Raw genomic sequence first — 56,323 nt, forward strand, 5'->3', positions numbered from 1 at the left:
CCGCGATCCGGCGGCCATCCTCGCCGGCCAGTCCACCGACCGGGCCGCTGAAGCGTTCGTGTACTTCGTGCAGACCGGCGCGTTCACGCGCACCGAGGACGCCGAGCAGGAGCGCGCCCGCCTGGCGATGCTCGGCTTCACGGCCAAGGTGAGCGAGCGCGAGCAGGCCGGCAAGACGATGTACCGGGTGCGCACGGGCCCCTACGGCACGCGCGACGACGCCGAGGCCGTCCAGGGACGGCTGCAGGCGGCGAACATCGACGCCCGGCTGGTCCGCGCCGAGAAGCCCTGAGCAGGGAACCCGGCACGGGTGCGGCCGGTCCCATGCGACGACACCGATCACTCGAAAGGAAACTCATGAAGCGGCGCGATTTCTCGATCCAACTGGCCGGTGCGGGCCTGGGCCTGGCGATGGCCGGTGGCGCCCGCGCGCAGGGCGGGCCGGTCGAGGGCACGCATTACGTGCGGCTGCAGACGCCCGCACCGACCTCGATCCCCGAGGGCAAGAAGGTCGAGGTCGTCGAGTTCTTCTGGTACGAGTGCGGCCACTGCTTCAACTTCGAGCCGCTGCTGGAGACCTGGAGCAAGCGCCTGCCGGCCGACGTCGTGTTCCGCCGCGTGCCGGTGGGCTTCACCGCGCGCCACCAGATCGCCCAGAAGATCTTCTACGCGCTCGAGGAGATGGGTCAGGTCGGCGCGGTGCACCGCAAGGTGTTCAACGCGATCCACGTGCAGGGCAAGCGCCTGCTGTCGGAGTCGGACATCATCGACTTCATGGTCGCCAACGGCCTCGACGGCAAGCGCTTCGGCGACGCCTTCCGCTCGTTCAGCGTGGCGACCAAGGCCAGCCGCGCCAAGCAGCTCGCCGACGCCTACAAGATCGACGGCGTGCCGGCGATGGGCATCCAGGGCCGGTACTACACTTCCGGCGCCCTGGCCGGCGGCCACGAGCGTGCGCTCGCGGTGGCCGACTTCCTGATCGCCCGCTCCCGCCAGGGCGCCTGAGCCCGGGCCCGCGCCGGGTCTTGATCCGGCGCATCGGCCTCGCAACGCGGGGCCCGCGAACCCTGTTCGACGGCACGAACTTGTGGCTAGAATGCTTGCAAGTTTCGTGCCGAAAATGACGCTCCGTTTCGCCCTCCTCCGCCGTGCCGCACCGCTGGTGCTGGCGCTGCTGTGCGCCGCCGCGGCCGCCGAGCGCGCCGACCGCGAGCGCCAGATGGTCGTCGAGGCCGACCGGCCGGGCTCGGTCGACCTGCAGCGCCAGCTCGTCGAGTTCAACGGCAACGTCGTCATCACCCAGGGCACGATGGTCATCCGCGCCGACCGCGTCGAGCTGCGCGAGACGGCCGACGGCTACCGCGCCGCCACCGCCATCGGCAGCGCCGGCCGCCCGGCGAGCTACCGCCAGAAGCGTGACGGTGTCGACGAGGTCGTCGAGGGCGTGGCCGACCGCATCGAGTACGACGGCCGCGCCGACACGCTGCGTTTCATCGGCAACGGCGCGGTGCGCCGGCTGCGCGGCGCGGTCGTCGCCGACGAGATCACCGGCTCGCAGATCGTCTGGGACAACACCGCCGAGACCTTCAGCGTCGCCGGCGGCGAGACGACCCGTGCCAACCCGAGCGGTCGCGTGCGCGCGGTGCTGAGCCCGCGCAGCGACAAGGCGGCCACGCCGCCGGCCGCGCCGGCCTCGGCCGCGCCGCTGGCGCCGGCGCGCTCGCTCGGGGGCCAGCGCTGATGGAAACCGCCGTCGCGGGCAGCCGGCTCGAAGCCGAGAACCTGCAGAAGAGCTACGGCCAGCGGCGCGTCGTCAAGGACGTGCACCTGTCGGTGGCCGCCGGCGAGGTCGTCGGCCTGCTCGGCCCCAACGGCGCCGGCAAGACCACCACCTTCTACATGGTCGTCGGCCTGGTGCGTGCCGACGCCGGCCAGATCCGCATCGACGGCCGCCCGGTCGAGCGCCTGCCGATCCACCAGCGATCGCGCCTGGGGCTGTCGTACCTGCCGCAGGAAGCGTCGATCTTCCGCAAGCTGACCGTCGAGGAGAACATCCGCGCCGTGCTCGAGCTGCAGCAGGGCCCGGACGGCCGGCCGCTGAAGCCGGCGCAGATCCAGGAGCTGCTGGACAAGCTGCTGCACGACCTGTCGATCGAGAAGCTGCGCGACTCGCCGGCGCCGGCGCTGTCCGGCGGCGAGCGCCGCCGCGTCGAGATCGCCCGGTCGCTGGCCACGCAGCCGCGTTTCATCCTGCTCGACGAGCCCTTTGCCGGCGTCGACCCGATCGCCGTCATCGAGATCCAGCGCATCATCGCCTTCCTCAAGTCGCGCGGCATCGGGGTGCTGATCACCGACCACAACGTGCGCGAGACGCTGGGCATCTGCGACCGCGCCTACATCATCAGCGAAGGCAGCGTGCTCACCGAAGGCACGCCGCAGGCGATCGTCGAGAACGCCGAGGTGCGCAAGGTCTACCTCGGCGAGCATTTCAAGATGTGACGCGCGGCCGATGAAGCCCTCCCTCCAAGTCCGCCTGTCGCAGCATCTGGCGCTGACGCCGCAGCTGCAGCAGTCGATCCGGCTGCTGCAGCTGTCGACGCTGGAGCTGCACCAGGAAGTCGAGCAGATGCTCGAGCAGAACCCGTTCCTGGAGATGGACGAGGACGCGGCGACACCGTTCGACGCGCCGGCCGAACGTGCCACCGTCGACCGCGTCGCCGAGCGTGACGACGGCGACGGTGCCGCCGAGCCGGCACCGGCCGAGGTCGACGCCGCCGAGTTCGGCACCACCGAACGCGACGACTGGGAGAACGGCACCGAGCGCGACGACTTCGACGGCATCCGCGAGACCCCGGCCGCGGCCGCGCCCGAAGGCGACGACGACCTCGACCCGCAGGAGCGCCGCGCCGGCGCCGGCACGCTGCAGGACCACCTGCGGCGCCAGATCGCCGGCATGCGGCTGTCGGCCGAGGACGCTGCGGCACTGCACGTGCTGATCGAGTCGCTGGACGACGACGGCTACCTCGCCGACCCGCTGGAGGACATCGCCGCGCGCCTGGCCGACATGCTGGACCTGGACGACGAGGAGCAGCGCGAGGCCCTGGCCGACCGCCTGCAGTGCGCGCTGCGCTGGCTGCAGAGCCTGGAGCCGACCGGCGTCGGCGCACGTTCGCTGTCCGAGTGCCTGGTGCTGCAACTGCGCACGACGCCGCGCTGCGAGGCGCGCGAGGTCGCGATCCGCATCTGCGAGCACTCGCTGGAGCTGCTGGCGCGGCGCGACGTGAAGAAGCTGACCGCCGCCACCGGCGCCGGCGAGGACCTGCTGCGCCAGGCGCAGGCACTGATCGTCGCCTGCGAGCCCAAGCCGGGGCGGCCGTTCGCGCCGGCCGAGTCGAACATCATCGTGCCCGACGTCATCGTCCAGAAGTCGGGGCGCGGCTTCAAGGTGCTGCTGAACCCGGACGTGATGCCCAAGCTGCGCATCAACGACCTCTACGCCCAGGCGATCCGCGGCCAGCGCAACGGCGCCGGCGGGCTGTCGTCGCGGCTGCAGGAGGCGCGCTGGTTCATGAAGAACATCCAGCAGCGTTTCGACACCATCCTGCGTGTGTCCAAGGCCATCGTCGAGCGCCAGAAGGGTTTCTTCACCCACGGCGCGATCGCGATGAAGCCGCTGGTGCTGCGCGAGATCGCCGACGAGCTGGGCCTGCACGAGAGCACGATCTCGCGCGTGACGACGGCCAAGTACATGGCCACGCCGCAGGGCACCTTCGAGCTGAAGTACTTCTTCGGCAGCTCGCTGAACACCGAGGCCGGCGGCAACGCGTCGAGCACCGCGGTGAGGGCGCTGATCCAGCAGCTCGTCTCGGCCGAGGACGCCAGCAAGCCGCTGTCGGACAGCCAGCTGTCGCAGATGCTCGAGGAGCAGGGCATCCAGGTCGCGCGCCGCACCGTCGCCAAGTACCGCGAGGCGCTGAAGATCGCGCCGGCCTCGCTGCGCCGGGCGATCTGACGCGACCACAGCCCGGGGTCAGGTCTCGCGGGGCAGCCCGGGGTCAGGTCTCGCGAGACCTGACCCCGTCCTCCGTGACCCCGTCCTCCGCGTCCTCCGCCACAACGCGCCGCCGCCGCCGCAGCTGGACTACAGTCCAGCGCTTTCGTCCGTCGCGCCGCCGTCATGACCGTCTCCCTGTTCCTTCCCTGCGCCGGTGGCGTCGAGCCGCTGCTGGCCGACGAGGCCGCCCGCATCACCGGCTGCCGCACCGAGGCCGTGCGCGGCGGCGTCTTCGTCGACGGCGACGCCCGCGCCGCGATGGCGCTGAACCTGGAGAGCCGGCTCGCCCAGCGTGTGCTGTGGCCGCTGATCGACGGCCCCTACCGCGACGAGCACGAGCTCTACGAACTCGCGCGCCGCGTGCGCTGGGACGACTGGATCACGCCGCGCCAGACGCTGCGTGTCGACGTCGCGGCGCAGCGTTCGCCGCTGAAGAGCCTGAACTTCGCGACGCTGCGCGTGAAGGACGCCGTCTGCGACCAGCTGCGCGAAACGAGCGGCGAACGCCCCAGCGTCGACACCCGCCACCCCGACCTGTCGCTGCAGCTCTACGTCGGCCCCGAGCACGCGACGCTGTACGCCGACACCTCGGGCGAGGCGCTGTTCAAGCGCGGCTGGCGCGACGAACGCGCCGGCGGCGTCAAGGGCGAGGCGCCGCTGAAGGAGACGCTGGCCGCGGCGATGCTGGCCGCCGCCGGCTGGCAGGGCCGCGAGGCGGACGGCGCGCTGCTCGACCCCTGCTGCGGCGCCGGCACGATCGCCATCGAGGCCGCGCAGATCGCCTGCGGCATCGCCCCGGGCATCAAGCGCCGTTTCGCCTTCGAGCGCCTGCTGCCCTTCCGCGACCAGCTCGGCGCCTGGCGCGAGCTGCAGCAGGCCGCGCGCGAGCGTGTGCACGCGCCGGCGGTCGAGGTCTTCGCCGGCGACGTGAGCTTTCGCATGACCGACTTCGCGGCGCGCAACGCCGCCAACGCCGGCGTCGGCCAGGCCATCGCCTTCAAGACTGCCGACGCGCTGCAGCGCCCGGCACCGGCCGAACGCGGCACGCTGATGCTCAACCCGCCGTACGGCGAGCGCATCGCGCCCAAGGGCAGCGGCAGCGCACGCGGCGACGCGCCCGGCGGCGCACGCGAAGGCTTCGACGGCGGCGGCTCGTCGGCCGAGTTCTTCGGCGCGCTGGCCGCACACTGGAAACGCCGCTACGCCGGCTGGACGGCCTGGGTGCTGAGCCCGGAGATGAAGCTGCCGTCGCTGATGCGGCTGAAGGAGAGCCGGCGCGTGCCGATGTGGAACGGGCCCATCGAATGCCGGCTGTTCCGCTTCGACATGGTTGCCGGGTCCAACAAGGAGGCCGCATGAAGCGTCTGCACATCGATTTCGTCAGCGACGTCGTCTGCCCCTGGTGCGCCATCGGCCTGGCGTCGCTGGAGCGGGCGCTGGAGAACCTGGCCGGCGAGATCGAGGCCGAGATCGAGGTCCGCCCCTTCGAGCTGAACCCCGACATGGCGCCCGAAGGCGAGGCCATCGACGAACATCTTCAGCGCAAGTACGGCGGCGCGCCCGAGCAGTTCGCCGCCGTGCGGCGCACGCTGGCCGAACGCGGCGCGGCGGTCGGCTTCGCCTTCGGCGAGCGCACGCGCATCTGGAACACCTTCGACGCCCACCGGCTGCTGCACTGGGCCGGTCTCGAAGGCCGGGCGCTGGACCTCAAGCGGGCGCTGCTCGCCGCCTACCACGGCGAAGGCCGCAACCCGAGCAACCCCGAGGTGCTGGCCCAGGTCGCGGCCGGCGTCGGGCTGAACGAGGCCCGCGCCCGCGAGGTGCTCGAACGCGGCGAGTTCGCCGACGCCGTGCGCGCCGAGGAGCAGCGCTGGCTGGCGCTGGGCATCCGCTCGGTGCCCGGCGTCGTCGTCAACGAACGCCACCTGATCTCCGGCGGCCAGCCGCCCGAGGTCTTCGAGCAGGCGCTGCGCGAGATCGCCGCCGGCCGCTGAACGGCCGGCCCGGCCGCGGCAACACCTCGCCGCGCGCCGGCGCACCGACTGCGGGCTGGGGGGTGCCCCGGGCTTCGCTGACGCAGCGCAAGCGGCGGGCCGCGGTGCGGCCGAGCATGGCCTCGACGGGCCCCGCGGCGCAGTCGTCCGGCCGCCGGGCGACCGTTGTCCGCACCAGGAGATCGATCATGGCCACCCGTTTGGACCTGCTGGGCTCCGTGCCCGCACCCAACCGCACCGACCTGTTCCGGCCGCGCCCGCCGCTGCCGTTCGCCCGCCCGACGATCATCACCTTCGACGACGTGCCCGACGGCACCGTCATCGACGAGCAGTACGCCGCCAAGGGCGTGCACTTCGCGTCGATCAGCACCAGCCCGCCGCGGCGCTGGAGCAGCTACGCACGCTCGGCCTGGGGCATCGAGAGCGCGCCCAACGGCGTGTCGGTGGTCGCGCCGCCGCAGCTGAGCCTGTTCGACGCGCGCCAGGGCGGCATCGAGGCGCGTTTCGACAAGCCGCAGCAATGGGTGTCGATCGACGCCCAGCCGGTGCTGCCGCCCGAGTACTTCGGCAACCCGACGGCGCGACCCTTCATCGAGGCCTACGACGCCGGCAACCGGCTGCTCGAGCGCACGCGCTACCCGCTGAACCCCGGCGACCCGGCCTGGGGCAGCTGGCAGGTGCTGATGGTGTCGGCCGGCAGCGCGGTCATCACCCGGGTCGTCATCTCCAGCGCCTGGGACGGCGGCGTCGCGGTCTACGGCCTGTTCGACCGGCTGGCTTTCGGCACCGAACGGTCGCTGCTGCCGTTCTCACTGGGCGGCTGAACCGCTGGCGATCGGCGGCAGGCGGTCGAACCAAGGCGCATCGGCCTCGAGCTCGGCCGCCAGCTGCAGCAGCGTCACCTCGTCGCCCTGGCGGCCCACGGCTTGCACGCCCAGCGGCAGACCCTCGGGCGTGCGGTGCAGCGGCAGGCTCATCGCCGGCACGCCGGCCAGGTTGGCGAGCTGCGTGAACGGGTACGGCGCCAGGTTCTGCACGAACAGGCGCTGCACACGCGTGTCGAGCGCGCCCCAGCGCGCCAGCGGCGCGAGCAGCCCGCTGGCCAGCAGCAGGTCGGTCAGCCGGGCCTCGGCCGGCGACGGCTCCAGCGCACCGAGCGGCAGCGCCGGCCGTGCGGTCGTCGGCGTCAGCCAGACGTCGTGGGCGGTGAAGAAGGCCCCCAGCGTGCGCGCGAACCCGTTCCAGCGCGCCAGGCCGGCGGTCAGCGCCGCGCCGCCCAGGCGCTGGCCGTAGGCGGCCATCACCCGCGTCAGCGGCTCGAACTCGGTGTCGCGCGCGCCCAGCGCACGCGCCTGGGCCATCACCGCCGGCACCTGGGCCGCGTAGAGCTGCAGATAACAGGCCGCGACCGCGTGGCCGTCGACGGGCGGCGCGGCTTCCTCGACGTGGTGGCCCAGGGCTTCGAGCCGGCGCGCCGCGGCCTGCACCGCCGCCGCGGCCTCGGCGTCGACCGCGGTGCCCAGCGGCGAGGCCGTCGAGAACGCCACACGCAGCCGCGCCGGCGGCCGGCGCAGCGCGGCGACGAAGGGCTCGGCCGGCGCGGCGCCGGTGAACGGGTCGCCGGGCTCGGGGCCGCAGAGGATGTCCAGCGCCAGCGCGCTGTCGCGCACGCTGCGCGAGATCACGCCTTCCGAACAGGCGCCGAACCAGACCTCGCCCAGACCCGGGCCGTTGGAGATGCGCCCGCGCGACGGCTTCAGCGCGAACAGCCCGCAGAACGCCGCCGGGATGCGCAGCGAGCCGCCGCCGTCGTTGCCGCCGGCCATCGGCACCACACCCGCGGCGACCGCCGCCGCCGAGCCGCCGCTGGAGCCACCGGCGTGGCGCGCCGGGTCCCAGGGGTTGCGCACGGGGCCGAAGGCGCGCGAGTCGCTGACACCCTTGAGGCCGAACTCCGGCAGGTTGGTCTTGGCGAAGACCGTCGCGCCGGCGTCGAGCAGCCGGCGCAGCACCGCGGCGTGCACCGGCGGCACGAGGCGTTCGCCGGCGCGGCTGCCGTAGCTCGTCGGCACGCCGGCGACATCGGCGACGCTGTCCTTGACGACGAACGGCACACCGCCCAGCGGACCGGCGGCGCCGTGCGCCAGCTGGGCCTCGGCCAGCGCCGGCAGCCAGCGTGTGACGGCGTTGAGACGTGGCTGCACCCGTTCGGCCTGGGCGCGGGCCAGGTCCAGCAGCTCGTGCGGCGAGACCTCGCCGCGGCGCACCAGATCGGCCAGCGCGGTGGCGTCGTGGCGCAGGTACTCGTCGTGCCGCATCGGCGGCGATTGTCGCGGCGGCGCCGGCTGCCGCGCAGCGGGTCAGACCCGCAGCCCGGCCCAGCCCAGCACCGCCAGCGGCGCGGTGTCGGCGCGCAGCACGCGCGGGCCCAGGCCGACGGCGGCGAAGCCGGCGGCAACGGCCGCGGCCTCCTCGGCCGGCGACAGGCCGCCTTCGGGGCCGCTGAGCGTGCAGAAGCCGGCACCGGCCGGCAGCCGCTCGGCCAGCGGGCGCGCGCCGGGGCGCGGGCTCAGCAGCAGCCGGGTGCCGAGATCCTGCTCCGCGGGCAGCGCGCCCAGCCAGGCCGCCAACGGCCGCACCGGCTGGATGCGCGGCACGCGCGTGCGCCCGCACTGCTCGCAGGCGGCCACGGCCACCGCCTGCCAGTGCGCCTGCTTGCGCTCGGCACGTTCGCCGTCCAGGCGCAGCACCGACCGTTCGCAGACCAGCGGCTGGATCGCCGCGACGCCGAGTTCGGTGGCCTTCTCGACCAGCGCGTCCATGCGGTCGTTGGCCGGCATGCCGACGGCCAGCGTCGCCGCGAACGGCAGCTCGCGCTCGACGGCCTGCGGCTCGCCGACACGCACCGTGACCTCGCTGCGCCCCATCGCGACGACCTCGGCCGGCCATTCGGCGCCGCCGCCGTCGAACAGGACCAAGGCGTGGCCGGGCTGCAGCCGGCGCACCTGGACGTGGCGCGCGGCGCCGGGCGGCAGCGCCAGCGTGCTGCCGGCGGCCAGGGGAATGTCGAGATAAAGACGGGTGCTCATCGCGGCGCGCAGTGTGCCGCAAGCCGCCCCCGGCGCGCCGCCCCGTTGCTCAGGGCGCGCCGCCGAGGCGGCGGCAGAAGGCCAGCGCCGCAGCCTCGCCGTCGGCGGCCTCGAGCTCGTCTACGAAACGCAGCGCGAGCTGGCGAAGCTCGTCCAGGCCCTGGCTGCGCTCGACGTCGAGCACCATGCGGTAGCCCTTGACGAGGCCCAGCCGCGAGCGGGCCTCGGAGGTCAGCAGGTCGTACAGCACCCGCGGCTCGGCGCCGGCCAGCGCGGCCTGCGCCGCGCCCTGCGCCCGCGAGACGGCCGCCGCAGCGGCCGCCAGACGCGGCGGCGGGCTGCTCTCGGCAACGTAGCCGAGCGCGATCAGGCGCTCCAGGTCGGCCGCTTCGGCGCCGGCGACGGCGGCCAGCCACTGCTCGGCCGGCCGCGACGGGTCGACGATCAGCAGCAGGTTGCGCGCGGCGCGAGAGAGCTGGCCGTCGCGGGCGCGGATGGCCTCGCGCCCGGCGTCGGTGCGCTGCAGGCGCACGCTCATGCGCGGCCCCGGCGGGCGCAGGCGCCCGTGCGGCGGTCGGCGCCCATGGCGTCAGCCGCGCAGTTCGCGCCGCAGGATCTTGCCGACCGGGGTCTTGGGCAGGTCGGTGCGGAACTCGACCACCTTCGGCCGCTTGTAGCCGGTGAGGTTGGCCTCGCAGTAGGCCCGCACGTCGGCCTCGGTGACCGCCGGGTCCTTCTTGACGATGACCACCTTCACGGCCTCGCCGGCCTTGGCGTCGGGCACGCCGACGGCGGCGCACTCGAGCACGCCGGGCATCTGCGTGATGACGTCCTCGACCTCGTTCGGGTACACGTTGAAGCCCGAGACCAGGATCATGTCCTTCTTGCGGTCGACGATGCGGAAGTAGCCGCGTTCGTCGACCAGGCCGACGTCACCGGTGCGGAAGAAACCGTCGGCGGTCATCACCTTGGCGGTCTCGTCGGGGCGCTGCCAGTAGCCGGCCATGACCTGCGGGCCCTTGATCGCGATCTCGCCGGCGACACCGGGCGGCACCTCGCGGCCGTCGTCGTCGAGCAGGCAGACCTCGGTGGACGGCAGCGGCAGGCCGATGGCGCCGCTGTAGGCGTCGGTGTCGACCGGGTTGCAGGTCGCCGACGGGCTGGTCTCCGACAGGCCGTAGCCTTCGCAGATCGGGCAGCCGGTCTTCTCCAGCCAGAGCTTGGCCGTCGCGTGCTGCACCGCCATGCCGCCGCCGATGCTGATCTTCAGGTGGCTCCAGTCGACCTTGTCGAAGTCCGGGTGGTTGGCCAGCGCGTTGAACAGCGTGTTGACCGCCGGGAAGCTGTGGAAACGGTGCTTGGACAGCTCCTTCAGCGTCGACGGGAAGTCGCGTGCGTTGGGGATCAGGATGTTGCAGCCGCCGGTGCGCATCGACAGCATCATGTTCGCCGTGAAGCCGAAGATGTGATAGAGCGGCAGCGCGCAGACGGTGACGACCTGCTCGCCGGCCGGGATCCTCTTCAGCGCCGGCTGGTACCAGGCCTCGGACTGCAGCACGTTGGCCACCAAGTTGCGGTGCAGCAGGATCGCGCCCTTGCTGACGCCGGTGGTGCCGCCGGTGTACTGCAGCACGGCGATGTCGTCGGGGCCGATCTTGCCCGTCGCCAGCGGCTTGTTGCGGCCGCGCGCCAGCGCGTCGGGGAAACGCACCGCGCCCGGGATGTCCCAGGCCGGCACCATCTTCTTCACCTTGCGCACGACGTGGTTGACGATCGCGCCCTTGATCAGGCCGAGCATGTCGCCCATCGCCGCGACGATCACCTTCTTCGTCGGCACCGCCTCGTAGACCTTCTGCAGCGTGGCGGCGAAGGTCTCGAGGATGACGATGGCCTTGGCGCCGGAGTCCTTGAGCTGGTGCTCCAGTTCACGCGGCGTGTACAGCGGGTTGACGTTGACGATGACGTAGCCGGCCCGCAGGATGGCCGCGACGGCCACCGGGTACTGCGGCACGTTGGGCATCATGATCGCGACGCGGTCACCGCGTGCCAGCCCCAGCGACTGCAGGTAGGCGGCAAAGGCGCGCGAGAGCTCGTCGACCTCGCCGAAGCTCACGGTGCGACCCATGAACTTGTACGCGGGCAGCTCGCGATACTTGCCGAAGCTTTCCTCGAGCAACGCGACCAGCGACGGGTACAGCTCGGCGCTCACTTCGGCGGGCACGCCCGCCGGGTACTGCTTCAGCCAGATCTTCTCCATGCACCTTTTCTCCGTGGAACGCGGGATTCTGTCGGCTGCCTTACGTCCGCGTCATCCGGGATTCCGAGCAGGCACGCCTGCCCCGGGAGGTGCTGCACGCGCCGGCCTCGGGGCGGGGCCGGCGCGCAGGGCCGTCACTCGACGGCCTTGACCATCTCCTCGACGACCTTCTTCGCGTCGCCGAAGACCATCATGGTCTTGTCCATGTAGAACAGCTCGTTGTCCAGGCCGGCGTAGCCGCTGGCCATCGAACGCTTGTTCACGATGACGGTCTTGGCCTTGTAGGCCTCGAGGATCGGCATGCCGTAGATCGGGCTGCCCTTGACGTGCGCCGCCGGGTTCACGACGTCGTTGGCGCCGAGGATGATCGCCACGTCGGCCTGGCCGAACTCGGCGTTGATGTCTTCCATCTCGAAGACCTGGTCGTACGGCACCTCGGCCTCGGCCAGCAGCACGTTCATGTGCCCCGGCATGCGGCCCGCCACCGGGTGGATGGCGTACTTCACCGTCACGCCCTTCTCGGTGAGCTTGGCCGCCAGCTCCTTCACCGCGTGCTGGGCGCGCGCCACCGCCAGGCCGTAGCCCGGGACGATGATCACCGTCTCGGCATTGCCGAGGATGAAGGCCGCGTCGTCGGCGCTGCCGCTCTTGACGCTGCGCTGCGCCTGGCCACCCGCCGCCGCCGTCGAGCCTTCGCCGCCGAAGCCGCCCAGGATGACGTTGAAGAACGAGCGGTTCATCGCCTTGCACATGATGTAGCTGAGGATCGCCCCCGAGCTGCCCACCAGCGAGCCGGCGATGATCAGCATGCTGTTGTTCAGGCTGAAGCCGATGCCCGCGGCCGCCCAGCCCGAGTAGCTGTTGAGCATCGACACCACGACCGGCATGTCGGCGCCGCCGATCGGGATGATGATCAGCACGCCCAGCACGAAGGCCAGCGCCAGCATCGCGAAGAACGCCGGCCAGCTCTCGGTGGCCGCGAAGGCCAGGCCCAGGCCGACCGTCGACAGCCCCAGCACCAGGTTCAGCATGTGCTGGCCGCTGAAGGTCACCGGCGCGCCCTGGAACAGGCGGAACTTGTACTTGCCGCTGAGCTTGCCGAAGGCGATGACCGAGCCGCTGAAGGTGATCGCGCCGATGGCCGCACCCAGGAACAGCTCGATGCGGTTGCCGACCGGGATCGGCTCGCCGCGGTTGATGATGCCGAAGGCCCAGGGCTCGGCGACCACCGCGACGGCGATGAACACCGCGGCCAGGCCGATCATGCTGTGCATGAAGGCCACCAGCTCGGGCATCTTCGTCATCTCGACGCGGTTGGCCATCAGCGTGCCGGCGCCGCCGCCGATCACGAGGCCCAGCAGCACCCAGCCCAGGCCCAGCGGCGAACCGGCGAGCTTGACGATGAGCGCCGCGGTGGTCAGCACGGCGATGGTCATGCCGACCATGCCGAAGACGTTGCCGCGGATCGAGGTCGTCGGGTGCGACAGGCCCTTCAGCGCCTGGATGAAGCAGATGCTGGCGACGAGGTAGAGCAGCGTGACGAGATTCAGGCTCACTTCTTGGCCTCCGCCGCCGGCTTGCGGTCCTTCTTCTTGAACATCTCCAGCATCCGCCGCGTGACCAGGAAGCCGCCGAAGACGTTGACCGCGCACAGCGCGACGGCCAGCACGCCCATGGTCTTGCCCAGGTCGGTCTCGGTCAGCGCCGCCGCCAGCATCGCGCCGACGATGACGATCGCCGAGATCGCGTTCGTCACCGCCATCAGCGGCGTGTGCAGCGCGGGCGTCACGTTCCACACCACGTGGTAGCCGACGTAGATCGCCAGCGCGAAGATGATCAGGTTCGTGACGGTCGGGCTCACGATTTCCATCGCCGCCTCCTTCAGTTCTTCTTCAGTTCGCCGCCCTGCGCCATCAGGCAGGCGAGCACGATGTCGTCGTCGGCCGGCACGTGCAGCGCGCCTTCCTTGGTGATGACGAGCTTCAGGAAATCGAGCACGTTGCGCGCGTACAGGCTGGAGCTGTCCGCCGCGACGAGCGCCGGCAGGTTGGTCTCGCCGATGATCGTCACGCCGTGCTTGTTCACCGTCTTGCCGGCCTCGGTCAGCGGGCAGTTGCCACCGACGCCGTCGGCGCCGCGGCCAGCGGCCATGTCGACGATCACCGAGCCCGGCTTCATGCTCCTGACCATGTCCTCGGTGACGAGCACCGGCGCCGCGCGGCCCGGGATCAGCGCCGTCGAGATGACGATGTCGGCCTGCGCGACGCGCTTGGCGACCTCGACCTTCTGGCGGTCCAGCCAGCTCTGCGGCATCGGGCGGGCGTAGCCGCCGACACCTTCGGCGGCTTCCTTCTCCTCGGGCGTCTCGTAAGGCACCTCGATGAACTTGGCGCCCAGCGACTCGACCTGCTCCTTGACGCTCGGACGCACGTCGGAGGCCTCGATGACCGCGCCCAGGCGCTTGGCCGTGGCGATGGCCTGCAGCCCGGCGACGCCGACGCCGAGGATGACGACACGCGCGGCCTTGATCGTGCCGGCGGCGGTCATCAGCATCGGGAACAGGCGCTGGTACTTGTCGGCGGCCATCATCACGGCCTTGTAGCCGCCGATGTTGGCCTGGCTGGACAGCACGTCCATGCTCTGCGCCCGCGTCGTGCGCGGCGCAGCCTCGAGCGCGAAGGCGGTCAGGCCGGCCGAGGCCAGGGCCTGCAGCCCAGGCTTGTCGAACGGGTTCAGCATGCCGACCAGCGTCGTGCCCGGCTTCATCAGCGCGAGCTCCTGCGCATCCGGGCTGCGCACCTTGAGCACCAGCTCGCAGCCGAACGCCGTCGCACGGTCGCAGATCTCCGCGCCGACGGCCGTGTAGGCCTCGTCCGGCGCACTCGCCGCCACGCCCGCGCCGCTCTGCACCTTCACGGTGTGGCCCTGGGCCTTCAGTTTCTTCGCCGTCTCTGGCGTGACGGCGACACGCGTCTCGCCCTGCGCCGTCTCCAGCGGCACCCCGATCAGCATGGGGATCTCCTAACCTACGTTGGTGAATTGGCCGCCGCGGGCGTCTGGTGCCGGCGCCCGGGGGCGTCGGAAGCTACCACAAGTCGCCGCTACGATCCGCCGATGCCGAGCACCCGCTGGACCCCCTTCGTCACCGTGGCCGCCGTCGTCGAGCACGACGGACGCTATCTGCTCGTCGAGGAGCAGACGCCCGACGGCCTGCGCCTGAACAACCCGGCCGGGCACCTCGAGTGCGGCGAGTCGCCGCTCGAGGCGGTGGTGCGCGAGACGCTCGAGGAGACCGCACGCGCCTTCACGCCCGAGGCGCTCCTCGGGCTGTACCTGTCGCGGTTCACGCCGCGGCCCGGTGACGACCGCACCTATCTGCGCATCGCCTACGCCGGGCGCGTCGGCGAGCCGCTGCCGGGCCGGGCGCTGGACAGCGGCATCGTGCGCACGCTGTGGCTGACGGCCGACGAGATCCGCGCCCAGGCCGCGCGGCTGCGCAGCCCGCTGGCGCTGCAGTGCATCGAGGACCACCTCGCCGGGCGGCGCCTGCCGCTGGACGGCGTGTACAGCCATCCCAGCCTGTGGAACGGCGCGGACCCCGTTTTGCGCTAGGACAAATCCCCGGACGCACAAGCTCAAGCTGGCGACAGGCGCGTCGATAGCCCGGGATGTCCTGGACAGTGTTCGCCCAACGCAGGCGGCACAAGGCCTCCCGTCAACGCCTAGACCAGAATAAGCCAACATGCGCCAGAACCTGCCCGTGACCCAGCGCGAGCACCCGTTCCCGGACGGCACGACGTTGATGTCGATGACCGATCCGCGCGGCAAGATCACCTACGCCAACGCGGCGTTCGTGGCGATCTCGGGCTACAGCCGGGAGGAGCTCGTCGGCAAGGCGCACAACATCGTGCGCCACCCCGACGTGCCGCCGGCGGCCTTCGCCGACATGTGGGCGACGCTGAAGTCCGGCCAGGCCTGGACCGGCATCGTCAAGAACCGGCGCAAGAACGGCGACCACTACTGGGTGCGCGCCAACGTCGCGCCGATCGTGCGCGACGGCCGCATCGTCGGCCACCTGTCGGTGCGCACGCGGCCGACGCCCGAGGAGATCCAGGGCGCGGAGGCGCTGTACCAGGAGATCCGCGAAGGCCGCGCCAAGGGCCTGGCGATCGAGGCCGGCCTGCTGGTGCGAACCGGCGTCGGCAGGCTGCTGTCGCTGCGCCAGCGCATGTCGCTGGCCTGGCGCGTGCGGCTGGGCGTGATGGTGGCGGCGCTGCCGGCGGTGGCTGCCGCGGCGGTGGCCGGCGCTCCGGCCGAGGTGCTCGCCGCCGTGGCTGCCGCCGCGGGCGTCGGCGGCCTGGCCGGCGGGCTGTGGCTGCGCCAGCAGGTCACGCAGCCGATCCGTGTCGCCGCCGAGCAGGCGCTGAAGGTCGCCACCGGCCAGCCCGGCAGCACGCAGCTGCTGGACCGCGCCGACGACGTCGGCATGCTGCTGCGCTCGGTGAACCAGGCCGGCCTGAACCTGCGCTCGCTGGTCGACGACGTCGCGCAGCAGGTCGACGGCCTGGGCAACGCCAGCCGCGAGATCGCCGCCGGCAACCTCGACCTGTCGCAGCGCACCGAACAGACCGCCGCCAGCCTGCAGCAGGCCGCGGCGTCGATGCAGCAGATGACCGGCAACGTGCGCCAGACGGCCGACAGCGCCGCCTCCGCGCACGATCTGGCCGAGGAGGCCACCGCCGCGGCCGCGCACGGCGGCCAGGCCGTCGGCCAGATGGTGGCCACGATGACCGAGATCAGCGGCAGCTCGGCACGCATCGGCGAGATCGTCGGCGTCATCGACGGCATCGCCTTCCAGACCAACCTGCTGGCGCTGAACGCCGCGGTGGAGGCCGCACGCGCCGGCGAGCAGGGCCGCGGCTTCGCCGTCGTGGCCGGCGAGGTGCGCGCGCTGGCCAAACGCTCGGCCGACGCGGCACGCGAGATCAAGCGCCTGATCACCGAGTCGCAGGAACGCGTGGAGGCCGGCAACCGCCAGGCCGGCGACACCGGCGCGGCGATGGAGCGCCTGGTGCAGCAGGTGCACCGCGTCGGCGACCTGCTGGCCGAGATCAGCGCCGCCGCACGCGAGCAGAGCGAAGGCATCGGCCAGGTCAACGTGGCCGTCAACGAGCTCGACCGCTCGACACAGCAGAACGCCGCGCTCGTCGAGGAGACGGCCGCCGCCGCCGCCAGCCTGCGCCAGCAGGCGGTGGCGCTGTCGGAGGCGGTGGCGGTGTTCGACCACGGCTCGGCCGCCCGCAGCTGAAGGGGCGCGTGGCGCGCCGGCGGCGCGAATAATCGCCGCGTTCCTTCCAGGAGGCCGGCGTGAACTTCCAGCAGCTGCGGTCGGTGCGCGAGACGGTGCGCCGGGGCTTCAACCTCACCGAGGTGGCGCAGGTGCTGCACACCTCGCAGCCCGGCGTGAGCCGCCAGATCCGCGAGCTGGAGACCGAGCTCGGCGTCGACATCTTCGTGCGCGCCGGCAAGCGGCTGACCGGGCTGACGGCGCCGGGTGCGACCATCCTGCCGATCGTCGAGCGCCTGCTGCAGGAGGCCGACAACCTCAAGCGCGCCGGCGACGACTACGCGGGGCAGGGCAAGGGCACGCTGGTCATCGCCGCGACGCACTCGCAGGCGCGCTACGCGCTGCCGACGGCGGTGCGCGACTTCCGCGCCGCGCACCCCGACGTGCAGCTGCGCCTGCACCAGGGCTCGCCGCAGCAGGTGGCCGAGCTGCTGCTCGAAGGCGAGGCCGACCTGGGTGTGGCCACTGCGCTGATCGCCACCTGCCCGGACCTGGTCGCGCTGCCCTGCTACCGCTGGACGCACTCGGTCGTCGTGCCGGCGGGGCACGTGCTCGCGCAGGAGGCCGAACGCGGCGTGCCGCTGACGCTGGAGCGGCTGGCGGAATTCCCGCTGATCACCTACGAACCCGGCTACACCGGCCGCAGCCAGATCGACGAGGCCTTCAGCCAGAAGGGACTGGTGCTCGACCTGGTGCTGTCGGCAATGGACGCCGACGTCATCAAGACCTACGTCGAGCTGGGCATGGGCGTGGGCATCATCGCCGCGATGGCCTGGGACGAGCAGCGCGACCCGGGGCTGCGCGCGATCGACGCGCGCCACCTGTTCGCCACCAACATGACGCACGTCGGCCTGCGCCGCGGCGCCTACCTGCGCGACTACGTCTACGACTTCATCCGCACTTTCGCGGCACCGCTGGACCGGGCGCTCGTCGACCGGGCGCTGGCGGCGCCGGCGGGGGTGGTGGTGGAGCCGTGAGCGTCGTGACGGCGATGCGCCCGGTGCGGGCCACCGGCGCGGCAGCGATCAATCGCCGGCAGCGTTCTTGACGTAGTTGCGAACCAGGTATTCCTCGAACATCGGCACCGTGAATGCGATATCGCCATGCGATGGGCTGTAGATCATTCCCTTGCTGATGATCTGTGACCGGCGCGGGCCGAGACTTTGGTGCGTCTCCTTCAATGCGGCCGCGACATCGGACGATCGATAAGGCCCTGACCCGAGTTTGGCCATCGCAATCACGTATTCCCGTTCCTTCGGCGTCAAGCGGTCGAAGCGCACCTTGAAGAATCCGTCGTCGAGGCGCTTCGTCGCCGCACCTGCCGCCCGCACGGCGTCAGCCAGCGTGATGGGCGATCTCTCGGCGATGTTCCAGCATTGGTATCCCCACTCCTGCAGAAAGTACGGGTAGCCTTTGGTTTTCGCCACGATCTCGTGCAGCGCTTCGTTCTCGATGCGCTCGCCCTCGTCTTCGATCGGCTGCCGGATCGCACTTTCAGCATCCTCGTTCCCGAGGGCACCCACCGCGGGATAGTGAAACAGGCGCTCGGCGTAGGACTTTGCGTCCCCGGACAGTGCCGCGACTTGCGGCAGCCCCGCACCAAAGAACAGCACCGGCAATTCGCGCTGATTGGCCTTGTGCAGGGCGACGATCAGCGCCGCCAGGTCCGAGGAACGAAGGTATTGCACCTCGTCGATCAGCAGAGTCCACGCCTTGCCTGCGGCCCTCGCGGTCTCGCCAACCCGCACGAACAGCTCCGGCAGGTCCGCCTCCAGATCGCCGCTGTCGGCAACACCGACTTCCGGGTCGACCGATATCGAGATCTCGCCATAGGTGAGCTTGAACGCCGCAGAAAATGAGCGCAGAGCCCGCAGTGCCTGATGCGCCTTGGCCTTGGCATTCTCGGCAGCGGAGAGCTTTCGGACGGCTTGGTTGATCTTCGGGACGAGAAGCTCGCTCAGCGCCTTGCCCTCCGGCGCCTCGATCGCCGAGGTGATGTGGCCGGCAGACTCGGCCATCTCCTCGATCTTGTTGAGCAGGACCGTCTTGCCCACCCCTCGGAGGCCGAGCAGCATTTGCGACCGGCTCGACTTCCCGAGCAGCGCTCTCTGGATGGCGGTCCGGGCGTCTTGAAGAATGCCCTCCCGTCCCGCCAACTCGGGGGGACGGCTTCCAGCGCCAGGCGCAAACGGGTTGCGGACCGGGTCCATGATGACTCCTTGCGAACGGCCTCTATTGATTTCTAACTTAGTCTATGACCCAGAGGCTAGACTTTGCTAGCTTCAGCTAGATCTCGGCCATGGCTTCTTCCCTCATCCGTTTCGACGGCAAGCTCACCCGCTGGAACGACGACCGCGGCTTCGGGACCATCGAGTCCACCCAGGGCGGCAAACCGATCTTCATGCACATCTCGGAATGGCCCCGGGACGCGCCGCGGCCACGCGTCGACCAGCGGGTGTCGTTCGAGATCGAGCAGGGGCCCAAGGGCAAGCGGGCGACCAGGATCCAGCCGCTCGTGCCACGCCGAACAGCGGCACGCGCCGCGCGGCCGGGGCCGGCCGCCTGGGGCACGGCCACGCTGTTCGTGATCCCCGCCTTCCTGCTGCTGTACCTGGGCCTGTCGGTGCTCTGGCGGCTGCCGCTGTGGGTCGGCGGGCTGTACCTCGGCGCCAGCGTCGTCGCCTTCCTGGCCTACGCGCAGGACAAGTCGGCCGCCGAGCGCGGCGCCTGGCGCACGCCGGAGAGCACGCTGCACACGCTGGCGCTGCTCGGCGGCTGGCCGGGCGCGCTGCTGGCGCAGCAGTGGCTGCGCCACAAGTCGAGCAAGCCGGCCTTCCGCCGCGTGTTCTGGGCGACGGTGATGCTCAACGTGGCGGCGCTGGCGGTGCTCGGTTCGCCGCTGGGTGCGGCGCTCGCCGGCGCCGCAGGCTGAGCCGCAGCGCCTAAACGCTCCCCGCCACGAAGCGCGTCACGCGCCGCGGCCGCAGGTGGTAGTGGCCGCCGACGGCCAGCCCCAGGCGCTCGCGCAGCGCGACGTAGTCGGCGCGCAGCATCTCGACGTCGACGAAGCCGCCGTCGTCGCCGCGGCGGAACTCCAGCCGCGTGTGCGCGCCCACCGTCAGCGTGTGCGCCAGCGTCGCCGGCAGCGCGTCGGGCGCGGCCTCGCCGAGGATGTCCAGCTCGTGCGGGCGCACGTAGCCGGTCTCGCCGTCGGGCACGCCGAAGCGGCCGCGGAACAGGTTCACGTCGCCGAGGAACTGCAGCACGAACGGCGTCGCCGGGTGGTCGTAGACCTGGTCGGGCGCGCCTTCCTGCTCGATGCGGCCGGCGTTCATCACGACGACGCGGTCGGCGACCTCCATCGCCTCCTCCTGGTCGTGGGTGACGAAGACGCTGGTGACATGCACCTCGTCGTGCAGCCGGCGCAGCCAGCGGCGCAGCTCCTTGCGCACCTTGGCGTCGAGCGCGCCGAAGGGCTCGTCGAGCAGCAGCACCTTGGGCTCGACGGCCAGCGCACGCGCCAGCGCCACGCGCTGGCGCTGGCCGCCGGAGAGCTGGTGCGGGTAGCGGTCGAGCAGCGGGCCCAGCTGCACCAGCTCCAGCAGCTCGGTCACCTTGCGCCGGATCGTCGCGTCGTCGGGGCGCCGGTGCTTGGGCCGCACGCGCAGGCCGAAGGCGACGTTCTCGAAAATCGTCATGTGGCCGAACAGCGCATAGTGCTGGAAGACGAAGCCGACGTTGCGCTCGCGCACGTCGGTGTTCGTCGCGTCCTCGCCGTGGAAGTGCACGCTGCCGGAATCGGGCACTTCGAGCCCGGCGATGATGCGCAGCAGCGTCGTCTTGCCCGAGCCCGAGGGCCCCAGCAGCGCGACCAGTTCGCCGGACGGGATGTCGAGGTTGAGGTCGTCGCAGACGACCGTGCTGCCGAAGCGTTTCTTCATGCTGCGGACTTCAATGCTCACCGGCGGCTCCCTTCATCGTCGCCTTCACGCGCTGCTCGACGGCGTACTTCAGCACCAGCGTGACCAGCGCCAGCGCCGCGAGCAGCGACGCGACCGCGAACGCGGCGGCGAACTGGTATTCGTTGTAGAGGATCTCGATGTGCAGCGGCATCGTGTTCGTCTCGCCGCGGATGTGGCCGCTGACGACGCTGACCGCGCCGAACTCGCCCATCGCGCGGGCGTTGCAGAGGATCACGCCGTACAGCAGCGCCCACTTCACGTTGGGCAGCGTCACGCGACGGAAGATCTGCCAGCCGCCGGCCCCCAGCACACGCGCCGCCTCTTCCTGCTCGACGCCTTGCGCCTGCATCAGCGGGATCAGCTCGCGCGCGACGAAGGGGAAGGTGACGAAGACGGTGGCCAGCACGATGCCGGGCACGGCGAAGATGATCTTCAGGTCGTGGTCGCGCAGCCATTCGCCGAACCAGCCCTGCATGCCGAAGACGAGCACGTAGATCAGGCCGGCGATCACCGGGCTCACCGAGAACGGCAGGTCGATCAGCGTCAGCAGCAGGTTCTTGCCGCGGAAGTCGAACTTGGCGATGCACCAGGCCGCGGCGATGCCGAACACGAGGTTCAGCGGCACGCTGATCACCGCCGCCAGCAGCGTCAGCTTGACCGCCGACAGCGCGTCGGGCTCGACGATCGCCGCCATGTAGACCGCCCAGCCCTTCTTCAGCGCCTCGTGGAAGACGGTGGCCAGCGGCACGAACAGGAACAGCGTCAGGAACACCAGCGCGGTGCCGATCAGCAGCCGGCGCACCCAGGCCGGCTCCTCGGTAGGCCCCTGGCGGCGCTCGACGGCCGGGGCGGCCACCGGCCAGGGCTCCGTCTTGCGCCGCACGACGGCGCGCCAGCCGCCACGCAGCCGGGTCGTCGTCGTGTTCATTGGGGCACCCTACGGCCTGCGGCCGGTCCCGCCAGGCGGGAATGAGCCCCGGACAAGTCCTGAGATCTCATTGGGGCACCCTTCGGCCTGCGGCCGGTCCCGCCTGGCGGGAATGAGCCCCGGACAGGTCCTGAGGTCTCATACCCCCCCCTGCCGCTTGCGCGCCCAGGCCTGCAGCGCGTTGATGACGAGCAGCAGCGCGAAGGACACGGTCAGCATCACCACCGCCACCGCGGTGGCGCCGGCGTAGTCGTACTGCTCGAGCTTGGTGATGATGATCAGCGGCGTGATCTCGCTGACCATCGGCATGTTGCCGGCGATGAAGATCACCGAGCCGTACTCGCCCAGCGCACGCGCGAAGGCCAGCGCGAAGCCGGTCAGCAGCGCCGGCATGACGATCGGCAGCACGACCCGGGTCGCCGTCTGCCAGCGTGTCGCGCCCAGCGTCGCGGCGGCTTCCTCGAACTCGCGGTTCACGTCCTCCAGCACCGGCTGCACGGTGCGCACGACGAAGGGCAGACCGATGAACACGAGCGCCACGAACACGCCCACCGGCGTGAACGCCACCTTGAACGGCAGCCACTGGCCGATGAGCCCGTTGCCGGCGTAGATCGCCGTCAGCGCGATGCCGGCGACCGCGGTCGGCAGCGCGAACGGCAGGTCCACCAGCGCGTCGACGAAACGCCGCCCCGGGAAGCGGTAGCGCACCAGCACCCAGGCCACCAGCATGCCGAACACGGCATTGACCAGCGCCGCCGCCAGCGAGGCGCCGAAGGTCAGCCGGTACGAGGCGACGACACGCGGCGACATCGTCGCCGCGACGAAGGCGTCCCAGCTCAGCGTCGCGGTCTTCAGGAAGGCCGCCGACAGCGGGATCAGCACGATCAGGCAGACGTAGAACAGCGCGAAGCCGAACGCGAGATCGAAGCCGGGCAGGACGGTGTGGCGGCGCAGCAGCGCGCGGGAGAACGGCATCAGGCCTCCACGCGCCGTGCCGTTCGGCCGCGCTTCATCGGTTTGCTCATGCTGGCGAGGGGAATGCAAAGGCCGACGCATCGTAGGCAGCGGCCGTGCGCGGCCTACGAAGCGTTTCGAGGATCGTTATGCGGCCGCCGTCTGTGCCTGCGCACGCCGGCGGCGGCCGGCGGCGGTCAGCGGCGCACGTAGACCTGGTCGAAGGTGCCGCCGTCGCCGAAGTGGGTCTTCTGCGCCTTGGCCCAGCCGCCGAAGACCTGGTCGATCGTGAACAGCGTGACCTTGGGGAACTGGCCCGCGTACTTGGCCGCGACCTTCGCGTCGGTAGGCCGGTAGTAGTTCTGGCCGGCGAGGTCCTGGCCCTCGGGCGAGTACAGGTACTCGAGATAGGCCTGGGCGACGGCGCGTGTGCCCTTGCGGTCGACGACCTTGTCGACCACGGCCACCGGCGGCTCGGCCAGGATGGACAGCGAGGGCGCGACGATGTCGAACTTGTCCGGGCCCAGTTCCTTCAGCGCCAGCAGCGCCTCGTTCTCCCAGGCCAGCAGCACGTCGCCGACACCGCGTTCGACGAAGGTGGTGGTCGAGCCGCGGGCGCCGCTGTCGAGCACCGGCACGTTGGCGAGGACCTTGCCGACGAACTCCTGCGCCTTGGCCTCGGAGCCGTACTTCTTCAGCGCGTAGCCCCAGGCGGCGAGGTAGTTCCAGCGCGCGCCGCCGGAGGTCTTGGGGTTGGGCGTGATGACGCCGATGCCGGGCTTGGCCAGGTCGTCCCAGTCCTTGATGCCCTTCGGGTTGCCCTTGCGCACCAGGAACACGATGGTCGAGGTGTACGGCGCGCTGTTGTGCTTCAGGCGCTTCTGCCAGTCCGGCGCCAGCAGCCCGGCCTTGGCGGCGATCTCGTCGATGTCGTAGGCCAGCGCCAGCGTGACGACGTCGGCGTCCAGGCCGTCGATGACCGACCGCGCCTGCTTGCCCGAGCCGCCGTGCGACTGCTTGATCGTCACGTTGTCGCCGGTCCTGGCCTTCCAGTGCGCCGCGAACGCCTTGTTGAAGTCCTGGTAGAGCTCGCGCGTCGGGTCGTAGGAGACGTTCAGCAGCGTCACGTCCTTGGCCCAGGCGCCGGCGGTGGCGATGGCCAGCGTGGCGGCGGCCAGCGTGGCGCGCCAGGGGAAGCGGGTGGTGTTCATGCGGGATCCGTTCGGTCGGGGATGCGATGCATGCTAGGAACGAGCAAGACGCCGAAGAACGAATGAAATCGCCGATCCTTATGCGGTTTGCGGCCACCCCGGGGCCCCGGCAGCCGGCTTGCGCGGCGTGAAGCGGCCGGGTGCGGCGGGCGGCTATGCTCGGCCGCCATGCCCCGCCCCGTCTTCGGCCCGCCTACCGTGCGCGGGTGCCCCCGATGAGCCTGCCGCCCCCCGACTGGCCGCTGCGCGAGTTCAGCCGCTCGGTGCGCACCGGCGAGGTCGACTGGCACGTGCAGGTCGCCGGCCGCGGCCCGGTGATCCTGCTGCTGCACGGCTCCGGCGGCTCCTCGCACTCGTTCGCCGGCATGCTGCCGCACCTGGTGGCGCACGGCACCGTCGTCGCGCCCGACCTGCCGGGCCACGGCTTCACGACCGGCGCCCGTTTCGACGCGCTGACGCTGCCACGGCTGCGCGAGGCCATCGCGTCGCTGCTGCAGGCGCTGGAGCTGCCGCGCCCGGCGCTGGTGGCCGGGCACTCGGCCGGCGCCGCGCTGGCGCTGCGCTGGGCGCTGGACGCGCCGCGGCCACCGAAGGCGGTGCTGGGCTTCGCGCCGTCGCTGGTGCCGCCGCCGGCCTATTACATGCAGTGGATGGCGCCGCTGGTGCACCCGTTCGCGACCTCGGCGCCGGTGACCTCGATGCTGGCCTGGGCCGTGGGCCCCACCGGCATGCTCGACTGGCTGCTCGACTCCACCGGCAGCAAGCTGCCCGAGGCCGAACGCCGCCTCTACCGCACGCTGTTCGCGCAGCCGACCCACGTGCGCGGCGCGATGAGCTTCATGGCCGCCGCCGACCTGCCGTCGCTGCTGCCCGGCTGCGCCGCGCTGCCCTGCCCGACGGCCTTCGTGCTCGGCCGCGAAGACGGCTGGATCCGCGAGCGCCCGCTGCGCCGCGTGCTGCAGCGCCACCTGCCGCAGGCCGAGGTGCAGACCTGGCCCGGCGGCCATCTGCTGCACGAGCAGAGCCCCGAACGCGCCGCCCAGCGCCTCATCGAACTGCTCTGAGCCGGCGGCATACTCGCCGCCGATGACCGAATTCCTCTTCATCCGCCACGGCGAGACCGACTGGAACCGCCAGCAGCGTTTCCAGGGCCGCATCGACGTGCCGCTCAACTCCACCGGCCGGCTGCAGGCCGAACGCCTCGCCGAGCGCCTGGCGCCGGAAGTGGTGGCCGCGCTCTACGCCAGCGACCTGACGCGGGCGATGCAGACCGCCGAGCCGCTGGCGCGCACCTGGAAGCTGGGCACGCGCCCTGAGCCCGGGCTGCGCGAGCAGGGCTTCGGCATCCTCGAAGGCCTGGACGTGCCGACGATCCGGCTGGAGCACGCCGAGCTCTGGGCGCGCTGGACCGAACGCCGCGCCGACTTCGCGCTGCCCGGCGGCGAGAGCGTGCGCGACTTCAGCGCCCGCGTGCTCGACGCCGTCGCCCGCCTGGCGAGGGTGCACGTTGGCGAACGTGTCGCCGTCGTCACGCACGGCGGCGTGCTCGACATGCTGTGGCGCCATGCACGCGCCGAGCCGCTGGACGGCGCACGCGCCTGCCCGATCCCGAACACCGGCCTGAACCGCCTGCGCTGGCGCGACGGTGCGCTGGAGATCGAGACCTGGGGCGACGACGCCCACCTCGCCGACCTGCCGGGAACGGCGCCGGTCACGCCGCTGGCGCGCTGAAGGCGCGCCGGATCAGCCCGCCACCGGCTGGATCGTCGCCACCGGCTCGGGCGCCAGCAGCGAGCCGTCGCGCAGGCCACGCAACGTCGCCAGCGCCAGCCAGGCGATGACCAGCGAAGCCAGCGCCAGCGCCACCGGCGCGAACGCGGCCAGCGCACTGCCGGGCTCGGCCAGGCGCAGTGTCAGCGCAGCGAACGCCGCCAGCGGGAACGACAGCCCCCAGTGCGGCAGCGCGAACGGCAGCGCCGCGATGCGCCGCGCCTGCGTGCCGGCCCAGACGACGGCGAAGGCCGCCGCGCCCCAGCACATCCAGCCCAGCAGCGGCGAGGCGCCGAACTGCAGCGCCGACAGCCCGACGACCGCCGGCGGCGCCACGAGGATGAAGGCCGTGGGCCGCAGCCGCTCGGGCCAGGGCCCGCGCAGCGCCACACGCGTGGCCAGCAGGCCGATGACCACCGGCCAGAACACCAGGCCGACGCCGAACTGCGCCGCCGACCATTCGACCCGCCCCAGCGGCACGCCGGCCAGCGGCGCCAGCACGTTGCCGACCACCGGGATCAGCATCGCCGGCGTGACGCCGGGCCACTGCAGGCCGCCGGACTGGGCGTCGTGCCACCAGTGCTGCAGCACCCAGGCGGTGACGACCAGCTGCCCCAGGCAGCCTGCCCACCAGACGGCCTCGATCCAGCGCGCCGGGCCGAGCAGCGCGGTGGCCACCGTCGCCAGCAGGATCACGGCCACCGGCATCGCGGCGACGAAGGGGTAGCGCACCGGGTGGCGCCGGTCCTCGCGCCAGGCCTCGGGGTGGCGCGACAGGCGCAGCACGAAGGCCCCGGCCAGCGCAAGGAAGACGAGCCCGGCCAGCGCGCCCAGGGCCAGCGCGATCGCGCCGGCCATCTCGCCCATCAGCGGCACTGCGCGGTGCCAGGCGAGCGACAGGCCGCACAGGCCCATCACGGTGGTGAACCAGCCGGGGTGGAGGAACTTCAGCGCGTCGGGACGGGACATGCGTGGGGCCATGGGCAAACCGGCGCGCGCGGCAGGCGCGACGCCGGCCGGCCCCGCACGCGGCAGGGCCGGAGGTTCTTCGGTTCGAGAGCGGGCCGACAGGCGCCCGCGCGTGGCTTCGCCCGCGGGCTCAGCGCACCTTGGACAGCAGGTTCTGCACGTCGGCCAGCACCGCGGCGAGTTCGTCCTCGCGCGACTCGGCCAGCGACAGGCGCTGCTGCAGTTCCTGCTGCATGAAGCACACCGTCATGCGCACGTAGGTGCTGTCCAGCGCCTTGCGCACGGCCGACATCTGGCCGGCGATCTCGAGGCAGGGTTCACCTTCCTCGACCATGCGCTGGATGCCCCGCAACTGACCCTCGGCACGCTTGAGGCGGTTCAGGATGTCGGTGCGGCTGGTGGTGTCGACGAGCGAGCTCATGGGGCAGGGCTCCGGGGACGGGGCGGATGGATCGTGTACCCCCATTGTCCTACCTCAAGCACGTTTGGTGACGGGGACGCCCAGCTTCTTCAGCACGATGCCCAGCGGGCAGACGTCGGTGAAGCCGAACTGGAACAGGTTCAGGCCGACGAAGGCGGTGAAGGCCAGCCACCATTCGCTGACGAACAGCGGGCTGGCCGGCGCGCCCAGCGCCAGCGAGATCAGGATGAAGCTGCCCGCGAAGACGCGGATCAGGCGGTCGACGGTCATCGTCAGGCTCCTTCGGTTGCGGGTGGGGTCTCGTGGCGCCGGCGGAACAGCGCGTAGTACAGGACCGGGATCACGACCAGCGTCAGCAGCGTGGACACGGCGATGCCGAACAGCAGCGAGATCGCGAGGCCGTTGAAGATCGGGTCGTCGAGGATGAAGAGCGCGCCGGTCATCGCCGCCAGGCCGGTCAGCGCGATCGGCTGAGCGCGCACCGCGGCGGCGTCGACCACCGCCTGCTTGAACGGCACGCCGCGTGCGGCCTGCAGCTCGATGAAGTCGACGAGCAGGATCGAGTTGCGCACGATGATCCCGGCCAGCGCGATCATCCCGATCATCGAGGTGGCGGTGAACTGCATGCCCAGCAGCGCGTGGCCGGGCATCACGCCGATGATCGTCAGCGGGATCGGCGCCATGATCACCAGCGGCGCGAGGTAGCTGCGGAACTGGGCGACGACCAGCAGGTAGATCAGGATCAGCCCGACGCCGTAGGCCGCGCCCATGTCGCGGAAGGTCTCGTAGGTGATCTGCCACTCGCCGTCCCACTTCAGCGCGTACTCGGCGTAGGGGTTGGCGGGCTGGCGGATCCAGTACTCGCCCAGCGGGCCGGCGTTCGGCAGCGCCGCGTCGGCCAGCCGCGAGCGGATGCCGAACAGGCCGTACAGCGGCGAGTCGGGTGTCGCGCCACCGGCGCCGACGTCACCGTAGACGTAGCTGACGCCCTGCAGGTCCTTGGTGTAGAGCGGCTTGTCGACGACGCCGCGTTCGACACGCACCAGTTCTGACAGCGGCACCAGCGCACCCGGGGCGCTGCGCAGCGGCAACGCCAGCAGCGCATCCAGGCCGACCTGGGCCTCGCGCGGCAGCTGCAGCCGCACCGGCACCGGGTACTTGGACTGGCCGTCGTGCAGCCAGGCGGCGTCGGCGCCCGACAGCGCGCCCTGCACCGTGGCGGCGATGTCGGCCACCGCGATGCCCAGCGTCTCGGCGCGCTGGCGGTTCACACGGAGGAAGGCGCGCGGCGCGTCGGCGTGCAACGAGCTGTCGATCGACGTGACGTCGGGCGTCGCGTGGAAGGCCTGCTCCAGCCGCGCGGCGAGCTGCTGGCGGCCGGCCTCGTCGGGGCCGTAGACCTCGGCGACGATCGGGCTCATCACCGGCGGGCCGGGCGGCACCTCGACGAGTTTCAGCTTGGCGCCGCGGCGCGCGGCGATCTTTTGCAGCTCCGGGCGCAGGCGCTGGGCGATCGCGTGGCTCTGCTCGTGGCGCTCGGACTTGTCGACCAGATTGACCTGCAGCTCGCCCTGCTCGGCGTCGGCACGTTGGTAGTACTGGCGCACCAGGCCGTTGAAGGTGATCGGGCTGGCGGTGCCGGCGTAACCCTGCAGGTCGCGCACCTCGGGCTGGGCGGCGAGGTAGGCGCCGAGCTCGTGCAGCGTCGCCGCGGTGTCTTCCAGCGGCGTGCCGGCCGGCATGTCGACGACGAGCGCGAACTCGCTCTTGTTGTCGAAGGGCAGCATCTTCAGCACCACCCACTGCACGGCGGCCAGGCCGACCGACAGCACGAGCGCGGCGACGATGCCGGCCAGCAGCAGCCAGCGCTTGCGCGCGCTGTCCAGCAGCGGCTGCAGCAGCCGCGCGAAGAAGCCCTGCAGCCGCCCGGCCAGCGCCTCGGCGCGGCCGCCGTGCGCCGCGGCGCCGTGCGGCTTCATCAGCTTCAGCGCCAGCCACGGCGTGACCGTGAAGGCGATCGCCAGCGAGATCGCCATGCCCAGGCTGGAGTTGATCGGGATCGGGCTCATGTACGGGCCCATCAGCCCGCTGACGAAAGCCATCGGCAGCAGCGCCGCGATGACCGTCATCGTCGCCAGGATCGTCGGCCCGCCGACCTCGTCGACCGCGGCGGGGATGATGTCGCGCAGCGGCCGGCCGGGCTCCAGCCGCTGGTGGCGGTGGATGTTCTCGACGACGACGATGGCGTCGTCGACGAGGATGCCGATCGAGAAGATCAGCGCGAACAGCGACACGCGGTTCAGCGTGAAGCCCCAGGCCCAGCTCGCGAACAGCGTCGCCGCCAGCGTCAGCACGACGGCGGCGCCGACGATCACCGCCTCGCGCCGGCCCAGCGCCAGGCCGACGAGCAGGATCACCGAGCCGGTGGCGAAGACGAGCTTGCTGATCAGCTTGTTCGCCTTCTCGGCGGCGGTGGCGCCGTAGTCGCGTGTCACCGTCGCCTCGATGCCGTCGGGCAGCAGGCCGTTGCGCAAGGCGTCGACACGTTCGCGCGCCGCGCGCGCGACGTCCACCGCGTTGGTGCCGGGTTTCTTCGTCAGCGTCAGCGTCACCGCCGGGTGGCCGCCCGCGGCGCCGCTGGCGCCGCTCGCGCCGGTCTCGCCGGCACCGCCGGGCGTGAACCAGACGTAGCGCGAGGGCTGGGCCGCGCCGTCGGCGACCTCGGCCACCTCGCGCAGATAGACCGGGCGCCCGCCGTGCGTGCCGACGACGAGTTCGCCGACCTCGGCGGCCGAACGCAGGAACTCGCCGGTCTCGACCGTCAGCGCGCCGCCGCGTTCGTCGATCACGCTGCCGGCCGGCATGCCCTGATTGGCGGCGGCCAGCGTCTGCTTCAGGCGCAGCAGGTCGACACCGCGTTCGCGCAGCCGCGCCGGCTGCAGCGTCACCTGGACGACGCGGCCCGGGCCGCCGATCGTCTGCACCTCGCGTGCGCCGGGCACACGCTTGAGTTCGGCCTCCAACGCGTGCGCGACACGCTCCAGGTCAGCGGCGGCGCGGTCGTCGCGGCTCCACAGCGTCAGCGCCAGCACCGGCACGTCGTCGATGCCCTTGGGCTTGACGATCGGGGGCAGCGTGCCCAGGCCGGCGGGCAGCCAGTCCTGGTTGGCGTCGAGCACGTCGTACAGCCGCACCAGGGCCTCGGTGCGGGGCACGCCGACCTCGAACTGCACCGTCAGCACCGCCATCCCGGGGCGCGAGACCGAGTACGTGTGCTCGATGCCGGCGATCTGGCCCAGCACCTGTTCGGCCGGGCGCGCGACCATGTTCTGCACGTCGGCCGACGAGGCGCCCGGGAACGGGATCAGCACGTTGGCCATCGTGACGTTGATCTGCGGCTCCTCCTCGCGCGGCGTCACCAGCACGGCGAACAGGCCCAGCAGCAGCGCCACCAGCGCCAGCAGCGGCGTGATCGCGTTGGCCTGGAAGGCGCGCGCCAGGCGGCCGGCGATGCCCAGCGGGGCGCTGTCGCTCACGGCGGGCTCGCTCACTTGGCGGCCACCGCGCCGGCCAGGCCGGCGCGCACGGCGTCGGCGGCGACCCGTTCACCGCCCTTCAGGCCGGCGAGGATCTCGACCGTGTCGCCGGCCGTCGCGCCGGCACGCACGGCCTGCAGCACGAAACCTTCGCCGCGCTGCACGTAGACCGCGCTCAGTTCGCCGCGGCGCAGCAGCGCTGCCGCCGGCACCGCCAGCCGGCCTGCGGGGGCGGCGGCGCCGGAGACGCCGGCGAAACGCACGCGCACGTTCTGGCCGGGCGCGAGGCCGGGCGTCGCCGTCGGCGGCAGGTCCAGCCGCCATTCGACGGTCTGCGAGACGGCGTCGGTGGCCGGCAGCTCGGTCTTGGCGACCGGCGCGACACGTCGGCCGTCGGGCAGCACGACCTCGATGCCGGCCGCCGCACGCGCCGCCGCCGAACGCGAGGCCGGCAGCTGCACGACGGCGCGCAGCGCGCCCGGCGCGTAGACGGTGGCGATCGCACGCCCGGCGCTGGCCAGGTCGCCGGCCTCGACGTGCGTGGCCTGAACGACGGCGTCGAACGGCGCAACGACGGCGGTGAAACCACGCGCCAGCGCCGCCTGGGTGCGCGCGGCGCGCGCCTGTTCCAGGCCGGCCTGCGCGGCGCGGGCCTGGGTCTCGGCGACGTCGAGCGCAGCCTGGCTGACGAAGCCCTGGCCACGCAGATCACGCGTGCGCTGCAGCTGCAGCGAGGCGTTGCGCCACTCGGCGTCGGCCTGGGCGACGCCGGCTTCGCTGCGCAGCAAGCCGGCCTGGGCGTCGCGTTCGTCGATGCGTGCAATCAACTGGCCGGCCTTGACGCGGTCGCCGGCCTTCACCGCCAGCTGCAGCACGTTGCCCGAGACCTGGGCGCCGAGCGTGCTCTGGCGCAGCGCCTGCAGGCTGGCGTCGATCTCGAAACCACCAGCCGCGGCGGCCGGGCCGACGACGACCACCGGCACCGCCGGCGGCGCGGCGGACACGGAGGCGGCGGCCAGGCCGGCGAGCAGGGCCGGCAGCAGGGCGCTGCGGACGAAGGCGCGGGCGACGGGGTTCATGGCCGCATCATAATTCATACCCCACAGGGTATCAAATCGGCACCCACGAAGCCCGCGGCAACGTGTCGGAAGTCGCGCGGAACGGGCCGTCAGCCGGGCAGGCCGGCGCAGGGATCGCGGCGCGGCATCGCCGGCACCGCAACACCGCGCTCCTTGGCGCGTGCGGCCATGTCGGCGTGGTGCTGCTCGACGTAGGCGCGGCAGTCGGCGCGCGTCGTCATCGACCGCATCTTCGTCTGGTGCGCGGCACGTTCCTCGGGCGTCATCAGCGCCCAGCCGGGTGTCACGCCCGGGCCCCAACGCCCCGCGCCCGGGCCGCGACCACCCCCGGCCCATGCCGCCGCCCGGGCCCGGGCCCATTCCGGGGCCCATGCCGGCAGCGGGTGCGCTGGCCGGCGCGGCCGGCGCCGGGGTCTGCGCGCAGACGGCCGCGGCAGCCAGCGCCGCGGCGGCGAACACGAAGGCAGTGCGGGTCGGGAACATCGTCGCCTCCTGGAGTGGAGGCCTCAATCTACCCCCGGCGGTATGCAGGAGCTTGATCCAGGGACAGGCCCGTGGCGATGCGCGCCAGCCGGGCATGGGCCCGCACCGGCTCGGCGTCCAGCGCCAGCCAGCGTGTCGGCAACTCGCCGTCGGCCGGCACGTCGGCGCTCAGGCGGGCGATGAAGCAGAAGTCCAGGTGCCAGTGCTCCGGCTCACCCTTGCGCGGGTTGGCGGGGATGGCGTGCAGGTCGACGTCGATGGCCGTTTCGTCCAGCACGGCGACGCCGGCGATCGCGGCGCCGCATTCCTCGCGCAGCTCGCGCGCAGCGGCCTGGCGCAGCGTCTCGCCGGCTTCGAGGTGGCCGCCGGGCTGAAGCAGCCGGCCCAGCGTCGGGTGCTCGACGAGCAAGGTGCGCCGGCCGGCGGCATCGACGACGAAGACGCTGGCCGTCAGATGCCAGGGGAAGCTGGAGCGCCGGCCGTGTGCCGCCGTGACCGGCGCGCAGCGGTCGAACGCCGCCCAGTCCAGCCCGGGGCGGGCGGCACGCGCGCTCGCGATCTCGGCCAGCACGGCGGCCAGCGGCAGTTCATCCATCGAAAGAGGCCCGGAAATAGAAACGGCCCGCGCACCCGAAGGTGGCGGGCCGTGATCTCAGCTGACTCAGAACGGAATGTCGTCGTCCATGTCGTCGAAGCCGGTGCTCGACTTCTGCGGCGCCGGGGCACGCGGCGCGGGGGCCTGCGGGCGCGGTGCCGGGGCGCGGCGCGCCGGTGCGGCGCCCATGTCGTCGCCACCGCCGTAGTCGCCGCCACCACCGCTGCCGCCTTCACGGCCGCCGAGCAGCTGCATCTCCATCGCGATGATTTCGGTCGTGTACTTCTCGACGCCGTCCTTGTCGGTCCACTTGCGGGTCTTCAGGCGGCCTTCGACGTAGACCGGGCGGCCCTTCTTCAGGTATTCACCGGCGATCTCTGCCAGGCGGTCGTAGAACACCACGCGGTGCCACTCGGTCTCTTCCTGGCGCTCGCCGCTGGTCTTGTCCTTCCACTGGCGGCTGGTGGCGATGGTGACGTTGCAGATCGCCGAGCCGCTGGGGGCGTAGCGCACTTCGGGGTCGCGGCCGAGGTTGCCGACGAGGATGACTTTGTTGACCGAGGCCATGGGGGATGCCCTCCTGGGGTGGGCGAAGACGAGAGGGGAAACACGGACGCCGGCGCGAAGGCCGGCACTGGGCGCCGATGATACCGGCCGCCCCGCCCGCCGGGGCCCGGTTCGGCGCATCACCCCTCCCGGTGGGAACATCCCCCTCGCGAGGGCGCGCCGATGCCGCGGCACGGCTCGCGTACCATCCTGCCCCTCCATGAGTCCCGCCCCCGTCGAGGCCGACGCCGCGCAGCAGGTGCTGCACGAGGTGTTCGGCTACACCGCCTTCCGCGGCCGCCAGCGCGAGATCGTCGAGCACGTGGCCGCCGGCGGCGACGCCCTGGTGCTGATGCCCACCGGCGGCGGCAAGAGCCTGTGCTACCAGGTGCCGGCGATCCTGCGCCACCGTGCCGGCCAGGGTGTCACCGTCGTCGTCTCGCCTTTGATCGCGCTGATGCACGACCAGGTCGGCGCGCTCGACGAGGTCGGCGTGCCGGCCGCCTTCCTGAACAGCACGCTCGACGGCGACGAGGCGCGGCGCATCGAGCGCGAGCTGCTCGCCGGCCGCCTGGTGCTGCTGTACGCCGCGCCCGAGCGCATCCTGACGCCGCGTTTCCTGGCGATGCTGGAGTCGCTGGCCGAACGCGACCGGCTGGCGCTGTTCGCGATCGACGAGGCGCACTGCGTCAGCCAGTGGGGCCACGACTTCCGCGAGGAATACCTGGGCCTGTCGGCGCTGCACGAGCGTTTCCCGCAGGTGCCGCGCATGGCGCTGACGGCCACCGCCGACGCCCACACGCGCGAGGACATCGTCGCACGGCTGAAGCTGGAGGACGCGCGCCGCTTCGTCTCCAGCTTCGACCGGCCGAACATCCGCTACACGATCGTCGAGAAGGACGAACCCAAACGCCAGCTGCTGCGTTTCCTGCGCGACGAGCACGAGGGCGACGCCGGCATCGTCTACTGCCAGAGCCGCAAGAAGGTCGAGGACACGGCCGCCTGGCTCAGCGACGAAGGCATCCCGGCGCTGCCGTATCACGCCGGCCTGGACGCCGAGACGCGCCGCCGTCACCAGGACCGCTTCCTGCGCGAGGACGGCCTGGTGATGGTCGCGACGATCGCCTTCGGCATGGGCATCGACAAGCCCGACGTGCGTTTCGTCGCCCACCTCGACCTGCCGAAGAACATCGAGGCCTACTACCAGGAGACCGGCCGCGCCGGCCGCGACGGCCTGCCCGCCGACGCCTGGATGACCTACGGCCTGGCCGACGTCGTCAACCAGCGCCGCATGATCGACGACGGCGAGGCCGACGAGGAGTTCAAGCACCTGCAGCGCGGCAAGCTCGACGCGCTGCTGGCGCTGGCCGAGGCGCATGACTGCCGCCGCGTGCGCCTGCTCGGCTATTTCGGCGAGCGTTATGGCGAAGGCGACGAGCACGCCGGCGCGGTGCCCAGGCTGCGTTGCGGCAACTGCGACAACTGCCTGGCGCCGCCGGCCACCTGGGACGCCACCGAAGCGGCGCGCAAGGCGCTGTCCTGCGTCTACCGCTTCCGCCAGCAAGGCGGCCAGCGTTTCGGCGCCGGCCATCTCGTCGACGTGCTGCGCGGCAAGCAGACCGACAAGGTCGCGCAGTACGGCCACGAGACACTGTCGACCTTCGGCATCGGCGCCGACGTCGCCGAGACGCAGTGGCGCGGCGTGCTGCGCCAGCTGATCGCGCTGGGCCATCTGCGCACCGAAGGCGAGTTCAACACGCTGGAGCTGACCGCCAGCGCGCGCGAGGTGCTGCGCGGCGAAGTGCAGCTGCTGCTGCGCGTGCCGGCCGAGACGCCGCGGCGCGGCCGCACCACGCGCACGCGCGCCAGCGCCGACAAGCCGCCGCCGCTGCCGCTGGACGAGGCCGCCACCGCACGCTTCACGGCGCTGAAGGCCTGGCGCGGCGAGGTCGCGCGCGAGCACAACGTGCCGGCCTACGTCGTCTTCCACGACGCCACGCTGGCGGAGATGGCACGCGAACGCCCGGCTTCGCTCGACGAACTGGCCACGATCAGCGGTGTCGGCACGAAGAAGCTCGAGGCCTACGGCGAGGAAATCCTGCGCGTGCTGCGCCAGGACGCTTGATCTGCGTCTATCCAGACAGGTCGCCTGAAACGATACTCATGCATCAGGGGGACCATCTCGACCGGACCCCGGCAAGCGGGGAGACCCGGGAGGGCGGGGTAAAGGTGGCGGGAAACACCCAAGAGCACACGCCGGTGCTGACCGCGGCAGATGCCGCCGAACCGCTGCTGCCCGAACACGCGGGCTTCTTCGCCGGGCGCGTCGTCGCCATCGGCGCTTCCGCCGGCGGGCTCGACGCGCTGGCCCGCGTCTTCAAGGCGCTGCCGCCGGACACCGGCGCCGCCTTCGTCGTGATCCAGCACCTGTCGCCGGACCACAAGAGCATGATGGCCGACCTGCTGGGCCGCTACACCGAGATGCCGGTGTGCGTGGCCGAGCACGACATGGCGCTGGCACCCAACCGCGTGCACCTGATCCCGCCGGGCAAGATGATGCGCGTGGCCGGCGACCGGCTGCAGCTCGCACCCAAGCCCGAACACGGGCTGACGCTGCCCATCGACACCTTCTTCAGCAGCCTGGCCGAGCAGTTCGCCGACCGGGCGATCGCCGTCGTGCTCTCGGGCACCGGCTCGGACGGATCGCGCGGCGTGCAGGAGATCAATGCCGCCGGCGGTGTTTTCTACGTGCAAGACCCAGCCACCGCCAAGTTCGACGGCATGCCGCTGTCGGCCAGCCACGCCGCGCAATACGACTTCATGGGCAGCGCCGAGGCGCTGGCCGCGCAGCTGACGACGCAGCTCGTGACGCCGCGCGCCGAAGGCACGCGCCACCTGTCGCCGCACGCGCCGGCGGTCGCCCAGCCGCTGGACACGATCCACGAGATCCTGCTGCACTCCAGCGGCATCGACTTCCGCCAGTACAAGCCGACGACGGTGCTGCGCCGCATCGAACGCCGCATGCAGGTGCTGCACTGCCCGTCGCTCGTCGAGTACCGAGAGCGCCTGGCCGGCTCGCCCGACGAGCAGGTGCTGCTGCGCCGCGAGCTGCTGATCCCGGTGACACGCTTCTTCCGCGACGCCGAGGTCTACGACCTGCTGGCCGAGCAGGTGATCCCCGACCTCGTCACGCGCGCCGGCCACGAGGGCATCCGCGCCTGGGTCTCGTGCTGCGCCACCGGCGAGGAGGCGTACTCGATCGCGATCCTGTTCGCCGAGGCCTTCCGCAAGGCCGGACGCACGCGGCCGGTGAAGATCTTCGCCACCGACGTCGAGCAGCAGTACCTGGACCACGCCGCCGCCGGCCTGTACCCGGAGACGATCGCCGCCGAGATCTCGCCGGAGCGCCTGGCGCAGTTCTTCATCGAGCGCCAGGGCCGCTACCAGGTGCAGCCCGAGCTGCGCCAGATGATCATCTTCGCGCGCCACAACGTCATCGCCGACCCGCCGTTCACGCGCATGAACCTGGTCAGCTGCCGCAACGCGCTGATCTACATGGAGCCGCCGGCGCAGGAGAGCGCGCTGCGCCGCCTGCAGTACGCGATGGCACCGGGCGCGCACCTGATGCTCGGCCCGAGCGAGTCGCTCGGCGACCTGCACCGCGACTTCCAGGCGCTGAAGTCGCGCAGCAAGGTCTATCGCCTGCTGCGCCGCGACCGCTCGGTGGCGACGATCGACATGCGCGGCCTGCACCAGAGCCGCCTGGGCGAGACCGTGCGGCGCGGCGGCACGCTGCCGCCGATGATGCCGCGCCCGGGCAACGACGGCGCGCTGGCGCTGCTGATGCAGCACTACGCGCCGCCATCGGTCGTCGTCAGCGAAGCGCGCCAGCTGATGCGCGTCTACGGCGACACCCGCCATCTGCTGCAGTTCACCGAGGGCCAGGCGACGCTGGACCTGATGAAGCTGCTGCCGCGCGACCTGGTGCCGGTGGCCAGCATGCTGCTGCAGGCCGTCACCAGCGACGGCGCACCGCAGCGCTCGGCGCCGATCCGCCTGCCCGACGGCGACGGCTGGCGCCGCGTGCAGCTCGTCGCCCGGCCGCTGGACGGCAGCGACGACGGCGGCTTCGCGATGCTCTCGCTGGAAGACGTCCCTGACCACGAAAGCGGCGCGGCCGCCCCGGGCGGCGCCTCGGCCGCCGAGCCGGCCGACGACCGCTACCTGCGCCGCATCGAGGAGCTCGAGCGCGACCTCGCGGTCATGCACGACAACCTGCAGGCGACGATCGAGGAGCTCGAGACCTCCAACGAGGAGCTGCAGGCGACCAACGAGGAGCTGATGGCCTCGAACGAGGAACTGCAGAGCACCAACGAGGAGCTGCAGTCCGTCAACGAGGAGCTCTACACCGTCAACTCCGAGTACCAGGAGAAGGTCGACGTCCTGAACTCGGTCAACGCCGACCTGGAGAACGTCTCCAAGGCGGCCGCGATCCCGACGATCTTCGTCGACGAGGAGCTGCGCCTGACGCGCTTCACGCCCGAGGCGACGCCGCTGTTCCACCTGCGCCAGGGTGACGAGGGCCGCTCGATCGAGGACTTCGCGCACCGGCTGGACTACCCGTCGCTGTTCGCCGACCTGCGCCTGACGCTGGAGCGCGGCAGCGTCACCGAACGCGAGGTGCGCAGCCGCAACGGCCAGTGGTGGCTGGCGCGCATCCAGCCGTACCCGGGGCGCTCGCCGGGCGCCAGCCGCGCGGTGATGACCTTCGTGAACATCGACTCGGTGAAGGACTCGCAGCGCCTGCAGGCCGTCATCGACTCCCTGCCGCAGCACGTCGCCGTGGTCGACACGCACGGTGCGATCACGCTGGTCAACGAAGCCTGGCGCCGCTTCGCCACCGAGAACGGCGACCCGGCCGAACGCAGCACCGGCCCGGGCGCCAACTACCTGCGCACCTGCGCCGAGTCGGCGCTGACCGAGGCCGACGCCCGGCGGGCGCACGAAGGCCTCAGAGCGGTCCTCGACGGCCGCCTGCCCATGTTCCAGATGCACTATCCCTGTCATGCCCCGGACCGGCAGCGCTGGTTCCTCATGTACGTCGCCCCGATCGGGCAAGCCGCCGGCGGCGCCGTCGTCAGCCACGTCGACATCAGCGAATGGGTGCGGCTGAGCGGCGGCTCGCTGCCCGACGGCAGCAAGGCGGTCTCATGAGCGAGATCCAACTGCGGCAACGCGTGCGCCAGCGCGACCGTCTGGTCGCGCAGGTGGCCAGCAACGGCGCGGACCTGCGCAGCGACCTGCTGGACGCGCTGAAGCGCGGCGACATGGGCGCCGCCGAAGCGGCGCTGCAACGCAACGACACCAAGGTGCGCACGCTGGCCGAGGAGCTGCGCATCTACCAGGCCGAACTGCACGCCCAGGCCGACGAACTGCAGCAGAGCCGCGAACGCACCGAGCAGGCGCTGTCGCGCTTCACGACGCTGTTCCTGGGCATGCCGGTGGCGTCGATGCTGGTCAGCTTCAACGGCGAGGTGATCGAGCACAACGGCCAGGCCGAGCGCCTGTTCGCGATGCAGCGCCAGACGATGAGCGCGCGGCTGCTGTTCCGCATGGTCGACTCGCAGCAGTACCAGCAGCGCGTGCGCCCGGCCTTCCACCAGGCCCGCGCGCTGGGCTCGATCACGCTCGACGAGGTCGGCTTCGTCGCCGAGGACGGCCGCCGCTTCATCGGCGAGATGCATCTGTCGACGCTGCCCGGCGATGACGAGACGCCGCAGTTCGCGATGGCCGTCATCGACCGCACCGAGCACATCGAGGACGTGCGTGCGCTGCGCGAGACGACCGAGGCGCTGCGCGTGCGCGAGGCCTTCCTCGCCGACACGGCGCGCCTGGCGCGCATCGGCGGCTGGGAGTACGACATCGAGTGCGCCACGATGCGCTGGTCCTCGCACCTGCGCCGCGTCTTCGAACTCTCCGAACACGAGCCGGCGACGCTGGAGCGCACGCTGCAGCTGTGCACGCCCGACGGCCACGCCGCGCTGTCCGGCGCGCTGCACGCGGCCAAGCCGGGCCAGGCGCCGTTCGACTTCGAGCTCGACATGCACGACGCCCACGGCCGCGCGCTGCGCGTGCGCGTCGTCGGCCATGCCGAACTCGGCGACGACGGCCCGGTGGTCATCGGCATGTTCCAGGACATCACCGCCCAGGCCCAGGCCCGGCGCCAGATCGGCGAGCTGACCGAGCGCCTGAGCGTGGCCAACGACGCCGGCGGCATCGGCGTCTGGGACTGGGACCTGCAGCACGGCGAGCTCTACCTCGATGGCCGCATGCGCGAGCTGACCGGCTTCGGCGACGATGTGGCGCCGTCGGACCTGTGCGCGGCCCTGGCCGGCTGCCTGCATGCCGAGGACGCGCCGGTGTTCGTCGACGCGGTGCACCACGCGGTCGAGGCCTGCACGGCCTTCGGCATCGAGCTGCGGCTGGCACCAGGCCCCGGCGGCGAGCGCTGGCTGCACCTGGCCGGCCGCGCCCACGTCGAGGGCGGCCCGGCACCGCGCACCGTGCGCCTGGTCGGCTGTGCCTGGGACACGACCGACGAGCACCAGCAGGCACGCCTGCTGGCGGCCAAGCAGGCCGCCGAGTCGGCGAACCGGGCGAAGACCGTCTTCCTCTCGCGCGTCAGCCACGAGCTGCGCACGCCGCTGAACGCGATCCTCGGTTTCTCGCAGCTGATGCGGCTGGAGGCCGAGGCCGGCGACCTGGTGGTCAAGCCCTACCGCGTGGCGATGGTCGAGGACGCCGCGCGCCACCTGCTGGAGCTGGTCAACGAGCTGCTCAACGTCTCGGGCATCGAGAGCGGCCAGCTCGCCTTGAAGCGCGTCGCGCTGGACCTGCGCCCGCTGGTGCGCGACTGCCTGCAGATGATCGCCGCACAGGCCGCCGAGATGCAGCTGACGATGGACGACCGCTGCAGCGACGGCCCGCCGCTGCTGGTGCTGGCCGACCCGCTGCGCACCAAGGAAGTCCTGCTGAACCTGCTGTCCAACGCCGCCAAGTACAACCGCACCGGCGGCCGCATCACGGTCTCGGCGCGGCACTTCGCCGGCAGCGTCGAGCTGACCGTCGCCGACACCGGGCGCGGCCTGTCGGAGCAGCAGCTCGCCGAGCTGTTCCAGCCCTTCAGCCGCGCCGGTGCCGAGTGCTCGGGCATCCCCGGTTCGGGCATGGGGCTGTATTTCAGCAAGCGTGTCGTCGAGGCGATGGGCGGGCGCATCGAGGTCGAGAGCGTGGCCGGCGAGCGCACCGCGTTCACCGTCGCACTCGACGAGGTGCCGCTGCACGGCGCCCCGGGCGAGCGCCTCTGAGGCGGCGGGCCGGCGCTGGCGCCGCGGCGCCGGCGCTCGCTATGATGGCCGGTTGCCCGCCGCACGCTCAGCCGATGCCCGAACACCGCCCCCGCCCCGCACCCGCCGCCGAAGCCCCGGCGTTGCGCGTGCGCGGCGCCCGCACGCACAACCTGAAGAACGTCGACCTCGACATCCCGAAACACGCGCTGGTCGTGATCACCGGGCTGTCGGGTTCGGGCAAGTCCAGCCTGGCCTTCGACACGCTGTACGCGGAGGGCCAGCGGCGCTACGTCGAGAGCCTGTCGGCCTACGCGCGCCAGTTCCTGCAGCTGATGGACAAGCCCGACGTCGACGTCATCGAAGGGCTGTCGCCGGCGATCTCGATCGAGCAGAAGGCCACCAGCCACAACCCGCGCTCGACCGTCGGCACGATCACCGAGATCCACGACTACCTTCGCCTGCTGTACGCGCGCGCCGGCACGCCCTACTGTCCCGAGCACGGCCTGCCGCTGCAGGCGCAGAGCGTCAGCCAGATGGTCGACGCCGTGCTCGCGCTGCCGCCCGAGACCAAGCTGATGGTGCTGGCGCCGGTGGTGCGCGACCGCAAGGGCGAGTTCGCCGAGCTCTTCGCCGACATGCAGGCGCGCGGCTACGTGCGCTTTCGCATCGGCAGCGACGGCCAGCCGGGCGCCGTCGTCGAGGCCGACGCGCTGCCGGCGCTGAAGAAGACCGAGAAGCACGACATCGACGTCGTCGTCGACCGGCTGAAGACGCGGCCCGACATGAAGCAGCGCCTGGCCGAGAGCTTCGAGGCGGCGCTGCGCATCGCCGACGGCCGCGCCATCGCGCTGGAGATGGACAGCGGCCGCGAGCACCTGTTCAGCAGCAAGTTCGGCTGCCCGGTGTGCAGCTACTCGCTGCCCGAGCTGGAGCCGCGGCTGTTCTCGTTCAACTCGCCGGTCGGTGCCTGCCCGGCCTGCGACGGCCTCGGCCAGGTGACGGTGTTCGACCCCGAGCGTGTCGTCGCCTTCCCGTCGCTGAGCCTGGCCGCCGGTGCCGTGAAGGGCTGGGACCGGCGCAACGCCTACACCTTCTCGCTGCTGGAGAGCGTGGCCGCACACTACGGCTTCGACATCGACACCGCGTTCGAGGACCTGGACCCGAAGGCGCGCCAGGTGCTGCTCTACGGTTCCGGCGACGAGGAGATCGAGTTCTCGTACACCGCCGAAGGCACCAAGGGCCGCCAGCGCAGCGTCAAGCGCCGCCACCCCTTCGAAGGGATCATCCCGAACTTCGAGCGGCGTTTCCGCGAGACCGACTCGGCCGCGGTGCGCGAGGACCTGGTGCGCTACCAGGCCGCCAAGTCCTGCCCGCAGTGCGAAGGCACGCGGCTGCGGCGCGAGGCGCGCCACGTCTTCCTGCGCCACGCGGCGGACGGCGACGAGGCCGCACGCCGGGGCCTGCCGATCTACGCCGTCGAGCACGCGACGCTGGCCGAGTGCCTGGCCTACTTCGAGGGCCTGAGGCTCGAGGGCGCCAAGGCCGAGATCGCCGACAAGATCGTGCGCGAGATCCGCTCGCGGCTGCGTTTCCTGAACGACGTCGGCCTGACATACCTGAGCCTGGACCGCGGCGCCGACACGCTGTCCGGCGGCGAGGCCCAGCGCATCCGCCTGGCCAGCCAGATCGGCAGCGGCCTGTCGGGCGTGATGTACGTGCTCGACGAGCCCAGCATCGGCCTGCACCAGCGCGACAACGAGCGCCTGATCGGCACGCTGCAGCACCTGCGCGACCTCGGCAACTCGGTGCTCGTCGTCGAGCACGACGAGGACATGATCCGCGCCGCCGACCACGTCGTCGACATGGGCCCGGGCGCCGGCGTGCACGGCGGGCGCGTCATCGCCCAGGGCACGCCCGACGAGGTCGCGGCCGACCCCGAGTCGCTGACCGGGCGCTACCTCGCGCACACGCTGCGCATCGAGGTGCCCCAGCGGCGCGTCGCCGCCGACGCCGAACGCGGCGTGCTGCGCATCGTCGGCGCACGCGGCCACAACCTGAAGGGCGTCGACGTCGAGATCCCGGTCGGGCTGCTGACCTGCGTCACCGGCGTCAGCGGCTCGGGCAAGAGCACGCTGGTCAACGACACGCTCTACACCGCGGTGGCCAAGCGGCTCTACCAGGCGCATGCCGAGCCGGCCGAGCACGAGCGCATCGACGGCCTGGAGGCCTTCGACAAGGTCATCAACGTCGACCAGAGCCCGATCGGGCGCACGCCGCGCTCCAACCCGGCGACCTACACGGGGCTGTTCACGCCGATCCGCGAGCTCTTCGCCGAGGTGCCGATGGCGCGCGAGCGCGGCTACGGCGCCGGGCGCTTCAGCTTCAACGTCGCCGGCGGGCGCTGCGAGGCCTGCGAAGGCGACGGCGTCATCAAGGTCGAGATGCACTTCCTGCCCGACGTCTACGTGCCCTGCGACGTCTGCCACGGCGCACGCTACAACCGCGAGACGCTGGAGGTGCTCTACAAGGGCCGCAACATCACCCAGGTGCTGGAGATGACGGTCGAGGAGGCGCACGGCTTCTTCTCGGCGGTGCCGGCGATCGCGCGCAAGCTGCAGACGCTGCTCGATGTCGGCCTGGGCTACATCCGCCTGGGCCAGGCGGCGACGACGCTGTCCGGCGGCGAGGCGCAGCGCGTCAAGCTGGCGCTGGAGCTGTCCAAGCGCGACACCGGGCGCACGCTGTACATCCTCGACGAGCCGACCACCGGCCTGCACTTCCACGACATCGGCCTGCTGCTGAAGGTGCTGCACCAGCTGCGCGACGCCGGCAACACGATCGTCGTCATCGAGCACAACCTCGACGTCATCAAGACCGCCGACTGGCTCATCGACATGGGACCGGAAGGCGGCGCCGGCGGCGGCCGCGTGCTGATCGCCGGCACGCCCGAGGACATCGCCGCGCATCCCGGCAGCCACACCGGACGCTTCCTGGCGCCGCTGCTGGAGACGGCGCGGCGCTGGCACACGGGCGGCTGAAGCCGGCGGGTCACGGCGAGACCGGCCAGGACCGAGGCCCCGCATCCGGGCGGCTCGGGATGGCGCCCGGGCCGCGCTGACGCCAGCATGGGTGCTCCAGATCCGCCCGGGAGGCCGATGGACACGATGGACACCCCGCAGACGCTGCGCGACTGGCTGGAAGCGGCCTGGGACCGCCACCCCGTGGCGCCCCAGGACGTGTCGCAGGAGCTCGTCGCGCGCGCTGCGACGCTGCCCGACGACGAAGACGGCGCCGACGCCGTGCATCTGGCGCGGCACACGATGCTCGGCCACCTGGGCCGGACCGACCTGCTGCAGGCTTTCGTCGCCGCGCTGCCGTCCGGCACGAGGCTCGACGCGATGCGCGTGCGTGCCGAGTGGGCACTGGCGCAGATCGAGGGCCGGCCGGCCGAGCCGCTGCCCGAGGCCGTGAGCTGGGGCCTGCTCGGCGACGTGGTGGAGGCCGAGCTGCGCCTCGGGCGCCACGACTCGCCGCGCGTGCGCGTGCTGCCGCTGGAGACCCGCGCCGCGAGCCACCCCGACCCGGCAGCGCGCCGCGCCTATGCCGCGACCGCGCACAACGTGACGCACGCGTTGCGCCTGGGCCCGCGCGAGCCGGCGCTGGACGCGCTGCTGATCGAGATGGCCGAGCTCGAACGCCGCGCCTGGGAGCGGGCCGGCACCTGGATGCACGTCGAGCGCGCCGACTATCACCTGGCGCTGTGCCACGCGACGCTGGGCCACGGCGCCGAGGCGCGACGCCATGCCGAGGCCTGCATCGCGGCCTGCGAGGCCCACGACGCCGAGGCTTCGGAGCGCTTCTTCGCCCACGAGTGCGCCGTGCATGCGGCGCGTGCGGCCGGCGACGGCCAGGCCGCCGCGCATCACCGCGCCGCGATGGTGGCCCTGCTGGCCGAGGTGGAGGACGCCGCGATGCGCGCGTTCTGCGAACAGACGCTGGCGGCGGCGACGCCATGAAAAAGGCCGGCTGACGCCGGCCTCGTCTGGAACCCGGGGCGCCGCAGCGCCCGCGTGTTCACTTCAGGTGGCTGCTGATCAGCTTGGTCATCTCGAACATCGACACCTGGGCCTTCTCGAAGATGGCCTTGAGCTTGGCGTCGGCGTTGATCATCGTCTTCTTGGCCTTGTCCTGCAGGCCGTTCTTCTTGATGTACTCCCAGACCTTCTTGGTGATCTCGGTGCGCGGCAGCGGCTTGTCGCCGATGACGGCAGCCAGCGCAGCGCTCGGGGTCAGGGGCTTCATGAAGGCGGCGCTCGGGGTGCGCTTCTTGGCGGCAGCCTTCTTCGGCGCAGCGGCCTTCTTCGCCGGCGCGGCGGCCTTCTTGGCGACGACCTTCTTCGCCGGGGCGGGAGCAGCCTTCTTCGGCGCGACGGCCTTCTTGGCCGGAGCCGCCTTCTTCGCCGGTGCCTTGGTGGCCGCGGTCTTCTTCGCGGCGGTCTTCTTCGCAGTTGCCATGGGGATGTTCTCCGTCAGATGTGGCTCGACGCCGGCGCTGCGCGAAGTCTCATGCGAGCCTCGTCTGGCAGGGTGCGCCGTGCACGCGGGATGGTACTGCCTCACGAGGGTCGCTGAGAAGCGGTTTTCATAGGTGGAAGGCATTCTCGCCACGCTATGCTGCGGCCCATGAAGATCCTCGCGAGATGGTTCCTGCTGGCGGCCGCGCTGCTGCTCGTGGCCAACCTCTATCCCGGCGTCACCGTGCAGGGCTTCGGCACGGCGCTGATCGCCGCCTTCGTGCTCGGGCTGCTCAACACGCTGGTCAGGCCGCTGCTGGTGCTGCTCACCCTGCCCGTTACGCTGCTGACGCTGGGCCTGTTCCTCTTCGTCATCAACGCGCTGATGTTCTGGGCCGCGGCCAGCATGCTCGACGGCTTCCGCGTCGCGGGCTTCGGCGCGGCGCTGATCGGCTCGGTGATCTACAGCCTGTGCGGCATGGTCATCGACGCCGCCGTCGAGCAGCTCTTCGGCCGTTCGGCGCCCTGAGGGCGCCGCGTCAGCGCGGGCAGTCGCGCGGGTCCAGGCCTTCGACCGGGCCCACGGCGCCTTCGGCCGCCGCCTCGCAGAACGCGCGGCGCTGCTGCGCCCGCAGCTCGCGCAGGCGCGCGTCGATCACCGAGGCCTCGATGAAGTCCTGGCCCGCGCTGCCGCGGGCGGCCGCCTGGCCGGCGCGCAGGCGGTCGATCGCCCCGACGAGGTCGCCCGACACGTAGCGCGCCTCGGCCTCGGCACGCACGGCGCGCAGCTTGAAGCCGGAGGCGTCGGAAGTGGCCGCCAACTGCATCCAGGCGCCGGCGTCGCGCGGGTGGTCGGCGACCCAGGTCTGCAGCGCCTCGGTGGCCGCACGCAGCGCCTGCGGCGCCGGCTGGCCGGCACGATGCAGGTCCAGCGCCGCCTGGGCGCGCATCAGCAGCGGCGCCCGGCCGCGGGTGTCGACCGTGATCGTGTCCAGCGCCTGCAGCGCCGACGCCGGCTGGCCGGCCGCCAGCCGCACCTGGGCCAGCAGCAGCTGCAGGTCGCGCTCGGCCTGCGGCTCGCGAGGCTCGGCGCGCGCCGCCAGCGCCAGCGCCTGCGAGGCCAGGCGATCGGCGGCGGCATGCTCGCGCAGCAGCGAGGCCGACAGCGCCCCGGCATAGGCCGCCGCCAGGCGTTCGCGCAGCGGCGCGTCGGCAGCCGCCGTGCCCTGGTCGACGAGGCGGTGCAGGGTCTGCGGGTCGGTGTCCATCATCACGCGCGCGCGCTGCTGCATCAGCGCGTGGCGCAGCGGCGGCGCGCCCGCGCCGGCGCCGGCGAACAGCGCACGCGAGCGCGCCTCGCTGATGCGCTCGGTGGTCAGCGGGTGGCTGCGCAGGTAGGGGAAGCCGCCGCTGTCGTTGAGCCGCGTGGCCGAGTCCAGCCGCTCGAACATCTGCGCCATGCCCTGCGGCGCGAAGCCCGCCGCGGTGAGCGTGCCGTAGCCCATGCGGTCGGCCTCGCGCTCCATGTCGCGGGAGAAGTTGAGCTGGCCCTGGATCGACGCCGCCTGGCTGCCGGCGATCGCGGCGTTGGCGACGTCGGCGTTGTTGCTGCGCGCCGCGGCGATCACGCCGAGCAGCAGCGCGGCCATGCTGAGCATCGTGTTGCGTTGGGCGGCGATGCTGCCGCGCGCGATGTGGCGCTGGGTGACGTGGGCGAGCTCGTGCGCGACCACCGAGGCCAGCTCGTCGGTGCTGGTGGTCAGCGCGATCAGGCCGAGGTGCACGCCGACGAAGCCGCCGGGCAGCGCGAAGGCGTTGACGCTGCGCTCGCGCACCAGGAAGGCCTCCCAGCCGAACTGGCGGTCGATGTCGGGCGGAATGTCGCCACGCTGGCGCGACGCGGCCAGCAGCGGCTGGAAGATCGAGTCCACGTACTCGAGCAGCACCGGGTCGTCGAGGTAGGCGGGATCGGCGCGGATCTGGCGCATGATCTGGTCGCCGACGCGGCGCTCGGCGCCGACGGTGATGTCCTCGACGGCCGACTCGCCGAGCGACGGCAGCCGCACCTGGGCCGGCACGGCCTGCACGGCAAACGCCAGCGCGAGCGCCAGCACGAGGGCCCGGGGACGACGCGGGCGACGCGGGGGGTGGGAAGGCGTCAAGGCAGAGTGTCCGTCGTGGGCGCCGGCCGCGGCCGGCGCAGGTGCATGCAGCACGGCCTATCATGACATCGTCGCGTTGCCCCCTTGTTTCCGCCGATGAACTCTCCGCTCACCCACTTCGACGCGCAGGGCCGGGCGCAGATGGTCGACGTCGCCGCCAAGGACGAGACGCACCGCGTGGCGCGTGCCGCCGGCACGATCCGCATGCTGCCGGCCACCTTCGAGCTCGTCGCCCAGGGCCGCGCCGCCAAGGGCGACGTGCTGGGCGTGGCGCGCATCGCGGCGATCCAGGGCGCCAAGCGCACCGCCGAGCTGATCCCGCTGTGCCACCCGCTGCCGATCACCCGCGTGGCGGTCGAGTTCGCGCTCGACGCCGCCACGTCCAGCGTGCGCTGCGAGGCCCAGGTCGAGACCCGCGGGCGCACCGGCGTCGAGATGGAGGCGCTGACGGCGGTGCAGGTCGGCCTGCTCACCATCTACGACATGTGCAAGGCCGCCGACCGCGGCATGGTGATGACCGACGTGCGCGTGCTGGAGAAGCGCGGCGGCAAGAGCGGGGACTGGGTGGCGCCGCAGGCCTGAGGCCGCGCCTCAGGGCCGGAAGAACTCGCGCCAGTCGGGCACGCGCTGCGGCGACTGGCACTGGAACGGCGGCTCGGCGTCGGCCGGCGCCGGGGCCTCGCAGACGGCGAAGAACTCGCGGCTGGCCGGGTTGCGGAACTCGCGCAGGCGCTCGGCCAGATGGCGCGCCGCGTCGAGCTCGCCGCGCGCCGCCAGCGCCTGGGCCCAGGCCATCATCAGCCGGGTATCGAGCAGGTGGTGGGTGGCGTGCTCGAAGGGCTGCATCGCGTCGGGGCCGGGCACCAGGCCGGTGGTCGCCGCGGCGTAGTCGGCATGGTGGGCGAAGAAGACGCTGCGCTGGCCGCGCGCGATGCGCTCGACGAGCGGCGGGTCGTCCGGGGCGCTGGTGAAGATGCGCGTGACCGGCCGGTAGTCGGCCACCGCGAGCGCGGCCCCGATCACCAGCGCCAGGCCTGAGGCGACGAGCGCGGGCTGCGGCCAGCCGCCGGGCATCGCCGGGCCGCGGCGGTGCCCGGCGGCATAGCCCCAGGCCCAGGCCGCGGGCAGCAGGAAGTAGGCGTACCACAGCGGATATTCGAGCAGGCTGTGCAGCCCGATCATCAGCACCATGACCCAGGCCGCACGGCGCTCGAGGCCGCCGCGCTCGTCGCCCGGGGCCTCGCCGCGCGGCGCGAACGCCCGCCGGCCCGAAGCCGCCATCGCCCACAGCAGCAGCGCCAGCACCACCGCCGCCGCCGGCAGGCCGAGCTCCACGGCGAGCTGCAGCAGCAGGTTGTGGGAGTGGTCGAAGAACGCCACCGGACGGTCGGGGAACGGGGTCAGCGTCCAGGCGAAGTTGAACTCGCCGAAGCCGACGCCGCCCCAGGGCTGGCGGCGGATCAGCTCCAGCGTGTTGAGCCAGATACGCACGCGCGAGCTCGACAGGTCGTTCTCGGCCAGCCGCGCCTCGCCGCCGAAGACGTGCTGCGACAGGCGCGCCCATTCGGCCATCGCCAGCCAGCCGGCGACGTAGACCAGCGGCGCGGCCAGCAGCAGCCAGCGGGTGCGACGTGCCAGGCGCCGGTCGGCGAGGCCCCACAGCGCCAGCAGCAGCACGCCGACGAAGCCGGTGCGCGAAGCCGTCAGCACGACGGCGAAGACCAGTGCCGCGAACAGCGCCGGCCCGGCGATGCGCAGCACCCGCCCGATGCGGCCGTCGCGGTAGAGCTCGACCAGCGCGACGACGGCGATCGCCGACCACAGCAGCAGGCTGCTCAGGTGGTTGGGCTGGCGCAGGTTGCCGACGGCGCGCCCGGGGATGCCCGAGCGCGCGATCCACTGGCCGTCGGCCGCCTCGGGCGCGAAGACCTGCACCAGCGCGACGGCGACGTTGAAGACCCCGGCCACGGCCCAGCCGACGCAGAAGGCGGCGAACACCGCGCGCGGATCGGCCCGCGACTGCGCCGCGGCGCCGCCGGAGACCATCACCATCGCCGCCAGCAGCAGCCCGATCGCCGACAGCGCGATGCTGGACGGCAGCGCGTGCGACCACGACCAGCACACCCCGGCCAGCACCACGGCCAGCGCCGCCTGCAGCGCACCGGCGCCACGCCAGTCGGCCCCCGAGCGCGGCGCGCAGGCCGCGACGAACAGGCCCCACAGCGCGATCGCCAGCGCCTGGTTCAGGAAGGTCGGCGAAGGCGAGAGGTTGTACGCCAGCAGCGAGGGGGCGCTGGCGGCGAGGGCGGCCAGCGCCAAGCCGGGCAGATGCGGCGCGATGCGGGGCGTCACGGGTTGCGGCGGAGAAGGGCCGCGCATGCTAACGCGGCAGGCCGATCAGCCGGAGCGCCAGTTCGTGACGACGATGCCCAGGATGATGATCCCGGCGCCGATCCAGGTCTGGGTCGTCATCGGGTCCCCGAGGAAACGGCTGGCCATCAGCGGGACGAACACGAAGGACAGGCCGAAGAACGCGAACGCCTGGGTGATCGGGACACGCGAGAGCACCCAGAGCCACAGTGCCATGGCGCTGCAGTAGACGATCACCGCGAGCACCGAGGTGAACGACATCCAGGCCCGCAGGCCGGCGGCACCGCTGGCCGCCGCGCCCAGCGACGCGGCGCGCATCAGGACCTGCCCGACCGATGACAGCAGGACGACGAACACGACCAGGATGGCCTCGTTGAACTTCACCGGTCGCCGTCCAGCGTGGAGATGTCGCGCGCACCGTCGTGCGGCAGCCGGCAGCGGAAACGCTCGATGTCCTGCTGCCAGGTCTCGACGCGGCCGATCGGCACGTCGGTGCTCTGGCGCTCCTGGACGTAGACGATGTCGCCGCGGGCGAAGTTGACGTTCACGAACAGATCGTACTTGCCGTAGAGGCGGGTCCAGATGTCGCCGGAGCCCTCGACCTGGACTCCGTTCGGGGAGAAGACCGCGGGACACTTGCGTTCCAGCGCATCCATGATCCGCGACGCCTGTTCGCGGGCCGCGGCCTGTTCGGCAGACGGGGTTGCCAGCCGCGTGGCATCGCAGGCAAACACCTGCCGGTCCAGAGACACGCCCGGCTGGCCGGTCGGGCCCCGCCAGAGGTAAGAAATCGCACCATCGGCCTGCCCGAAACGAAGCGCCTCGCACCGGCTCGGCTCGAACGTCAGCCCCAGCCGGTCCACGGCCCCTTGCAGGCGGGCCAGCCGGAGTCTGGTCTTCTCCTCGGGAATGTCTGCCGGTACGGGGAAGATGATCGTCGTGCGGGCGGCGAACCGGTCGCGCAGCGCCGTGTAGCGGCTCCAGCCCGGGCCGTCATTGGGGATCGACAGCAGGCCGATCGGATTCACGAACACCGAGTCGGGATGCACATGGGCCGCGACATAGGACTCGGAGGAACTGGAGATCGACACGAACAGGTGCGGCTCCCGTTGCAGCCGCTCGGGAACCTGCGCCGACAGCCACCGCGGCGCCCAGTCGCGCGGCGACCAGCGCGGGTTGCCGGTGTCGACGATCTGGACCATCTGCAGCACCCACAGGACCAGGCACAACATGGCCGCACGACGCTCGCCGAAGATCGCGGCGCCCGCGACGTAGATCAGCGGCGCGAGCAGCAGCAGCAGCGGAACGGCATAGCGGCCGTTGGTCGACGTGAGCACCCAGACCGCGGTCGAGACGACGACGAACGCCACCAGAGGCGCGGTCGGCGCGGGCTGGCGCGTCGCCAGCGCGAGCGGCACGCCCCGTGTACGGCGAACGGCGTGCAGGACGACGGCCGCCGAAGCGAGCACGAGAAGCACCGCGGGCCGCAGGTCGGGCGCCACCTGCTCGACGTAGACATAGGAGCTGTGCTGCAGCATGGCTACCGGCAGCGTCAGAAGCTGCTCCAGCGTCTGCGGCACGAAGCGGTGGAGCTCGATCGGATAGGCCGGGAAGTCGGGCGACCCGAAGACGTTGTTGAACAGCGGGAACACGGGACTGCCGTGCAGGCTCCAGAGCTTCCAGCCCCAGGGCAGGTAGAGCAGGGCGAAACCCAGGCCCGTGGCAAGGGCCGCCACGGCCGCGCGGCGCCAGGCGAGCGTCCACCCGGGCAGCACGGCGGCAGCCGCCACCAGCCCGATGGCAAACGGCACGTTCGTGAGCTTCAGCGCCACGGCCAGGCCGCCGAGCACCCCGGCAACCGCCGGCGCGGAGTTCCCACGGGAACGCCCGGCACGCAACAGGACCCAGAGCGCCGCCATCACGAGCGGCGTCGCCAGCGGGTCGATGAAGGTGCTGCCGATCTGGCCGATGAACGGCAGCGCGGCTGCACCGAGCGCCGTGACGGCTGCAGCGACGAAGCGGGGCCGCGGCACGTCGCGCACGAACTCGCGCACGACGAGATACAGGAACGCCACGTTCAGCGAGTGCAGCGCCGCCAGCACGCTGCCGATCGCCAGGCTGTGCCAACCCGCGGCATCCATCAGCGAGAAGGGCAGGAACGCCAGCCGGTACAGATAGGCCTGATAGCCGGCGGGAAAGAAGTCCTGGCCCAGCCGCGCGCCGAACGGGTCGAACGCGTCGTAGCCGTGGTAGTTGAAGAAGTCCCAGTTGAGGTCGCGCCCCATCGCGTAGGACACGGCCATCGCGAGCATGGCGCAGGTCACCAGGACGAGCCCGAACTCCAGCGATGCCGGCCGCACCGCCTGCTCCGGCGCGCGGGCATCACGGCCGGGCAGGGTCTGCAGCAGGGAACTCATCGCCGGGCGTGGACCTTCAGACCGAGCACGCCCAGGAACATCGCCGCGAACGCGAGCTGCACGCCGATGGTCGTGACCGTCATCGACGGGATCACGATGCGCATCACGCGCGACGGGTCGAGATGGCCGAAGCTGGCGCCTTCCCAGGCCGCGACGCTGTAGAGCGACAGTCCGATGCCGGCGGCGATGAAGCCGAGACCGACGACCAGGCCGATCTCGATCGGGAACCAGCGGCGGACGTTCTCGACCATCCGGCTCGACGGCAGGATGCCGTGCTCGACCGCATACACCTTGGCGAAGACGGCGAACATCGCGACCTGGAGGCCGACGATCGTCGCCGCGGCGGCGTACAGCATCGTGTGCACGTCGAACTGCACCGCGCCGACACTCAGCGGCCCCGGGAGCAGCAGCGCCTGGCCGAGAAGCCCGAGCAGCAGCAGCGCCACGCCGGGGTAGAGGAACAGCCAGCGCGGGCTGAACAGCAGCAGGAAGCGCAGGTGCCGCCAGCCGTCGCGCCAGCTGCGCAGATGGGGCGGGCGGTCGCGCCCGTCGGGCGACAGGGTCGTCGGCACCTCGACGATGCGCAGCCCGTTCAGCGAGGCCTTGACGACCATCTCGCTGGCGAACTCCATGCCTTCGCAGCGCAAGGACAGCGCACGCATCGAGTCGCGGTCGAAGGCACGCAGGCCGCAATGGAAGTCACGGATGGGCGTGCGGAAGAACAGACGCCCGATGAAACTCAGCACCGGATTGCCGAGGTAACGATGCAACGGCGGCATGGCGCCGGGCTGGATGCCGCCGGCGAAACGGTTGCCCATGACGAGCTGCGCGCCCTGGCGCAGCTCGCGCAGGAAGGGCCCGAGCGCGGTGAAGTCGTAGCTGTCGTCGGAGTCGCCCATCACGACATAACGGCCGCGCGCGGCATCGATCCCGGCGATCAGGGCGGCGCCATAACCGCGGCGCGGCACGTCGACGACACGGGCGCCGCAATCGCGCGCGATCTGCTGCGAGCCGTCGCTGGACCCGTTGTCGGCAATCAGCACCTCGCCGCGCACGCCGGCGCTCGCCAGGAAGGCACGCGCCTTCGCGATGCACACCGGTAGCGTGAGCGCCTCGTTGAGGCAGGGCATCAGGATCGTCAGCTCGAGCGCGTCCTCGCCAGCGCGCGTATCCGCGGCGCCCGCCATTGCGGCCGGATCAGCAAACGACAGTGCGTGCTCCATGGAAGATCCCGTTTCCTCGAATGACGAATCAGACCACACGTTCAGAAGGGTCAGAAACAGAAAAGGCAGCCCGAAAGCCGCCTTCTCGTCGATCGCGTCGTGGAGACGCTTAGAACGACAGGCCCGTCACCTTGCAGGAGCCCGGCAGGAACTTGGCCGGCATCGTGCCCGGGCCACACTGCCACTCACGGACCAGGTTGCTCTCGATGGTCGGGACCAGGATGACCGTGCCGTTGGCATCGTCGAGGTTCTGCGCCGTGACACGGATCGCACCGTCGTCATTGGTCTCGATCGAGGCAACGTACTTGGAGGTCGAGCTGGTCGACTCGCAGCCCCAGTTGCCACCGGACGGCAGCGTGCTGCCGGCGGTCTGCACGGCCTCGGTGACCGCCGTGCGGCAGGTCGAGGCCGCCAGGATCACTTCAGACACCTTGGCCTTCTTCGTGTAGTCCTGGTAGGCCGGCAGCGCGACGGCAGCCAGGATGCCGATGATCGCGACGACGATCATCAGTTCGATCAGGGTGAAACCTTGTTGGACTCGCTTCATGGACGGAACTCCCGTGGGGTGAGTGGAAAGGGAAGGTCGAGGACACCCCGCATTTGCAGGGGGCGTGCCATGCCGTGGGTTGTCGACTGGTTCACGGCCACTGACGAAAAACGTCACTTCGCGGGCCGCATGGTGTGCCGTGACGGGCGCAAAGCGACGGATTTGGTCACTCGCCGAACCGCAGGCACTGGCCGGTGTGCAGCGCACTGACGCGATGCGGGCCGGCCTGAGCCGCGACCTGCGACATCACAGCATCGACCATGCCGGGCTTGATGTGCGTGATGTAGACGTCCACCGGCCGGCGCAGCTGCGCCAGCTCGTCGCGCAGCAGCGTGGGACACAGGTGGCGGCTGACGTCGGCCAGTTCGCGCTCGTCGTCGCCGAACGCGGTCTCGACGATCAGCCCGCGCAGGTCCATCTCGGCCAGGCGGCGCCACAGCGCGGGCACCGGGCCGGTGTCGCCGCTGTAGGCCCAGGCGCGGCCGGCCGCGTCGAGCAGCGCAAAGCCAACCGCCGGCACCGTGTGCGCCGCCGGCAGCACCTCGAGCGAACGCCCGCGCGACAGCGCCAGCCGGTCGCCGACGGCGAAGGGCTCGAAGCACAGGATCGGCCGCTCTGGACTGGGCAGCCGCGTGAAGTCGGGCCAGATGACGCCGTTGAACACGTGGGTGCGCAGCGCGTGCAGCGTCTCGGCCAGCGCATGCACGCGGATCGGCGGCCGCCCGGCGTCGGCACGGAGGCGCTTGACGCTGTCGGCCAGCAGGGCGATCGCGAGCACGTGGTCGAGATGCGAGTGGCTGACGAAGATGTCGTCGATGCGGGCAAGCTCGTCGAGCGCGAGGTCGCCGACCCCCGTGCCGGCGTCGACGAGCACGTCGTCGTCGACGAGGAACGAGGTGGTTCGGCTGCCGGCCGCGATGGAGCCGGAACAACCGAGGACGCGGATCTGCATGGGCGGTGATGAGCCGCCGGACATCCGACGGAAGGCGCATGCTGACCGCCGCCGGCGCCCCGCGCAAGCCGCGGAATCGACGTTCAGCCCGCTTCGGCAGGGGTGCGCCGCACGGCAGACGGCGCGAGCGTGAAGACGGTCACACGGCACCCCTGGCGCCTGCGGCGAGCCGGCCGAGGACGCACGATGCGGCAACGCCGCTCCGGGGCACCAAGCCGCCCGAGAGCGGCCCGGCGCTCGCGCCTCAGTGGTGGATGAACTGCATCGCCGTGCCGGCGAGCTCGATGACGTCGCCGTTGCGCAGCGGCACCGAGTCGCCGATCAGCGGCACGCCGTTGACGCTGGGCCGGTTGCTGCCCTCGACATGCGCGAAGGCGTAGCCGTTGGGCCGGCGCGTGATCGAGGCCACCTGCACGCCGGGCTTGCCGACCGTCGTGACGACCTTGGTCAGCGTCACCTCGCGGCCGGCCGCGGCACCGTTGAGGACCTTGATCGAGGCGCTGCCCGCCGGTGCGGCCGCGATCGGCGCGTGGCCCGAGCGGGTCGGGCCGGCGGACGCGAAAGGCGGCGGCGACGGCTGGGCCGGCCGCATGACCATCGTGCGCTCGTAGTCGGTGCTGTCCTCGGTCAGGTACTTGATCTTGTACTTGCCGATCTCGACGGTGTCGTCGTGCGCCAGCAGCTGCTTCTTGATCGCCTTGCCGTTGATGTAGGTGCCGTTGGTGCTGTTGAGGTCTTCGATGAAGACGTCGGCACCGACCATCTGCAGCACGGCGTGCTCGCCGCTGACGGCGAGGTTGTCGATCACGATGTCGTTGTACGGGCGCCGCCCGAGCGTCGTCTTGTCCTTCGTGATCTGGACTTCCTTGATGACGACACCGTCGAGCGAAACGACCAGCTTGCCCATTCGAGACCTCAGATGTGCCGGCGTTCAGCCGCGGCGTGCAATGGCCCTGCCAGCAGGGGAAGGCGATGAGGGGACCGTGAAGGCCGGCACCGATGACCGGCTAGCGGCGGAACGGCCACCAGGACCGGGCGGCAGCCCCCGCGCCCCCCGAGACGCGGACCAGGATCACCGAGATATTATCCCTTCCACCTGCGGCATTGGCCGCATCGATGAGGTTGCGACACCCTTCGTCGAGGGACTCGCCGCAAGCCGCCAGCAGGCGGCCGATCGCACCGTCGTCGAGCATGTCCGACAGGCCGTCGGAGCACAGCAGGTACAGGTCGCCGGGCATGACGTCGTGCGGGTGCATCTCCAGCAGCACGGTGTCCTCGACCCCGACGGCGCGCGTGACGAGGTTCTTGTTCGACGAGAAGGCCGCCTGCTCGGGCGTGATCAGGCCGGCATCGATCTGCTCCTGCAGCAGCGAGTGGTCGCGCGTGATCTGCTGCAGGCGCCCGGCGCGCATGCGGTAGGCGCGCGAGTCGCCGACGTGGCCGATGATGACGCGGCCCTCGCGGAACACGGCGACGACCAGCGTCGTGCCCATGCCGGCGTACTGCGGGTTGGCGTTGGCGGCGTTGAAGATCGCGCGGTTGGCGTTGTCGACGCAGATGTCCATCGCGCGCCGCACGTCGGTGTCGCCGGCCT

General features: G+C 71.8%; 51 protein-coding genes (1 of these 51 cut by a window edge). 21 read left to right on the plus strand and 30 right to left on the minus strand.

Annotation, left to right across the window (positions count from 1 at the left end):
* The 8 genes from RBXJA2T_RS13050 to RBXJA2T_RS13085 form a co-directional block, all read left to right on the plus strand.
* Positions 1-292 (plus strand): SPOR domain-containing protein (locus RBXJA2T_RS13050; protein WP_009857859.1); only part of this gene is annotated, 292 nt, incomplete at its 5' end.
* Between the two features lie 65 nt (positions 293-357).
* Entirely contained in the window at positions 358-1,005 is a 648-nt protein-coding gene (locus RBXJA2T_RS13055) for a thiol:disulfide interchange protein DsbA/DsbL (protein ID WP_009857860.1), read from the plus strand.
* Between the two features lie 115 nt (positions 1,006-1,120).
* On the plus strand, positions 1,121-1,741 hold the full coding sequence (lptA, locus tag RBXJA2T_RS13060; RefSeq protein ID WP_009857861.1) for a lipopolysaccharide transport periplasmic protein LptA: 621 nt from the start codon (positions 1,121-1,123) through the stop codon (positions 1,739-1,741).
* A complete protein-coding gene (gene lptB / locus RBXJA2T_RS13065) occupies positions 1,741-2,499 on the plus strand; it encodes an LPS export ABC transporter ATP-binding protein (RefSeq protein WP_009857862.1) in 759 nt (252 codons plus the stop codon). Before lptA ends, lptB begins: the two co-directional genes overlap by 1 nt.
* Before the next feature lie 10 nt (positions 2,500-2,509).
* Positions 2,510-4,012, plus strand: a complete 1,503-nt coding sequence (locus RBXJA2T_RS13070; protein ID WP_009857863.1) for an RNA polymerase factor sigma-54 — start codon at positions 2,510-2,512, stop codon at positions 4,010-4,012.
* A gap of 165 nt (positions 4,013-4,177) precedes the next feature.
* A complete protein-coding gene (locus tag RBXJA2T_RS13075; RefSeq protein WP_009857864.1) occupies positions 4,178-5,413 on the plus strand; it encodes a THUMP domain-containing class I SAM-dependent RNA methyltransferase in 1,236 nt (411 codons plus the stop codon).
* Entirely contained in the window at positions 5,410-6,048 is a 639-nt protein-coding gene (locus RBXJA2T_RS13080) for a DsbA family oxidoreductase (protein WP_009857865.1), read from the plus strand. Before RBXJA2T_RS13075 ends, RBXJA2T_RS13080 begins: the two co-directional genes overlap by 4 nt.
* A 188-nt stretch (positions 6,049-6,236) precedes the next feature.
* The gene (locus tag RBXJA2T_RS13085) at positions 6,237-6,872 is read left to right on the plus strand and encodes a hypothetical protein (RefSeq protein WP_009857866.1); all 636 of its coding nucleotides are present in this window, start codon (positions 6,237-6,239) and stop codon (positions 6,870-6,872) included.
* On the opposite strand, the gene RBXJA2T_RS13090 is transcribed toward RBXJA2T_RS13085, so the two are convergent.
* The 7 genes from RBXJA2T_RS13090 to RBXJA2T_RS13120 all read right to left on the minus strand — a co-directional run bounded on the left by RBXJA2T_RS13090 (position 6,858) and on the right by RBXJA2T_RS13120 (position 14,406).
* The gene (locus tag RBXJA2T_RS13090; protein ID WP_009857867.1) at positions 6,858-8,366 is read right to left on the minus strand and encodes an amidase; all 1,509 of its coding nucleotides are present in this window, start codon (positions 8,364-8,366) and stop codon (positions 6,858-6,860) included. The genes RBXJA2T_RS13085 and RBXJA2T_RS13090 overlap by 15 nt on opposite strands.
* A gap of 42 nt (positions 8,367-8,408) precedes the next feature.
* Complete coding sequence (locus RBXJA2T_RS13095) at positions 8,409-9,137, minus strand: 16S rRNA (uracil(1498)-N(3))-methyltransferase (RefSeq protein WP_009857868.1); 729 nt, start codon at positions 9,135-9,137, stop codon at positions 8,409-8,411.
* A gap of 49 nt (positions 9,138-9,186) precedes the next feature.
* Positions 9,187-9,675, minus strand: a complete 489-nt coding sequence (locus RBXJA2T_RS13100; RefSeq protein WP_009857869.1) for a hypothetical protein — start codon at positions 9,673-9,675, stop codon at positions 9,187-9,189.
* A gap of 51 nt (positions 9,676-9,726) precedes the next feature.
* Positions 9,727-11,394, minus strand: a complete 1,668-nt coding sequence (locus tag RBXJA2T_RS13105; protein WP_009857870.1) for a long-chain-fatty-acid--CoA ligase — start codon at positions 11,392-11,394, stop codon at positions 9,727-9,729.
* 134 nt (positions 11,395-11,528) lie between these two features.
* Positions 11,529-12,950 (minus strand): NAD(P)(+) transhydrogenase (Re/Si-specific) subunit beta, encoded by a 1,422-nt coding sequence (locus RBXJA2T_RS13110; protein ID WP_009857871.1) that lies wholly within the window; start codon positions 12,948-12,950, stop codon positions 11,529-11,531.
* Positions 12,947-13,264 (minus strand): NAD(P) transhydrogenase subunit alpha part 2, encoded by a 318-nt coding sequence (locus tag RBXJA2T_RS13115; protein WP_009857872.1) that lies wholly within the window; start codon positions 13,262-13,264, stop codon positions 12,947-12,949. The genes RBXJA2T_RS13110 and RBXJA2T_RS13115 overlap by 4 nt, the downstream gene beginning before the upstream one ends.
* Before the next feature lie 11 nt (positions 13,265-13,275).
* Positions 13,276-14,406 (minus strand): Re/Si-specific NAD(P)(+) transhydrogenase subunit alpha, encoded by a 1,131-nt coding sequence (locus tag RBXJA2T_RS13120; protein WP_009857873.1) that lies wholly within the window; start codon positions 14,404-14,406, stop codon positions 13,276-13,278.
* Positions 14,407-14,508: 102 nt separating this feature from the next.
* Between RBXJA2T_RS13120 and RBXJA2T_RS13125 the strand changes: the two genes are divergently transcribed.
* The 3 genes from RBXJA2T_RS13125 to RBXJA2T_RS13135 all read left to right on the plus strand — a co-directional run bounded on the left by RBXJA2T_RS13125 (position 14,509) and on the right by RBXJA2T_RS13135 (position 17,718).
* Positions 14,509-15,006 (plus strand): NUDIX hydrolase, encoded by a 498-nt coding sequence (locus RBXJA2T_RS13125; protein WP_009857874.1) that lies wholly within the window; start codon positions 14,509-14,511, stop codon positions 15,004-15,006.
* A 130-nt stretch (positions 15,007-15,136) separates the two neighbouring features.
* The gene (locus RBXJA2T_RS13130; RefSeq protein WP_009857875.1) at positions 15,137-16,702 is read left to right on the plus strand and encodes a methyl-accepting chemotaxis protein; all 1,566 of its coding nucleotides are present in this window, start codon (positions 15,137-15,139) and stop codon (positions 16,700-16,702) included.
* A gap of 59 nt (positions 16,703-16,761) precedes the next feature.
* Positions 16,762-17,718, plus strand: coding sequence for a CysB family HTH-type transcriptional regulator (locus tag RBXJA2T_RS13135; RefSeq protein WP_009857876.1), 957 nt, complete (start codon positions 16,762-16,764; stop codon positions 17,716-17,718).
* 48 nt (positions 17,719-17,766) lie between these two features.
* Here RBXJA2T_RS13135 and RBXJA2T_RS13140 read toward each other — a convergent pair whose 3' ends face one another.
* Positions 17,767-18,951, minus strand: coding sequence for an ATP-binding protein (locus tag RBXJA2T_RS13140; RefSeq protein ID WP_009857877.1), 1,185 nt, complete (start codon positions 18,949-18,951; stop codon positions 17,767-17,769).
* Positions 18,952-19,040: 89 nt separating this feature from the next.
* Between RBXJA2T_RS13140 and RBXJA2T_RS13145 the strand changes: the two genes are divergently transcribed.
* Positions 19,041-19,673, plus strand: coding sequence for a cold shock and DUF1294 domain-containing protein (locus RBXJA2T_RS13145; RefSeq protein ID WP_009857878.1), 633 nt, complete (start codon positions 19,041-19,043; stop codon positions 19,671-19,673).
* Between the two features lie 10 nt (positions 19,674-19,683).
* Here the strand turns inward: RBXJA2T_RS13145 and RBXJA2T_RS13150 are convergent, their stop codons facing one another.
* From RBXJA2T_RS13150 to RBXJA2T_RS13165, 4 genes are all read right to left on the minus strand, one after another.
* Positions 19,684-20,703, minus strand: a complete 1,020-nt coding sequence (locus RBXJA2T_RS13150) for a sulfate/molybdate ABC transporter ATP-binding protein (protein ID WP_029718881.1) — start codon at positions 20,701-20,703, stop codon at positions 19,684-19,686.
* A complete protein-coding gene (gene cysW, locus RBXJA2T_RS13155) occupies positions 20,693-21,631 on the minus strand; it encodes a sulfate ABC transporter permease subunit CysW (protein ID WP_009857880.1) in 939 nt (312 codons plus the stop codon). Before cysW ends, RBXJA2T_RS13150 begins: the two co-directional genes overlap by 11 nt.
* A 138-nt stretch (positions 21,632-21,769) precedes the next feature.
* Entirely contained in the window at positions 21,770-22,606 is an 837-nt protein-coding gene (gene cysT / locus RBXJA2T_RS13160; RefSeq protein WP_009857881.1) for a sulfate ABC transporter permease subunit CysT, read from the minus strand.
* A gap of 176 nt (positions 22,607-22,782) precedes the next feature.
* Positions 22,783-23,796 carry a sulfate ABC transporter substrate-binding protein gene (locus RBXJA2T_RS13165; RefSeq protein ID WP_009857882.1) on the minus strand — a complete coding sequence of 338 codons (1,014 nt, stop codon included), beginning with the start codon at positions 23,794-23,796 and terminating at the stop codon, positions 22,783-22,785.
* 215 nt (positions 23,797-24,011) lie between these two features.
* Between RBXJA2T_RS13165 and bchO the strand changes: the two genes are divergently transcribed.
* Complete coding sequence (bchO, locus tag RBXJA2T_RS13170; RefSeq protein ID WP_009857883.1) at positions 24,012-24,860, plus strand: alpha/beta fold hydrolase BchO; 849 nt, start codon at positions 24,012-24,014, stop codon at positions 24,858-24,860.
* 22 nt (positions 24,861-24,882) lie between these two features.
* Positions 24,883-25,527, plus strand: coding sequence for a histidine phosphatase family protein (locus tag RBXJA2T_RS13175; protein ID WP_009857884.1), 645 nt, complete (start codon positions 24,883-24,885; stop codon positions 25,525-25,527).
* Between the two features lie 12 nt (positions 25,528-25,539).
* Here the strand turns inward: RBXJA2T_RS13175 and RBXJA2T_RS13180 are convergent, their stop codons facing one another.
* From RBXJA2T_RS13180 to ssb, 8 genes are all read right to left on the minus strand, one after another.
* The gene (locus RBXJA2T_RS13180; protein WP_009857885.1) at positions 25,540-26,535 is read right to left on the minus strand and encodes an SLAC1 anion channel family protein; all 996 of its coding nucleotides are present in this window, start codon (positions 26,533-26,535) and stop codon (positions 25,540-25,542) included.
* 130 nt (positions 26,536-26,665) lie between these two features.
* Positions 26,666-26,956: a metal-sensing transcriptional repressor gene (locus tag RBXJA2T_RS13185; RefSeq protein ID WP_009857886.1), complete on the minus strand. Its 291-nt coding sequence runs from the start codon at positions 26,954-26,956 to the stop codon at positions 26,666-26,668.
* 54 nt (positions 26,957-27,010) lie between these two features.
* Positions 27,011-27,226 carry a YgaP family membrane protein gene (locus RBXJA2T_RS13190; protein ID WP_009857887.1) on the minus strand — a complete coding sequence of 72 codons (216 nt, stop codon included), beginning with the start codon at positions 27,224-27,226 and terminating at the stop codon, positions 27,011-27,013.
* 2 nt (positions 27,227-27,228) lie between these two features.
* Entirely contained in the window at positions 27,229-30,492 is a 3,264-nt protein-coding gene (locus tag RBXJA2T_RS13195; protein ID WP_237704890.1) for an efflux RND transporter permease subunit, read from the minus strand.
* A gap of 11 nt (positions 30,493-30,503) precedes the next feature.
* The gene (locus RBXJA2T_RS13200) at positions 30,504-31,571 is read right to left on the minus strand and encodes an efflux RND transporter periplasmic adaptor subunit (protein ID WP_009857889.1); all 1,068 of its coding nucleotides are present in this window, start codon (positions 31,569-31,571) and stop codon (positions 30,504-30,506) included.
* 89 nt (positions 31,572-31,660) lie between these two features.
* Positions 31,661-31,858: a hypothetical protein gene (locus RBXJA2T_RS20175; RefSeq protein ID WP_138938870.1), complete on the minus strand. Its 198-nt coding sequence runs from the start codon at positions 31,856-31,858 to the stop codon at positions 31,661-31,663.
* Positions 31,859-32,082: 224 nt separating this feature from the next.
* The gene (locus RBXJA2T_RS13210; RefSeq protein WP_009857891.1) at positions 32,083-32,649 is read right to left on the minus strand and encodes an NUDIX hydrolase; all 567 of its coding nucleotides are present in this window, start codon (positions 32,647-32,649) and stop codon (positions 32,083-32,085) included.
* Positions 32,650-32,715: 66 nt separating this feature from the next.
* Entirely contained in the window at positions 32,716-33,216 is a 501-nt protein-coding gene (gene ssb / locus RBXJA2T_RS13215; RefSeq protein WP_009857892.1) for a single-stranded DNA-binding protein, read from the minus strand.
* Positions 33,217-33,415: 199 nt separating this feature from the next.
* Here ssb and recQ point away from each other — a divergent pair, with 199 nt between their 5' ends.
* From recQ to RBXJA2T_RS13240, 5 genes are all read left to right on the plus strand, one after another.
* Positions 33,416-35,320, plus strand: a complete 1,905-nt coding sequence (gene recQ, locus RBXJA2T_RS13220; protein ID WP_009857893.1) for a DNA helicase RecQ — start codon at positions 33,416-33,418, stop codon at positions 35,318-35,320.
* Positions 35,321-35,454: 134 nt separating this feature from the next.
* The gene (locus RBXJA2T_RS13225) at positions 35,455-38,409 is read left to right on the plus strand and encodes a chemotaxis protein CheB (protein WP_009857894.1); all 2,955 of its coding nucleotides are present in this window, start codon (positions 35,455-35,457) and stop codon (positions 38,407-38,409) included.
* Complete coding sequence (locus tag RBXJA2T_RS13230) at positions 38,406-40,562, plus strand: sensor histidine kinase (protein ID WP_009857895.1); 2,157 nt, start codon at positions 38,406-38,408, stop codon at positions 40,560-40,562. The genes RBXJA2T_RS13225 and RBXJA2T_RS13230 overlap by 4 nt, the downstream gene beginning before the upstream one ends.
* Before the next feature lie 74 nt (positions 40,563-40,636).
* Positions 40,637-43,582, plus strand: a complete 2,946-nt coding sequence (gene uvrA, locus RBXJA2T_RS13235) for an excinuclease ABC subunit UvrA (protein ID WP_050801770.1) — start codon at positions 40,637-40,639, stop codon at positions 43,580-43,582.
* A 126-nt stretch (positions 43,583-43,708) separates the two neighbouring features.
* Positions 43,709-44,560, plus strand: a complete 852-nt coding sequence (locus tag RBXJA2T_RS13240; RefSeq protein ID WP_138938871.1) for a hypothetical protein — start codon at positions 43,709-43,711, stop codon at positions 44,558-44,560.
* 58 nt (positions 44,561-44,618) lie between these two features.
* On the opposite strand, the gene RBXJA2T_RS13245 is transcribed toward RBXJA2T_RS13240, so the two are convergent.
* Positions 44,619-45,059 carry an SWIB/MDM2 domain-containing protein gene (locus RBXJA2T_RS13245; RefSeq protein ID WP_009857898.1) on the minus strand — a complete coding sequence of 147 codons (441 nt, stop codon included), beginning with the start codon at positions 45,057-45,059 and terminating at the stop codon, positions 44,619-44,621.
* Positions 45,060-45,227: 168 nt separating this feature from the next.
* On the opposite strand from RBXJA2T_RS13245, the gene RBXJA2T_RS13250 reads away from it, so the two are divergent.
* Positions 45,228-45,587 carry a phage holin family protein gene (locus RBXJA2T_RS13250; RefSeq protein WP_029718878.1) on the plus strand — a complete coding sequence of 120 codons (360 nt, stop codon included), beginning with the start codon at positions 45,228-45,230 and terminating at the stop codon, positions 45,585-45,587.
* A 10-nt stretch (positions 45,588-45,597) separates the two neighbouring features.
* Here the strand turns inward: RBXJA2T_RS13250 and RBXJA2T_RS13255 are convergent, their stop codons facing one another.
* Positions 45,598-47,220, minus strand: coding sequence for a M48 family metalloprotease (locus RBXJA2T_RS13255; protein WP_029718877.1), 1,623 nt, complete (start codon positions 47,218-47,220; stop codon positions 45,598-45,600).
* A 96-nt stretch (positions 47,221-47,316) separates the two neighbouring features.
* Here RBXJA2T_RS13255 and moaC point away from each other — a divergent pair, with 96 nt between their 5' ends.
* Complete coding sequence (gene moaC / locus RBXJA2T_RS13260; RefSeq protein WP_029718876.1) at positions 47,317-47,802, plus strand: cyclic pyranopterin monophosphate synthase MoaC; 486 nt, start codon at positions 47,317-47,319, stop codon at positions 47,800-47,802.
* A 9-nt stretch (positions 47,803-47,811) separates the two neighbouring features.
* On the opposite strand, the gene RBXJA2T_RS13265 is transcribed toward moaC, so the two are convergent.
* The 8 genes from RBXJA2T_RS13265 to RBXJA2T_RS13300 form a co-directional block, all read right to left on the minus strand.
* A complete protein-coding gene (locus RBXJA2T_RS13265) occupies positions 47,812-49,572 on the minus strand; it encodes a PglL family O-oligosaccharyltransferase (RefSeq protein WP_009857902.1) in 1,761 nt (586 codons plus the stop codon).
* 45 nt (positions 49,573-49,617) lie between these two features.
* Positions 49,618-49,974: an EamA family transporter gene (locus tag RBXJA2T_RS13270; RefSeq protein ID WP_009857903.1), complete on the minus strand. Its 357-nt coding sequence runs from the start codon at positions 49,972-49,974 to the stop codon at positions 49,618-49,620.
* A complete protein-coding gene (locus tag RBXJA2T_RS13275; RefSeq protein WP_009857904.1) occupies positions 49,971-52,007 on the minus strand; it encodes a glycosyltransferase family 87 protein in 2,037 nt (678 codons plus the stop codon). Before RBXJA2T_RS13275 ends, RBXJA2T_RS13270 begins: the two co-directional genes overlap by 4 nt.
* Positions 52,004-53,230, minus strand: coding sequence for a glycosyltransferase family 2 protein (locus RBXJA2T_RS13280; protein WP_202796736.1), 1,227 nt, complete (start codon positions 53,228-53,230; stop codon positions 52,004-52,006). The genes RBXJA2T_RS13275 and RBXJA2T_RS13280 overlap by 4 nt, the downstream gene beginning before the upstream one ends.
* 109 nt (positions 53,231-53,339) lie before the next feature.
* On the minus strand, positions 53,340-53,777 hold the full coding sequence (locus RBXJA2T_RS13285) for a pilin (RefSeq protein ID WP_009857906.1): 438 nt from the start codon (positions 53,775-53,777) through the stop codon (positions 53,340-53,342).
* Between the two features lie 166 nt (positions 53,778-53,943).
* Complete coding sequence (locus tag RBXJA2T_RS13290) at positions 53,944-54,729, minus strand: MBL fold metallo-hydrolase (RefSeq protein ID WP_009857907.1); 786 nt, start codon at positions 54,727-54,729, stop codon at positions 53,944-53,946.
* A gap of 244 nt (positions 54,730-54,973) precedes the next feature.
* Positions 54,974-55,636 (minus strand): FHA domain-containing protein, encoded by a 663-nt coding sequence (locus RBXJA2T_RS13295; protein ID WP_009857908.1) that lies wholly within the window; start codon positions 55,634-55,636, stop codon positions 54,974-54,976.
* Positions 55,637-55,736: 100 nt separating this feature from the next.
* Positions 55,737-56,323, minus strand: partial view of a Stp1/IreP family PP2C-type Ser/Thr phosphatase gene (locus tag RBXJA2T_RS13300; RefSeq protein ID WP_009857909.1) — the 3' portion only. It continues 202 nt past the right edge of the window; the window shows 587 of its 789 coding nt (coding positions 203-789); its start codon lies beyond the right edge, outside the window; it ends in the stop codon at positions 55,737-55,739.

This window comes from Rubrivivax benzoatilyticus JA2 = ATCC BAA-35, from assembly GCF_000190375.1.
GTDB classification, from domain to species: Bacteria; Pseudomonadota; Gammaproteobacteria; order Burkholderiales; family Burkholderiaceae_C; genus Rubrivivax; species Rubrivivax benzoatilyticus.

Bases quoted from the DNA above. Each gene is read 5' to 3' on its own strand.
- RBXJA2T_RS13055 (WP_009857860.1), top strand. From the start codon at position 358: ATGAAGCGGCGCGATTTCTCGATCCAACTGGCCGGTGCGGGCCTGGGC.
- lptA (WP_009857861.1), top strand. From the start codon at position 1,121: ATGACGCTCCGTTTCGCCCTCCTCCGCCGTGCCGCACCGCTGGTGCTG.
- lptB (WP_009857862.1), top strand. From the start codon at position 1,741: ATGGAAACCGCCGTCGCGGGCAGCCGGCTCGAAGCCGAGAACCTGCAG.
- RBXJA2T_RS13070 (WP_009857863.1), top strand. From the start codon at position 2,510: ATGAAGCCCTCCCTCCAAGTCCGCCTGTCGCAGCATCTGGCGCTGACG.
- RBXJA2T_RS13075 (WP_009857864.1), top strand. From the start codon at position 4,178: ATGACCGTCTCCCTGTTCCTTCCCTGCGCCGGTGGCGTCGAGCCGCTG.
- RBXJA2T_RS13080 (WP_009857865.1), top strand. From the start codon at position 5,410: ATGAAGCGTCTGCACATCGATTTCGTCAGCGACGTCGTCTGCCCCTGG.
- RBXJA2T_RS13085 (WP_009857866.1), top strand. From the start codon at position 6,237: ATGGCCACCCGTTTGGACCTGCTGGGCTCCGTGCCCGCACCCAACCGC.
- RBXJA2T_RS13090 (WP_009857867.1), bottom strand. From the start codon at position 8,366: ATGCGGCACGACGAGTACCTGCGCCACGACGCCACCGCGCTGGCCGAT.
- RBXJA2T_RS13095 (WP_009857868.1), bottom strand. From the start codon at position 9,137: ATGAGCACCCGTCTTTATCTCGACATTCCCCTGGCCGCCGGCAGCACG.
- RBXJA2T_RS13100 (WP_009857869.1), bottom strand. From the start codon at position 9,675: ATGAGCGTGCGCCTGCAGCGCACCGACGCCGGGCGCGAGGCCATCCGC.
- RBXJA2T_RS13105 (WP_009857870.1), bottom strand. From the start codon at position 11,394: ATGGAGAAGATCTGGCTGAAGCAGTACCCGGCGGGCGTGCCCGCCGAA.
- RBXJA2T_RS13115 (WP_009857872.1), bottom strand. From the start codon at position 13,264: ATGGAAATCGTGAGCCCGACCGTCACGAACCTGATCATCTTCGCGCTG.
- RBXJA2T_RS13120 (WP_009857873.1), bottom strand. From the start codon at position 14,406: ATGCTGATCGGGGTGCCGCTGGAGACGGCGCAGGGCGAGACGCGTGTC.
- RBXJA2T_RS13125 (WP_009857874.1), top strand. From the start codon at position 14,509: ATGCCGAGCACCCGCTGGACCCCCTTCGTCACCGTGGCCGCCGTCGTC.
- RBXJA2T_RS13130 (WP_009857875.1), top strand. From the start codon at position 15,137: ATGCGCCAGAACCTGCCCGTGACCCAGCGCGAGCACCCGTTCCCGGAC.
- RBXJA2T_RS13140 (WP_009857877.1), bottom strand. From the start codon at position 18,951: ATGGACCCGGTCCGCAACCCGTTTGCGCCTGGCGCTGGAAGCCGTCCC.
- RBXJA2T_RS13145 (WP_009857878.1), top strand. From the start codon at position 19,041: ATGGCTTCTTCCCTCATCCGTTTCGACGGCAAGCTCACCCGCTGGAAC.
- cysW (WP_009857880.1), bottom strand. From the start codon at position 21,631: ATGAACACGACGACGACCCGGCTGCGTGGCGGCTGGCGCGCCGTCGTG.
- cysT (WP_009857881.1), bottom strand. From the start codon at position 22,606: ATGCCGTTCTCCCGCGCGCTGCTGCGCCGCCACACCGTCCTGCCCGGC.
- RBXJA2T_RS13165 (WP_009857882.1), bottom strand. From the start codon at position 23,796: ATGAACACCACCCGCTTCCCCTGGCGCGCCACGCTGGCCGCCGCCACG.
- bchO (WP_009857883.1), top strand. From the start codon at position 24,012: ATGAGCCTGCCGCCCCCCGACTGGCCGCTGCGCGAGTTCAGCCGCTCG.
- RBXJA2T_RS13175 (WP_009857884.1), top strand. From the start codon at position 24,883: ATGACCGAATTCCTCTTCATCCGCCACGGCGAGACCGACTGGAACCGC.
- RBXJA2T_RS13180 (WP_009857885.1), bottom strand. From the start codon at position 26,535: ATGTCCCGTCCCGACGCGCTGAAGTTCCTCCACCCCGGCTGGTTCACC.
- RBXJA2T_RS13185 (WP_009857886.1), bottom strand. From the start codon at position 26,956: ATGAGCTCGCTCGTCGACACCACCAGCCGCACCGACATCCTGAACCGC.
- RBXJA2T_RS13190 (WP_009857887.1), bottom strand. From the start codon at position 27,226: ATGACCGTCGACCGCCTGATCCGCGTCTTCGCGGGCAGCTTCATCCTG.
- RBXJA2T_RS13200 (WP_009857889.1), bottom strand. From the start codon at position 31,571: ATGAACCCCGTCGCCCGCGCCTTCGTCCGCAGCGCCCTGCTGCCGGCC.
- RBXJA2T_RS13210 (WP_009857891.1), bottom strand. From the start codon at position 32,649: ATGGATGAACTGCCGCTGGCCGCCGTGCTGGCCGAGATCGCGAGCGCG.
- ssb (WP_009857892.1), bottom strand. From the start codon at position 33,216: ATGGCCTCGGTCAACAAAGTCATCCTCGTCGGCAACCTCGGCCGCGAC.
- recQ (WP_009857893.1), top strand. From the start codon at position 33,416: ATGAGTCCCGCCCCCGTCGAGGCCGACGCCGCGCAGCAGGTGCTGCAC.
- RBXJA2T_RS13230 (WP_009857895.1), top strand. From the start codon at position 38,406: ATGAGCGAGATCCAACTGCGGCAACGCGTGCGCCAGCGCGACCGTCTG.
- uvrA (WP_050801770.1), top strand. From the start codon at position 40,637: ATGCCCGAACACCGCCCCCGCCCCGCACCCGCCGCCGAAGCCCCGGCG.
- RBXJA2T_RS13240 (WP_138938871.1), top strand. From the start codon at position 43,709: ATGGACACCCCGCAGACGCTGCGCGACTGGCTGGAAGCGGCCTGGGAC.
- RBXJA2T_RS13245 (WP_009857898.1), bottom strand. From the start codon at position 45,059: ATGGCAACTGCGAAGAAGACCGCCGCGAAGAAGACCGCGGCCACCAAG.
- RBXJA2T_RS13250 (WP_029718878.1), top strand. From the start codon at position 45,228: ATGAAGATCCTCGCGAGATGGTTCCTGCTGGCGGCCGCGCTGCTGCTC.
- moaC (WP_029718876.1), top strand. From the start codon at position 47,317: ATGAACTCTCCGCTCACCCACTTCGACGCGCAGGGCCGGGCGCAGATG.
- RBXJA2T_RS13275 (WP_009857904.1), bottom strand. From the start codon at position 52,007: ATGAGTTCCCTGCTGCAGACCCTGCCCGGCCGTGATGCCCGCGCGCCG.
- RBXJA2T_RS13280 (WP_202796736.1), bottom strand. From the start codon at position 53,230: ATGGAGCACGCACTGTCGTTTGCTGATCCGGCCGCAATGGCGGGCGCC.
- RBXJA2T_RS13285 (WP_009857906.1), bottom strand. From the start codon at position 53,777: ATGAAGCGAGTCCAACAAGGTTTCACCCTGATCGAACTGATGATCGTC.
- RBXJA2T_RS13290 (WP_009857907.1), bottom strand. From the start codon at position 54,729: ATGCAGATCCGCGTCCTCGGTTGTTCCGGCTCCATCGCGGCCGGCAGC.
- RBXJA2T_RS13295 (WP_009857908.1), bottom strand. From the start codon at position 55,636: ATGGGCAAGCTGGTCGTTTCGCTCGACGGTGTCGTCATCAAGGAAGTC.